Origin of the sequence: Faecalibacterium sp. Marseille-Q4164 (assembly GCF_017377545.1) — a bacterium.
GTDB lineage: Bacteria > Bacillota > Clostridia > Oscillospirales > Ruminococcaceae > Faecalibacterium > Faecalibacterium duncaniae.
In genome coordinates this window covers 1-56,290 of record NZ_JAFREJ010000015.1, presented here as the reverse complement: position 1 = coordinate 56,290, position 56,290 = coordinate 1, and the positions used below count along the sequence as shown (strand labels likewise).

The 56,290-nt window shown below is 59.9% G+C and carries 53 protein-coding genes, 1 tRNA gene, 1 pseudogene and 1 riboswitch; of the genes and pseudogenes, 40 read left to right on the top strand and 15 right to left on the bottom strand.

The features are described 5' to 3' along the window. The 3 genes and pseudogenes from J3352_RS11590 to J3352_RS11585 all read right to left on the bottom strand — a co-directional run. Positions 1–332: hypothetical protein (locus J3352_RS11590; RefSeq protein WP_207700505.1), on the bottom strand; the 332-nt coding region annotated here is incomplete at its 3' end. A gap of 154 nt (positions 333–486) precedes the next feature. Further along, positions 487–708: pseudogene (locus J3352_RS14340) on the bottom strand (TrpB-like pyridoxal-phosphate dependent enzyme); the annotation flags it as partial. Positions 709–782: 74 nt separating this feature from the next. After that, positions 783–953 carry a hypothetical protein gene (locus J3352_RS11585; protein WP_156066801.1) on the bottom strand — a complete coding sequence of 57 codons (171 nt, stop codon included), beginning with the start codon at positions 951–953 and terminating at the stop codon, positions 783–785. Positions 954–1,066: 113 nt separating this feature from the next. Here J3352_RS11585 and J3352_RS11580 point away from each other — a divergent pair, with 113 nt between their 5' ends. From J3352_RS11580 to ilvA, 5 genes are all read left to right on the top strand, one after another. Next, positions 1,067–2,005 carry a ribonuclease Z gene (locus tag J3352_RS11580; RefSeq protein WP_156066799.1) on the top strand — a complete coding sequence of 313 codons (939 nt, stop codon included), beginning with the start codon at positions 1,067–1,069 and terminating at the stop codon, positions 2,003–2,005. Further along, positions 2,002–3,231: a CCA tRNA nucleotidyltransferase gene (locus J3352_RS11575; protein WP_156066797.1), complete on the top strand. Its 1,230-nt coding sequence runs from the start codon at positions 2,002–2,004 to the stop codon at positions 3,229–3,231. Before J3352_RS11580 ends, J3352_RS11575 begins: the two co-directional genes overlap by 4 nt. Before the next feature lie 64 nt (positions 3,232–3,295). Then, the gene (mnmA, locus tag J3352_RS11570; RefSeq protein ID WP_097772781.1) at positions 3,296–4,399 is read left to right on the top strand and encodes a tRNA 2-thiouridine(34) synthase MnmA; all 1,104 of its coding nucleotides are present in this window, start codon (positions 3,296–3,298) and stop codon (positions 4,397–4,399) included. A gap of 102 nt (positions 4,400–4,501) precedes the next feature. Beyond that, positions 4,502–5,272, top strand: a complete 771-nt coding sequence (locus tag J3352_RS11565; RefSeq protein ID WP_097772780.1) for a ThiF family adenylyltransferase — start codon at positions 4,502–4,504, stop codon at positions 5,270–5,272. A gap of 255 nt (positions 5,273–5,527) precedes the next feature. Continuing rightward, positions 5,528–6,733, top strand: coding sequence for a threonine ammonia-lyase (gene ilvA, locus J3352_RS11560; RefSeq protein ID WP_097772779.1), 1,206 nt, complete (start codon positions 5,528–5,530; stop codon positions 6,731–6,733). 122 nt (positions 6,734–6,855) lie between these two features. Here ilvA and J3352_RS11555 read toward each other — a convergent pair whose 3' ends face one another. After that, on the bottom strand, positions 6,856–8,064 hold the full coding sequence (locus J3352_RS11555) for an ATP-binding protein (protein ID WP_005929354.1): 1,209 nt from the start codon (positions 8,062–8,064) through the stop codon (positions 6,856–6,858). 331 nt (positions 8,065–8,395) lie between these two features. On the opposite strand from J3352_RS11555, the gene ilvB reads away from it, so the two are divergent. The 4 genes from ilvB to ilvD all read left to right on the top strand — a co-directional run bounded on the left by ilvB (position 8,396) and on the right by ilvD (position 13,595). Then, positions 8,396–10,060, top strand: coding sequence for a biosynthetic-type acetolactate synthase large subunit (gene ilvB / locus J3352_RS11550; RefSeq protein WP_005929352.1), 1,665 nt, complete (start codon positions 8,396–8,398; stop codon positions 10,058–10,060). 13 nt (positions 10,061–10,073) lie between these two features. Next, on the top strand, positions 10,074–10,637 hold the full coding sequence (gene ilvN / locus J3352_RS11545; protein WP_005929350.1) for an acetolactate synthase small subunit: 564 nt from the start codon (positions 10,074–10,076) through the stop codon (positions 10,635–10,637). A 75-nt stretch (positions 10,638–10,712) separates the two neighbouring features. After that, positions 10,713–11,732 (top strand): ketol-acid reductoisomerase, encoded by a 1,020-nt coding sequence (gene ilvC / locus J3352_RS11540; RefSeq protein WP_156066795.1) that lies wholly within the window; start codon positions 10,713–10,715, stop codon positions 11,730–11,732. A gap of 204 nt (positions 11,733–11,936) precedes the next feature. Then, positions 11,937–13,595: a dihydroxy-acid dehydratase gene (gene ilvD / locus J3352_RS11535; protein WP_005929346.1), complete on the top strand. Its 1,659-nt coding sequence runs from the start codon at positions 11,937–11,939 to the stop codon at positions 13,593–13,595. Positions 13,596–13,731: 136 nt separating this feature from the next. Here ilvD and J3352_RS11530 read toward each other — a convergent pair. The 6 genes from J3352_RS11530 to J3352_RS11505 all read right to left on the bottom strand — a co-directional run bounded on the left by J3352_RS11530 (position 13,732) and on the right by J3352_RS11505 (position 18,156). Continuing rightward, a tRNA-Met gene (locus J3352_RS11530) sits at positions 13,732–13,808 on the bottom strand. A gap of 89 nt (positions 13,809–13,897) precedes the next feature. Beyond that, positions 13,898–15,064 (bottom strand): DUF4349 domain-containing protein, encoded by a 1,167-nt coding sequence (locus tag J3352_RS11525; protein ID WP_005929344.1) that lies wholly within the window; start codon positions 15,062–15,064, stop codon positions 13,898–13,900. Next, positions 15,051–15,542, bottom strand: a complete 492-nt coding sequence (locus J3352_RS11520) for an RNA polymerase sigma factor (protein WP_156066793.1) — start codon at positions 15,540–15,542, stop codon at positions 15,051–15,053. Before J3352_RS11520 ends, J3352_RS11525 begins: the two co-directional genes overlap by 14 nt. 103 nt (positions 15,543–15,645) lie before the next feature. Then, positions 15,646–16,218: a hypothetical protein gene (locus J3352_RS11515; RefSeq protein WP_035393305.1), complete on the bottom strand. Its 573-nt coding sequence runs from the start codon at positions 16,216–16,218 to the stop codon at positions 15,646–15,648. A 220-nt stretch (positions 16,219–16,438) separates the two neighbouring features. After that, positions 16,439–17,437 (bottom strand): ornithine carbamoyltransferase, encoded by a 999-nt coding sequence (argF, locus tag J3352_RS11510; protein WP_156066791.1) that lies wholly within the window; start codon positions 17,435–17,437, stop codon positions 16,439–16,441. Positions 17,438–17,676: 239 nt separating this feature from the next. Further along, positions 17,677–18,156 carry a dCMP deaminase family protein gene (locus J3352_RS11505; RefSeq protein ID WP_035393303.1) on the bottom strand — a complete coding sequence of 160 codons (480 nt, stop codon included), beginning with the start codon at positions 18,154–18,156 and terminating at the stop codon, positions 17,677–17,679. Positions 18,157–18,399: 243 nt separating this feature from the next. On the opposite strand from J3352_RS11505, the gene J3352_RS11500 reads away from it, so the two are divergent. Further along, on the top strand, positions 18,400–20,484 hold the full coding sequence (locus J3352_RS11500) for an elongation factor G (protein WP_156066789.1): 2,085 nt from the start codon (positions 18,400–18,402) through the stop codon (positions 20,482–20,484). A gap of 192 nt (positions 20,485–20,676) precedes the next feature. On the opposite strand, the gene J3352_RS11495 is transcribed toward J3352_RS11500, so the two are convergent. From J3352_RS11495 to J3352_RS11485, 3 genes are read right to left on the bottom strand one after another with little or no spacing between them, the layout of a single operon-like run. Then, a complete protein-coding gene (locus J3352_RS11495; protein WP_097769965.1) occupies positions 20,677–21,261 on the bottom strand; it encodes a flavin reductase family protein in 585 nt (194 codons plus the stop codon). After that, positions 21,258–22,235, bottom strand: a complete 978-nt coding sequence (locus tag J3352_RS11490) for a glycosyltransferase family 2 protein (RefSeq protein WP_156066787.1) — start codon at positions 22,233–22,235, stop codon at positions 21,258–21,260. Before J3352_RS11490 ends, J3352_RS11495 begins: the two co-directional genes overlap by 4 nt. 20 nt (positions 22,236–22,255) lie before the next feature. Beyond that, positions 22,256–22,936 (bottom strand): Crp/Fnr family transcriptional regulator, encoded by a 681-nt coding sequence (locus J3352_RS11485; protein WP_156066785.1) that lies wholly within the window; start codon positions 22,934–22,936, stop codon positions 22,256–22,258. A gap of 178 nt (positions 22,937–23,114) precedes the next feature. Between J3352_RS11485 and J3352_RS11480 the strand changes: the two genes are divergently transcribed. From J3352_RS11480 to J3352_RS11470, 3 genes are all read left to right on the top strand, one after another. After that, entirely contained in the window at positions 23,115–24,137 is a 1,023-nt protein-coding gene (locus tag J3352_RS11480) for an ABC transporter substrate-binding protein (RefSeq protein WP_156066825.1), read from the top strand. Positions 24,138–24,200: 63 nt separating this feature from the next. After that, the gene (locus J3352_RS11475; protein ID WP_156066783.1) at positions 24,201–24,977 is read left to right on the top strand and encodes an ABC transporter permease; all 777 of its coding nucleotides are present in this window, start codon (positions 24,201–24,203) and stop codon (positions 24,975–24,977) included. Further along, positions 24,970–25,548, top strand: a complete 579-nt coding sequence (locus tag J3352_RS11470) for an ATP-binding cassette domain-containing protein (RefSeq protein WP_156066781.1) — start codon at positions 24,970–24,972, stop codon at positions 25,546–25,548. The genes J3352_RS11475 and J3352_RS11470 overlap by 8 nt, the downstream gene beginning before the upstream one ends. A gap of 447 nt (positions 25,549–25,995) precedes the next feature. Here the strand turns inward: J3352_RS11470 and hemW are convergent, their stop codons facing one another. Next, complete coding sequence (gene hemW, locus J3352_RS11465) at positions 25,996–27,078, bottom strand: radical SAM family heme chaperone HemW (protein ID WP_156066779.1); 1,083 nt, start codon at positions 27,076–27,078, stop codon at positions 25,996–25,998. Positions 27,079–27,191: 113 nt separating this feature from the next. On the opposite strand from hemW, the gene J3352_RS11460 reads away from it, so the two are divergent. From J3352_RS11460 to J3352_RS11390, 15 genes are all read left to right on the top strand, one after another. Next, complete coding sequence (locus J3352_RS11460) at positions 27,192–27,893, top strand: Bax inhibitor-1/YccA family protein (protein ID WP_117535667.1); 702 nt, start codon at positions 27,192–27,194, stop codon at positions 27,891–27,893. A gap of 145 nt (positions 27,894–28,038) precedes the next feature. After that, positions 28,039–28,830: a M23 family metallopeptidase gene (locus J3352_RS11455; RefSeq protein ID WP_156066777.1), complete on the top strand. Its 792-nt coding sequence runs from the start codon at positions 28,039–28,041 to the stop codon at positions 28,828–28,830. Positions 28,831–28,965: 135 nt separating this feature from the next. Continuing rightward, complete coding sequence (locus J3352_RS11450; protein WP_005929310.1) at positions 28,966–30,258, top strand: NAD(P)/FAD-dependent oxidoreductase; 1,293 nt, start codon at positions 28,966–28,968, stop codon at positions 30,256–30,258. A 67-nt stretch (positions 30,259–30,325) separates the two neighbouring features. Continuing rightward, positions 30,326–30,991, top strand: coding sequence for a (d)CMP kinase (cmk, locus tag J3352_RS11445; protein WP_005929308.1), 666 nt, complete (start codon positions 30,326–30,328; stop codon positions 30,989–30,991). Beyond that, the gene (locus tag J3352_RS11440) at positions 30,992–31,603 is read left to right on the top strand and encodes a 1-acyl-sn-glycerol-3-phosphate acyltransferase (RefSeq protein WP_005929305.1); all 612 of its coding nucleotides are present in this window, start codon (positions 30,992–30,994) and stop codon (positions 31,601–31,603) included. A gap of 134 nt (positions 31,604–31,737) precedes the next feature. Further along, entirely contained in the window at positions 31,738–33,648 is a 1,911-nt protein-coding gene (locus J3352_RS11435) for a bifunctional 4-hydroxy-3-methylbut-2-enyl diphosphate reductase/30S ribosomal protein S1 (protein ID WP_005929303.1), read from the top strand. A 181-nt stretch (positions 33,649–33,829) separates the two neighbouring features. After that, positions 33,830–34,417: a GtrA family protein gene (locus J3352_RS11430; RefSeq protein WP_156066775.1), complete on the top strand. Its 588-nt coding sequence runs from the start codon at positions 33,830–33,832 to the stop codon at positions 34,415–34,417. Between the two features lie 149 nt (positions 34,418–34,566). Further along, positions 34,567–34,704, top strand: a complete 138-nt coding sequence (locus J3352_RS11425) for a hypothetical protein (protein ID WP_005929299.1) — start codon at positions 34,567–34,569, stop codon at positions 34,702–34,704. A 14-nt stretch (positions 34,705–34,718) separates the two neighbouring features. Further along, complete coding sequence (gene deoC / locus J3352_RS11420; RefSeq protein ID WP_005929296.1) at positions 34,719–35,384, top strand: deoxyribose-phosphate aldolase; 666 nt, start codon at positions 34,719–34,721, stop codon at positions 35,382–35,384. Positions 35,385–35,504: 120 nt separating this feature from the next. Further along, a riboswitch (SAM riboswitch) is annotated at positions 35,505–35,603 on the top strand. Positions 35,604–35,707: 104 nt separating this feature from the next. After that, positions 35,708–36,862 carry a methionine adenosyltransferase gene (gene metK, locus J3352_RS11415; protein ID WP_097769956.1) on the top strand — a complete coding sequence of 385 codons (1,155 nt, stop codon included), beginning with the start codon at positions 35,708–35,710 and terminating at the stop codon, positions 36,860–36,862. Positions 36,863–37,384: 522 nt separating this feature from the next. Then, positions 37,385–38,758 carry an MATE family efflux transporter gene (locus tag J3352_RS11410; protein ID WP_156066773.1) on the top strand — a complete coding sequence of 458 codons (1,374 nt, stop codon included), beginning with the start codon at positions 37,385–37,387 and terminating at the stop codon, positions 38,756–38,758. Positions 38,759–38,772: 14 nt separating this feature from the next. Continuing rightward, positions 38,773–39,525: an exodeoxyribonuclease III gene (locus tag J3352_RS11405; RefSeq protein WP_035393287.1), complete on the top strand. Its 753-nt coding sequence runs from the start codon at positions 38,773–38,775 to the stop codon at positions 39,523–39,525. A gap of 39 nt (positions 39,526–39,564) precedes the next feature. Beyond that, positions 39,565–40,047: a small multi-drug export protein gene (locus tag J3352_RS11400; protein ID WP_156066771.1), complete on the top strand. Its 483-nt coding sequence runs from the start codon at positions 39,565–39,567 to the stop codon at positions 40,045–40,047. A gap of 203 nt (positions 40,048–40,250) precedes the next feature. Continuing rightward, positions 40,251–41,639, top strand: coding sequence for a Sapep family Mn(2+)-dependent dipeptidase (locus J3352_RS11395; protein WP_156061785.1), 1,389 nt, complete (start codon positions 40,251–40,253; stop codon positions 41,637–41,639). Then, on the top strand, positions 41,639–42,058 hold the full coding sequence (locus J3352_RS11390) for a DUF3842 family protein (RefSeq protein ID WP_156066670.1): 420 nt from the start codon (positions 41,639–41,641) through the stop codon (positions 42,056–42,058). Before J3352_RS11395 ends, J3352_RS11390 begins: the two co-directional genes overlap by 1 nt. A 141-nt stretch (positions 42,059–42,199) precedes the next feature. On the opposite strand, the gene epsC is transcribed toward J3352_RS11390, so the two are convergent. After that, positions 42,200–42,871, bottom strand: coding sequence for a serine O-acetyltransferase EpsC (epsC, locus tag J3352_RS11385; RefSeq protein ID WP_156068772.1), 672 nt, complete (start codon positions 42,869–42,871; stop codon positions 42,200–42,202). A gap of 483 nt (positions 42,872–43,354) precedes the next feature. On the opposite strand from epsC, the gene J3352_RS11380 reads away from it, so the two are divergent. The 12 genes from J3352_RS11380 to J3352_RS11325 all read left to right on the top strand — a co-directional run bounded on the left by J3352_RS11380 (position 43,355) and on the right by J3352_RS11325 (position 56,143). After that, positions 43,355–44,545, top strand: coding sequence for a dihydroorotase family protein (locus tag J3352_RS11380; RefSeq protein WP_005929278.1), 1,191 nt, complete (start codon positions 43,355–43,357; stop codon positions 44,543–44,545). Between the two features lie 119 nt (positions 44,546–44,664). Next, on the top strand, positions 44,665–45,531 hold the full coding sequence (gene pyrF, locus J3352_RS11375; protein ID WP_097769949.1) for an orotidine-5'-phosphate decarboxylase: 867 nt from the start codon (positions 44,665–44,667) through the stop codon (positions 45,529–45,531). Further along, positions 45,512–46,285, top strand: coding sequence for a dihydroorotate dehydrogenase electron transfer subunit (locus tag J3352_RS11370; protein WP_005929274.1), 774 nt, complete (start codon positions 45,512–45,514; stop codon positions 46,283–46,285). Before pyrF ends, J3352_RS11370 begins: the two co-directional genes overlap by 20 nt. Then, complete coding sequence (locus tag J3352_RS11365; RefSeq protein WP_156066767.1) at positions 46,285–47,211, top strand: dihydroorotate dehydrogenase; 927 nt, start codon at positions 46,285–46,287, stop codon at positions 47,209–47,211. Before J3352_RS11370 ends, J3352_RS11365 begins: the two co-directional genes overlap by 1 nt. 136 nt (positions 47,212–47,347) lie before the next feature. Continuing rightward, a complete protein-coding gene (gene pyrE / locus J3352_RS11360) occupies positions 47,348–47,941 on the top strand; it encodes an orotate phosphoribosyltransferase (protein ID WP_097772757.1) in 594 nt (197 codons plus the stop codon). A gap of 34 nt (positions 47,942–47,975) precedes the next feature. After that, positions 47,976–49,085 (top strand): carbamoyl phosphate synthase small subunit, encoded by a 1,110-nt coding sequence (locus J3352_RS11355; RefSeq protein WP_005929268.1) that lies wholly within the window; start codon positions 47,976–47,978, stop codon positions 49,083–49,085. A 1-nt stretch (position 49,086) separates the two neighbouring features. Continuing rightward, a complete protein-coding gene (carB, locus tag J3352_RS11350; protein ID WP_156066765.1) occupies positions 49,087–52,338 on the top strand; it encodes a carbamoyl-phosphate synthase large subunit in 3,252 nt (1,083 codons plus the stop codon). Between the two features lie 140 nt (positions 52,339–52,478). Beyond that, positions 52,479–52,790: an HU family DNA-binding protein gene (locus J3352_RS11345; protein WP_005929264.1), complete on the top strand. Its 312-nt coding sequence runs from the start codon at positions 52,479–52,481 to the stop codon at positions 52,788–52,790. 129 nt (positions 52,791–52,919) lie between these two features. Then, the gene (locus tag J3352_RS11340) at positions 52,920–54,107 is read left to right on the top strand and encodes a DEAD/DEAH box helicase (protein WP_156066763.1); all 1,188 of its coding nucleotides are present in this window, start codon (positions 52,920–52,922) and stop codon (positions 54,105–54,107) included. 191 nt (positions 54,108–54,298) lie between these two features. Further along, positions 54,299–54,952, top strand: coding sequence for a MerR family transcriptional regulator (locus tag J3352_RS11335; RefSeq protein WP_156068770.1), 654 nt, complete (start codon positions 54,299–54,301; stop codon positions 54,950–54,952). Beyond that, the gene (locus tag J3352_RS11330) at positions 54,933–55,244 is read left to right on the top strand and encodes a heavy metal-binding domain-containing protein (protein WP_005929259.1); all 312 of its coding nucleotides are present in this window, start codon (positions 54,933–54,935) and stop codon (positions 55,242–55,244) included. Before J3352_RS11335 ends, J3352_RS11330 begins: the two co-directional genes overlap by 20 nt. Then, positions 55,241–56,143, top strand: a complete 903-nt coding sequence (locus tag J3352_RS11325; RefSeq protein ID WP_156066759.1) for a CPBP family intramembrane glutamic endopeptidase — start codon at positions 55,241–55,243, stop codon at positions 56,141–56,143. Before J3352_RS11330 ends, J3352_RS11325 begins: the two co-directional genes overlap by 4 nt. Positions 56,144–56,290: the final 147 nt, after the last annotated feature.

The window sequence follows — 56,290 nt, the reverse complement described above, 5'->3', positions numbered from 1 at the left end:
GCCCATAAAAAGACCGCCAGTGTAGAGATACGCTGGCGGTTTTCTGTTTGCAGAAAGTTTGGGTTTTCATGCGGGTGGATTCGAACAGCTGCGGCCCCGTCGCAGAAGAAGGGGCAAAAACAGCCCGGTGGGCTGTTTTTAGCAGCGCGGCTTGCGTAATCCACCCGCGCCCATAAAAAGACCGCCAGTGTAGAGATACGCTGGCGGTTTTCTGTTTGCAGAAGATTTGAGTTTTCATGCGGGTGGATTCGAACAGCTGCGGCCCCGTCGCAGAAGAAGTGGCAAAAACAGCCCAGTGGGCTGTTTTTAGCAGCGCGGCTTGCGTAATCCACCCGCACCCATAAAAAGACCGTCAGCGTAGAGATACGCTGGCGGTTTTCTGTTTGCAGAAGATGGTGCGCAGAAAAGGAGAAGCGTGTTCCCGGGATCGGGAGCGCGCTTCTCCTTTATTATATAGTAATTATAGTATCGGCTCAGAGCTCGTTGCCGGGGAATGCCGTCAAAGCCCTTTTGCAGGTCGGCATCGGTGGGGATGTAGTCGCTCATCTGGCCATCGTGGAACTTCTCGTAGGCAACCATGTCAAAGTAGCCGGTGCCGGTCAGGCCAAAGACGATGGTCTTTTCCTCGCCGGTCTCCTTGCACTTGAGGGCCTCGTCGATGGCGGCGCGGATGGCGCGGCTGCTCTCGGGGGCGGGCAGGATGCCCTCTCACTGGTTTGGCTGGATTTTATCACGTCATTGTCCTGAAGTCAAGAGGGGAATTTCGATTTTCATAAAATAATTTACGCCCCCGGCAGAAACAGCAGCGTGCCCCGGGCGGTCAGTACAGGCTGGAACAGGCAGCCCGCCAGCCCGGCGGTGAGCGCCACGACGAGAAACAGCAGTGCCAGAACCAGAACAAGCCGGGCCAGCCCGAAGCGGTGGTGCCCGGCGGGGACTTTTTTGCGCTGCATGGTCAAACCTCCCTTTGTATCAGAGCTCTGCGCCATCCTATGCCGGGCTGTGCCGATTGTGTGCGGGCGCAAAATGTGGTACACTGTTACCGACAAATCACGGAGGAACTGTTATGCTGACCATTACACTGCTGGGCACGGCGGCCACCATGCCCCTGCCGGACCGTGCCCTGACCGCCGCGCTGGCCGAATGCGGGGGCCATGCCCTGCTGTTTGACTGCGGCGAGGGTACGCAGGCGGCGGCCCGCCGCGCCGGGGTCAACCTGATGAAGCTGGACGCCATCTGCCTGACCCACTATCACGGCGACCATATCTTCGGCCTGCCGGGCCTGCTGCAGACGCTGGGCTGTCAGGGCCGGGAGCGCCCGCTGACCCTTTACGGCCCGGAGGGGCTGGGGGAAATCTGGCCCGCCCTGCGCACCCTGGCCGGGCCGCTGCCGTATCCGGTCAGGGCTGTGCAGCTGGACACAGATCCCATCGACCTGACCACCCTTTCCTCCGGCTGGCCTGCGGGGGCGCAGCTTACGCCTTTCCGCACCCGGCACCGGGTGCCCAGCCGGGGCTACCGGCTCGACCTGCCCCGGGCAGGCCGCTTTGACCCTGCAAAGGCCCGGGCACTGAACGTTCCGGTGCCTGCATGGAAACTGCTCCAGCGGGGCCAGAGCATCCCGCTGGAAAGCGGGGCGGTGGTCGCTCCCGCGGATGTGCTGGGCCCGGCACGCCGGGGTCTGCGGTTCGTGTTCTCGGGTGATACCGCTCCCTGCCCGGCGCTGGAACGGGCCGCGCAGAACGCCGACCTTTTCCTCTGCGATGCCACCTACCCTGACAATGAGCAGGAGGCGCAGGCAAAGCAGTGGGGGCACAGCACTTTTGCGCAGGGTGCGGCCATTGCAAAAAAGGCTGACGTGCGCCGGTTCTGGCTGATGCATTATTCGCCCATGATCCTTGAACCGGAAGCCGCCCTGCCCAATGCGCAGGCGGTATTCCCGGCGGCGGAGTGCGGCTTTGACGGCAAACAGATCATCCTGCAATATGACGAGGAAGCAACATGACAACGATCAAACTTGACCCTGGTGCAGCCCTGCTGCTGGATGCGCTCCATGGGGCGGGCCATGCGGCCTACGCTGTGGGCGGCTGTGTCCGGGACAGCCTGCTGGGGCTGGACCCCCACGATTGGGACCTCTGCACCAGCGCCCGCCCGGAGCAGGTGATGGCGCTGTTCGGGGAGGAAAAGTGCATCCCCACCGGCCTGCAGCACGGCACCGTGACGGTGAAGCAGGGCGGCAGGCTCTATGAGACAACGACATTCCGCACCGAGGGGGCCTACTCCGATGGCCGCCACCCGGATGCCGTCTGCTTTGTGCCGGATGTGCGGGAGGATCTTGCCCGGCGGGATTTCACCATCAACGCCATGGCATACAGCGCCGAGGAAGGGCTCATCGACCCCTTTGGCGGGCGGGACGACCTTGCCGCTCATCTCGTGCGGGCGGTGGGGGAACCGGAACGCCGCTTTGAGGAGGACGCGCTGCGCATCCTGCGGCTCTACCGGTTCGCGGCCCGGTTCGGCTTTGCCATCGACCCAGCCACCGGTGCTGCTGCCCGGGCACTGGGGCCGCATCTGGACTGCGTTTCGGCGGAGCGCATCCAGGAAGAACTGCTCAAGCTGCTGGCGGCACCCCGGCCCGGAAGCTATCTGGAACCCGCCGTTCTGGCCGTTGTCCTGCCGGAGCTGGAACCGGAAAAACAGCCGGAACGGTTTGCGGAACTCTGCCGTACCATCGACCGGATCGAACCAACAGTGGAGAACGTGCCCGCCCGGCTGGCGGCTCTTCTCTGTCCGCTGGGTGAAGCTGGTGCCCGCAAAGCTCTGCGCAAACTGAAATGCTCCAACGCGCTCACAGATGAGGTGACAGCGTTGGAAAGGGAAGCTCCCGGTACGCCCGGCTCCGACCAGACACTTATGGCCAAACGCCTTTTGGGCCGCTATGAATTGCCGACGATCCAGCGCCTGACCGCCCTTTGCAGTGCCCGGCATCCGGAACAGACCGGGGCCTTTGCTGCCCTGCGGGCCGAAGCAGAGCGGCTGACAGCAGAAAATGCCTGCTGCCGGGTGAGTCAGCTGGCCGTGAATGGCCGTGACCTGATGGCGGCGGGGGTCAGACCCGGCCCGGGTCTGCGGCAGGTGCTGAACGCCCTGCTGGAGGCTGTCATCACCGGGCAGACACCCAACGAAAAAGACGCGCTGCTGGCTGCGGCGGCCCAATTTTCTGCGTCTTGACAAGAGAAAGAAGCTGCGGTAGTATTATGCTACTGTTTTAGTGTGTTATTGAATGAGGGACGATATGACAGAAGCACAGAACACGAAGCGCCCCGGGGCACTCATCGCCATGAGCGGCGGTGTGGACAGCTCGGTGGCAGCATGGCTGATGCAGCAGGCAGGATACGACTGCACCGGCATCACCATGCGGCTCACCCGCAACGAGACGCTGGGGCAGTCTGGTTTCCACACCTGCTGCTCCGAAAAGGATATCGAGGATGCCGCCGAGGTGGCCTTTGCGATGGATATCCCCTATGAGGTGCTGGATTTCACCGCCGACTTCCGGGAGAAGATCATCGAAAAATTCATCCGGGTATACGAGATGGGCGGCACGCCCAACCCCTGCATCGACTGCAACCGGTATATGAAGTTCGACCACCTGCTCCGCTGGGCTGAGAGCCATGGCATGGAGTATGTGGTCACGGGCCATTACGCCCGGGTGGAGCAGGACGAGGCCACCGGCCGCTGGCTGCTGAAAAAGGGGCTGGACGAGGGCAAGGATCAGAGCTATGTGCTCTATAACCTGACCCAGGAGCAGCTGGCCCATGTGCGCCTGCCGCTGGGGGGGCTGCACAAGGCCGAAGTGCGTGAAATCGCGGAAAAGCAGCATTTCATCAATGCCCGCAAGCACGACAGCCAGGATATCTGCTTTGTGCCGGACGGCGATTACGCCCGCTTCATGGAGGACTTCACCGGCAAGCATTACCCGGCAGGTGATTTTCTGGACGAGAATGGCAAAAAGGTGGGCACTCACAATGGCGCGGTGCGGTATACCATCGGCCAGCGCAAGGGCCTGGGCCTTGCCATGGGTGCGCCGGTGTATGTCTGCGCCAAGGATATGCAGGCCAACACCGTTACGGTGGGCCCGGAGGAGAACCTGTTTGACCGCATCGTCTATGCCGACGAGGTGAACTGGATCGCCATCCCGGAGCTGACCGCGCCCTTGCGGGTCACGGCCCGCACCCGCTACCACCAGACCGAGCAGGCGGCCACCGTCTACCCGGCAGGAGAGGGGAAGTTCCGGCTGGAATTTGACCAGCCCCAGCGTGCCCCTACGCCCGGTCAGGCCGTGGTGCTGTATCAGGGGGATGTTGTGCTGGGGGGCGGCACGATTGTGGCGGTCGAATAAACCGCTCAGGCGCTTTGCAGGAAAGTGATAAAGTAAAACAGAAGCAGCTGTGCCGAACCGGTAAAATGAACGGCACAGTGTAAAATGGAGGAGCAAGTATCTATGCAGGAACAATATTCCCGCACCCAGCTGCTGCTGGGCAAGGAAGCAATGGAAAAGCTGCACAATTCCCGTGTGGCGGTGTTTGGCATTGGCGGCGTGGGCGGCTACACGGTGGAAGCGCTGGCACGCAGCGGTGTGGGCGCGCTGGACCTCATTGATGATGACAAGGTCTGCCTGACCAACCTGAACCGCCAGATCGTGGCCACCCGCAAGACCGTGGGCCAGTACAAGGTGGATGTGGCCGAACAGCGTATCCACGAGATCGACCCCAACATCAAGGTCACCACCTACAAGATCTTCTTCACCCCGGAAACGCAGGATCAGTTCGACTTTACCCAGTACGACTATGTGGTGGATGCCATCGACACCGTCACCGGCAAGATCGCGCTGGTGGTCAAGGCCAAGGAGGCCGGTACCCCCATCATCTGCGCCATGGGTGCAGGCAACAAGATGGACCCCACCCGCTTTGAGGTGACGGATATCTACAAGACCTCCGTCTGCCCGCTGGCCAAGGTGATGCGCACCGAGTGCCGCAAGCGGCGGATCAAGCACCTGAAGGTCGTCTACTCCAAGGAGCCTGCCATGACCCCCATCGAGGATGATTCTATCAGCTGCAAGAACCACTGCATCTGCCCCCCGGGCACCCAGCGCAAGTGCACCGTCCGGCGCTCGGTCCCCGGCTCCAACGCCTTTGTGCCCTCGGTGGCCGGGCTCATCATCGGCGGCGAGGTCGTGAAGGATCTGGTCGGATTTGTGCCGATGAAAGGTTAAAAACGAGAACGCCCCTCTCCGGTCTCACGGATGCCGGAGAGGGGCGTTTTGGGTCATGGGAAACCGCTCCCACGGCATGGGCACAGGTGGAGCGTGCATCAGGCTGCAGGGCCGCCTGCCCGGGCGTAACCATTGGCGGTCACCCCAGCAAACGCAATGTTGAAATACGTTCATTTGACAAAATACTTTTGCTAATTTATACTGGGATGCATATTCACATGCAAAAATCAAGGATAGAAGATAGGAAGTATCGTCATGCTGACTCTGGATAAGATCTACCACGCCGCCTTTGTGCTCAAGGACGTTGCCCGCAAGACCGACCTGATTGAAGCGCCCAAGCTCTCCAAGGACTGCCGCCTCTACCTCAAGACCGAGAACCTGCAGGTGACCGGCAGCTTCAAGGTGCGGGGAGCCTATTATAAGATCAGCCAGCTCTCCAGGGAGGAGAGCGAAAAGGGCGTGATCGCCTGTTCGGCTGGCAACCACGCACAGGGCGTGGCTCTGGCCGCCACCCGCCGGGGCATCAAGAGCATCGTCTGTATGCCGGACGGTGCCCCCATTATGAAGGTGGAAAACACCAAGAGCCTGGGCGCGGAGGTCTGTCTGGTGCCCGGCACCTATGATGATGCCCACGACAAGGCCGTGGAGCTGCAGGCCGAGACCGGCATGACCTTCATCCACCCCTACGATGACGAACAGGTCATCGCAGGTCAGGGCACCATTGGTCTGGAGATCCTTGACCAGCTGCCCGATCTGGATGCCGTCATCGTGCCCGTGGGCGGCGGCGGCCTGATCTCCGGCGTGGCCTTTGCCATCAAGAGCCTGCGCCCCGAGGTCAAGGTCTATGGTGTGCAGGCCGAGGGTGCCCCCAGCATGTACCGCAGCCTGCATGAGCACAAGTATCAGACCCTGAAAAATGTGGCCACCTTTGCGGACGGCATTCAGGTCAAGACCCCCGGCGAGCTGACCTATCAGCTCTGCGAGGAATATGTGGACGACATCGTGACCGTCAGCGAGGACGAGACCGCCGCCGCCATCCTCTCCCTGATGGAGAACCAGAAGCTGGTGGCCGAGGGGGCCGGTGCGGTGCCTGTGGCAGCGGCGCTGTTCCACAAGCTGCCCATCGAAGGCAAAAAGGTGGTCTGCCTGATCTCCGGCGGCAACATCGATGTGAACATCCTCAACCGCGTCATCACCCGTGGTCTGGTGATGAGCGGCCGCAAGGCCAACCTGACCATCGCGCTGGAGGATAAGCCCGGTCAGCTGGAGCGGGTGGCCGCCATCGTTTCCCGCTGCGGCAGCAATGTGGTCTCCGTCCTGCACGATGGCTCTGACCCCAACATGCCCATCTCCAGCTGCTTCCTCAAGCTGGCACTGGAGACCCGCGACCATGCCCAGATCGAGCAGATCCGGCAGGAGCTCACCAAAGAGGGCTTCCAGCTGGTGGCCGAGCGCGTTTGATTTTCTGATTGCCTTATCCGCCGCCTGCGGCGGCAGTTTTCTTTCAAAACAGCAAAAAGCGCCGTGCAGTCATTTCACTGCACAGCGCTTTTTTCTTATCCATAAAAACGAAAAAGCAAACATTATTTCTGCACGCCGCTCTCGCACTGTTCGATGAACTGTTTGGCCACGCGGGGGCTGCGGCCGCCGGCGCGGATGGCGAAGGCTTCGGCCTTGACCAGCAGCTCTTCCATGGGCATCTGGATGTGGTGTTGTTTTGCCAGCTCTTCCAGAATGGCGGCAAAGCGGGCTTTCTCGGGCCGCTGGAAGGTGACAGTCAGGCCGAACCGGGCGGAAAGGCTCATCAGCTCCTGCCGGGTGTCGGCTTCATGGATATCGTCGCCGGTGCGGTCGGTCAGGGTCTCCTTGATGAGGTGGCGGCGGTTGGAGGTGGCGTACACCGCAATGTTCCGGGCCCGGCCGCCCACGCTGCCCTCAAGGATGGCTTTCAGGGCGGCAAAGTTATCGTCGTTGGAGGAGAAGCTCAGGTCATCGATGAAGAGGATGAATTTGAGGGGGTTGGCTGCCAGCTGATCCATCAGGTCGGGGATCTGGTAGAGCTGGTTCTTCTTGACCTCCACCAGCCGCAGGCCGTCGGCGGCATACTCGTTGGCAATGGCCTTGACCGTGCTGGATTTGCCGGTGCCGGCATCGCCGTAGAGCAGGACATTGTTGGCGGGGGAACCGGCCAGCAGGGCGCGGGTGTTGGCAATGACCTTTTCCCGCTCCTTCTCGTAGCCCGGCAGCTCGCTGAGCTTCTGGGGGTCGGGGTACTTCACGGGCACCAGCTGGCCGTTCTCCACTGTGAACACATGGTGCTTGGCAAACATGCCGTAGCCCTTCTTCCCGGCTTCCCGCATCCGCTGGTTATAGGCGGCGGTCAGGTCGAGCTGCCTTGCCTCCCAACGGGGCAGGAACGCCAGCTCCCGGTTCTGCCGGTCGGCGGCTTCCAGCAGCGCGTCCAGCGTCAGGCCGCAGAGCTTCTGCAAAAAGTTCAGCTCACTGTTCAGGGCGGCCTCCATCACAGGGGAGAGCTGGCCTGCAGCAGCCTGCCGCACACAGAAGGTCTCTGTCTCCAGCACGGCGTTGGAAAGATAATCGCCCAGATTGGTGGTGTGGGCGAACAGGGCGGCTTCAAAGGCGGCCACAGCATCGCACAGGGGGGCGATGGTATCGTCAGCCGCTTCCAGCCGGTCGGTCAGCGCCGCCAGCTTTGCCACAACGGGGTCGCCCAGCAGGGCACGGAAGACAACAAGCCCGTGGAGCCGGGCATTCCATTCACGAAGTTGCATAGGAAAATCCTCTCTTTTTAACGGCCTTGCCCTCTCAGGCGCGCCGCGCCAGCTCCCCCAAAGGGGGAGCCATTGGCAGGCCGGTCAGAAGGCTGTTTATTTTTATAACAGTGTAGAATTGATTATACTCTTGGAAAAGGCGCTTAGCAAGGGTGTGTTCAATTATCTTCATCTTTCGGCTGATTCACTTTACAAATCGTCGATTGACAAAGGCCCGATTTATAGTATAATTGACCCAACGTTCAAATCGGAATGCAAGATGCGAAAAGTAACGTGTCTGAGGGAAATTTTGTTGAGAGTGTAAGAGGAAAAGGAACAGGAGCAACTTACCATGCAGTTAAATGGTTCGCAAATTTTTGTTGAAGTTCTCTGCGAACAGGGCGTGGACACCATCTTCGGCTACCCCGGAGGTGCTGTGCTGAACCTGTACGACGAGCTGTATAAGAATTCTGACCGCATCCACCATGTGCTGACCGCCCACGAGCAGGGCGCTTCTCATGCGGCCGATGGCTATGCCCGCGCAACGGGCCGCACCGGCGTGGTGCTGGCCACCAGCGGCCCGGGTGCCACCAACCTGGTCACCGGCATTGCCACTGCCTACATGGACTCCGTGCCCATGGTCGCCTTTACCGGCAATGTGCCGACCCCCGGTCTGGGCAAGGACAGCTTTCAGGAGGCCTACATCGAGGGCATCACGATGCCCATCACCAAGCACAACTTCACGGTGCGCAAGGTAGAAGAGCTGGCCGACACCATGCGTGCGGCGTTCCGCATTGCGCAGAGCGGCCGCAAGGGCCCGGTGCTGGTGGATATCCCCAAGGATGTCACCGCTGCTGTCTGTGAGTTCACTCCCAAGCAGCCGGAGCAGATCCGCACCGTGACCACCTACGACGAACAGCAGGTCAAGTGGGCCGCCGATATCATCAACGCGGCCCAGCGCCCGCTGGTCTATTTTGGCGGCGGCGTGCGGAGCGCGGCTTCCTGCCAGCCCCTGCGTGACCTGATCCACAAGGCGGAGATCCCCGCCACCTATACCCTGATGGCCGCAGGCGTTGTGCCCTACGGTGACCCGATGAACATCGGCATGGTCGGAATGCACGGCTGCTACACCTCCAACCGGGCGGTTGCGGATTGCGACGTGCTGATCGCACTGGGCACCCGCTTTTCTGACCGCGTGGCCCTGAACCCCAAGACCTTTGCCAGGAATGCCACCATCATCCAGATCGATATCGACCCCAGTGAGCTGGGCAAGAATGTGGATGTGGATCTTGCCATTGCCGGTGATGTCTGCTATGTCCTGAGCGGGATGCTCCCCCTCATTGAGGAGAAGAAGCACCCCGACTGGATGAAGATGATCCACGAGTGGCAGGCGCAGGATTACCACCCTGTGTCCGACCCCACCCGCCTGATGCCCCATCAGGTCATCGGCGAGGTGTGCAGCCAGTGCGGCCCCGAGGCCGTGTATGTCACCGACGTGGGCCAGCACCAGATGTGGGCGGCCCAGTACATCCGCCACACCAAGAGCCGCGGCTTTATCACCAGCGGCGGCCTGGGCACCATGGGCTTTGGCTATGGCGCGGCCATCGGCGCGCAGATGGCGCTGGGCCGGGAGCAGCGGGTGGTCATGTTCACGGGCGACGGTTCCTTCCACATGAACCTCAACGAGGCCTGCACCGCTGTCAGCTATGAGCTGCCCATCATCACGGTCATCTTCAACAACTCTGTGCTGGGCATGGTGCGCCAGTGGCAGACCACTTTCTACGAAAAGCGCTACTCCCAGACCGACCCTCACCGCCGCACCGACTTTGTCAAGCTGGCGGACGGCTTTGGCCTGAAGGGCTACCGCTGCACCAACCTCCCCGAGTTCCAGGCCGCATTTGCCGATGCCCTCAAGCAGAAGGGCCCCACCTGGATCGAGTGCATCATCGACAAGGACGAAAAGGTCCTGCCCATGATCCCCGGCGGCGGCGACATCAATGATATCATCATGGAATAAGGAGGACTGACCCATGGAATCCAAACGCAGAGTCATCAGTCTGCTGGTGGACAACCAGAGCGGTGTTCTGGCCCGGGTGTCCAACCTGTTCTGCCGCCGCGGCTTCAACATCGACAGCCTGACGGTGTCCGCCACCAACGACCCGGCGGTCAGCCGCATCACCGTGACCATCACCAGCGATGAAAAGGCGCTGAGCCAGCTCATCCTCCAGACCGAGCGGCTGGAAGTGACCCGGCAGGTGTTCGTTCTGGATCACGAGAATTCGCTGGAGCGGGAGCTGCTGCTGCTCAAGGTGGCTGCCGATGTCCACAACCGCAGTGAGCTGCGGGAGATCGCCAGCATCTACAAGGCAAAGATCATTGATTTTTCGCCCGACAGCATGGTGCTGGAGCTGACCGGCCGCCCCGAAAAGGTGGACGCGTTCCTCAAGATCCTGGCAGATTACAAGATCCTTGAGCAGTGCCGCACCGGCGTGACCGCCCTGGAGCGCGGCGGGATGCACCAGCACATGCAGAAGCCCCCGCAGGAGGTGCGGGCAGCCCAGCTGCCCCTGCCCGGGACCCATTGCCCGCAGTAAGGCATAATCTCTCAGTTTTCCATAAAAATCAAAATATAAAAATAAAACAGGAAAGAGTAAAAGGAGACTACTACCATGGCGATCAAGAAATACTACGATTCCGACTGCAACCTCGGCGTGCTGGACGGCAAGACCGTTGCTGTCATCGGCTTCGGCAGCCAGGGCCACGCCCATTCCGAGAACCTGGCCGAGAGCGGCGTGAATGTTGTTGTCGGTCTGCGCAAGGGCTCTGCCCACTGGGCAAAGGCCTCCGAGTTCGCCGCCACCCACGACAACTTCAAGGTCATGGAAGTCGAAGAGGCTGCCAAGGCTGGCGATGTTGTGATGATGCTGGTGCCCGATGAGCTGTGCGCCGACATCTACAACACGCAGGTCGCACCTTACATGACCGAGGGCAAGGCTCTGGCCTTTGCACACGGCTTCAACATCCACTTCAAGACCATCACCGCTCCCAAGAACGTTGACGTGATCATGATCGCTCCCAAGGGCCCCGGCCACATCGTCCGCCGCCTGTACACCGAGGGCGAGGGCTGCCCCTCTCTGATCTGCGTGGAGCAGGATTACACCGGCAAGGCAAAGGACATCGCTCTGGCTTACGCTTCCGGCATCGGCGCTGGCCGTGCAGGCATCCTGCAGACCACCTTCAAGGAGGAGACCGAGACCGACCTGTTCGGCGAGCAGGCAGTTCTGTGCGGCGGTGTCTGCGAGCTGATCCACGCAGGCTTCGATACGCTGGTTGAGGCTGGCTACGAGCCCGAGATGGCATACTTTGAGACCTGCCACGAGATGAAGCTGATTGTTGACCTGATCAACGAGGGCGGCTTCTCCAAGATGCGCTACTCCATCTCCAACACCGCTGAGTACGGCGATTACCGTACCGGCAAGCGCCTGATCACCGAGGAGACCCGCAAGGAGATGAAGAAGGTTCTGACCGAGATCCAGGATGGCACCTTTGCTTCCGAGTTCCTGACCGAGATGAGCCCCAACGGCGGCCGCAAGGTCCACTTCCTGGCTGAGCGCCGGATGCAGGCCGAACACCCCATCGAGAAGGTGGGCGCAGAGCTGCGCAGCATGATGAGCTGGCTGAAGAAGTAATTAACTCCCCCAGTCGCCTGCGGCGACAGCCCCCTCAAAGAGGGAGCCTTTTGTCTGACCGCAGCGTGAAGCCTCCCTCCGTGAGGGAGGTGGCATCGCGCAAGCGATGACGGAAGGAGTTCAGCCCAAAGCTGCTTTTAAAACTAAGAAAGGCTCCCTCCTTTGGGAGGGGGTCTTTTGTTATAAGGAAAAGAGGAACAAACCATGAGAAGTGACAACGTGACCAAGGGTTCGGAGCGGGCCCCCAACCGAAGCTTATTCTACGCACTGGGTTACACCCCCGAGGAGCTGGAGCGCCCGCTGATCGGCGTGGTCAGCGCTTACAGCGAGATCGTGCCCGGCCACATGAATCTGGATAAGATCGCCGATGCCGTCAAGGCCGGTGTGGAGATGGCGGGCGGCACCCCCATCCTGATCCCCGCCATCGGTGTCTGCGATGGCATCGCCATGGGCCATGTGGGCATGAAATACTCCCTGGCCTCCCGCGAGCTGATCTGCGACAGCGTGGAGACCATGCTGATGGCCCATCAGCTGGACGGCCTGGTGCTGGTGCCCAACTGCGATAAGATCGTGCCCGGCATGGTCATGGCCGCGGTCCGCATGGATGTGCCCGCGGTGGTCTGCTCCGGCGGCCCCATGCTGGCCGGCAGCTACGGCGGCGAGGAAGTCAGCCTTTCCAAGATGTTCGAGGCTGTGGGCGCTTACAAGGCCGGTATGATCACCGACGAGCAGCTGGAGGACTGCACCTGCAACTGCTGCCCCAGCTGCGGCAGCTGCTCCGGCATGTACACCGCCAACAGCATGAACTGCCTGTGCGAGGCCATCGGCATTGCCCTGCCCGGCAACGGCACCATTCCGGCGGTCTACTCTAAGCGTCTGCAGCTGGCAAAGCACGCCGGTATGGCCATCATGGACATGGTCAACAAGGGCATCACCGCCCGCCAGATCATCAACGAGCGCTCTATCCGCAACGCACTGACCTGCGATATGGCGCTGGGCTGCTCCACCAATACCGTCCTGCATCTGCTGGCCATTGCCTACGAGGCCGGTGTGCCCATCGACCTGAAGCTCTTCAACGAGATCAGCGCCAGGACCCCCAACCTCTGCCATCTGGCCCCCGCAGGCCCCACCCACATGCCCGACCTCTATGCCGCAGGCGGCATCCCCGCCGTGCAGGCAGAGCTGGCCAAGAAGGGCCTGCTGGATCTGGATGTGCCCACCGTCACCGGCAAGACCCTGGGCGAGAACATCAAGGGTGCCCACATCCTGAACGAAAAGGCCATCCGCCCCATCGAGAACCCCTACTCCCAGACCGGCGGCCTGCAGATCCTGTGGGGCAACATTGCTCCGGACGGCTGCGTGGTCAAGCGCAGCGCTGTGGCACCCGAGATGCAGCAGCACTCCGGCCCGGCCCGCGTGTTCAACAGCGAGGAAACCGCCATTGCAGCCATCTACGCAGGCCAGATCGTTCCGGGCGATGTAGTGGTCATCCGCTACGAGGGTCCCAAGGGCGGCCCCGGTATGCGCGAGATGCTCAACCCCACCTCCGCTCTGGCCGGTATGAAGCTGGATAAAACCGTGGCCCTCATCACCGACGGCCGCTTCTCCGGCGCATCCCGCGGCGCGGCCATCGGCCACGTCAGCCCCGAGGCTGCTTCCGGCGGCCCCATCGGCCTGATCGAGGAGGGCGATACCATCAGTATTGATATCCCCAACGCAAAGATCACGCTGGAGGTCAGCGACGAGGTGCTGGCCGAGCGCAAGGCAAAGTACGTTGCGCCCGAACCCAACATCAAGACCGGCTGGCTCAGCCGCTATGCCCGCATGGTCACCAGTGCAAACCTGGGTGCGGTGCTGAAGTGACCCGGAAGACCGCATAACAGCAAAAGCTCCCGACGCGCAGAACGTCGGGAGCTTTTTTTGTGTCCGGGTACAGCGGGATGCAGGGAAGGGAAATGGGACAAAAGAAAAGCATCCTGAATCACTTCAAGATGCTTGGTGGTTGCGGGGGCCGGATTTGAACCAACGACCTTCGGGTTATGAGCCCGACGAGCTACCAGACTGCTCCACCCCGCGATATTTACTTGTCTGCATCAGCTGTTCGCTGACTGCTCAAGTATAATACCACAGAGGCGGGTGGATGTCAAGGGTTTTGGAAAAGTTTTTTACTTTTTCTTTCTGGGGTGGCGGACACGGTAGTAGATCACGCCGCAGACCGCGCCGATGAGGATGGCGGGCCATGCGCCCACAAGGAACACCGCCACGGCCTGTGCGCCGGACACGAAGCCGGTCCAGCCATTGCGCAGGGCGGCCAGCAGCTTTGCGCCGAAGCTGGTGCTGGTGGGGGTCAGGGTCTCCACCTCGTTCAGGGTGATATAGACGGTGCAGCAGGAGACCTGATTGCTGTACCAGTCCAGCTGGCTCTGCCAGCTCTCGATCTGGTACTGCACATCGCTCAGGCTGGACTCGATCTCCAGCAGGTCGGCCAGGGTGTCGGCCTGGGCCTGCAGCTCCTGCAGGCGGGTGCGCTGGGCGGTCAGGCTGGCCAGCCGGGCCTCGGTGTCCATATACCGGGTGGTGATATCCTCCGCCTGCTGGTTCTGGTAGGTCACGCTGCCGGACTGGGCAGCGGCGGCCAGAAAGCTCTTGTAGCTGTCCTGGGGCACCCGCAAAGTCAGGCTGACGCTTCGGGTGCTGTCGGTGTTGGTGTACTCGCTGCTGGATTCCATATAGCCGTCTGCGTCAGAAAGGGCCGCATCCAGTGCCGCACGGGCGGTATCGTAATCCCGGGTCTCCAGCGTGAGGTTGGCAGTATAGATGATCTTGGCGCTGTCGGCGGTGCGGGTGGAAGCATCGCTCTCCGCTTCGCCGGAGGTCAGCAGGGAACCGCCGGTGGCAGTGTCTGCTGACCGGTAGCCGTCCTCTGCGCTGAAGGAGGAGATACCGTTGTCCGCAGAACCGTAGGTGGCGTTTTCGGTGTCCTCCATGGAGTAAACAGCGGCCTGCGGGGCGGCTGCCTTGGTGGCGGCGGCAGAGTAGTTGGAGGAAGAGCCGCCGCCCAGCAGGGTGACCCCCTCCCATTCGTAGGCATGCACGGCACCGTACAGGCAGACCCCGCAGACTGCCGCGCAGGCGGCCAACTGGGCCCAGCGCCGGGCGGGGAAGCGGAGGGGCTTCTTCTGTTTTTTGGGGGTTGGGGAAGGCGCGGGTATGGCGATGCTCTTGGCACCGGGTGTCTCGGCGGCATTGGCCTGCAGGGCAAGCAGCTTTGCCTTCAGGTCATCGGAAGCGTGCAGATCGTCCACTTCCATCTTGTATTCATACCACCTCATCTTCGATCTCCTCCTTCAGCAGCGTATGTAACTGGGCGCGTGCCCGCCGCAGCCAGCTGAGCACCGTGTTGGTGGGTGCACCCAGCATCCGGCCTACCTCGGCGGCGGTGTAGCCCTCGTAATAATGGAGGTACACGGCGTTGCGGTAGTTTTCCGGCAGAGTGCGCACCGCATCGAGCACACTGCTGTCATTTCCGGATTCCGGGGCAGGAATGTTTTCGTCCAGTTCGGTGTCCTTCTGGCGCGCGGCCCGGGTGATATCCCGGCAGCGATTGATGGCGACCCGCAGCAGCCAGGCTTTGAGGTGCTCCTCACTCTCAAAGCGGCCTTCGTAGCGCAGGAGCTTTTCAAACACATCCTGCACCACGTCCTCCGCATCGGCGGCGCAGCTGCAATTGTGCATCGCGGCGCGGAACACGGTGTCGCTGTATCGCTGTACAGCCAGCGCAAAAACTTCGTCTTTGGTCAACTGTCCCATAAGTCTCTTTCTCTCCTTTGCGGCCCCGGGCGGGGCTGGTGGAAACAACTGTTTCAAAGGGACGTTTCACCCCATATACGGGTGAAGCGCACGGATTATTGCATTAACGATATAGCCTTTGGAAAAGGGCAATTTTCTCCGCAAGATACAGATCTGCTTTGGGGTGGGCCAGCCAGTGCTTCTGCCGGGTGGTCTGGCATAGGCGGCGGGCAAGGGCGGCAGGGTCGGTGTCGATGGCCTCCACATCCTGCAGGGTCAATTGCAGGGTCAGAGCGGCCGGGACATCCGGCAGGGGCGGCAGCGGGTCCTCCCAGACAAAGGGAGGCAGCAGCTGCACCGCGCAGACAGCGCGGGAACACTCCTCGGTGAGCAGCAGGGCGGCGGGGGAGCCATCTGGCTCTACATGCAGGCTGCTGTAAAGCAGCTGGAGGTTCCGGGGAGCAGAGAGCAGAACAGCACCCTCGTCCGCCGTTTCGCTGAGGGTGAGGCACCCGGCGGCCTCGTCGGCATAGATGCGCCGGGCCGGTGCCCGGAAGCTGGCATAGAGCGCAGGCAGGTGGAAAACACCCGCCTTGTCCAGCCCGTGCTGCAGCAGCAGATAGAATTCGGTCAGCGGGTGGTCCGGGTCCGGCTGCGGCATCCCGAAGTCCGGCCGGGAAAGATGTCCTCCGCCCATAGTCTCCCTCCTTTTCCAGTGCATTACCCTTTTAGTATATGGGTTTTGCAACGGATTTTCAACTGTAATTGCAACGCTTTCGGAGAATGGAAAATTTTCCCGCGCGGCCAGGACCCTTTACAGGGGAGCCTCCGGCAGACCGAGAAAGGGAGACAGAAACAAAAAGCCCGATCGTTCGGGAACGACCGGGCCTGTGCATATTGTGCTGAGAGAGACGCAGTTACTTCTGATAGCCCAGCGTAGCCGCCATCACGGCTTTGATGGTGTGCATCCGGTTTTCGGCCTCGTCAAAGACGATGCTCTGGGGGCCCTCGAACACCTCATCGGTCACCTCCATGGCATCGCGGCCAAAGCGCTCGCCCATCTCCTTGCCCACAGCGGTCTTGTGGTCGTGGTAGGCGGGTAGGCAGTGCATAAACACGGCCTTGGGGCCTGCAATATTCATCAACTCCTGATTGATCTGATAGGGGGCCAGGTCGTGGATGCGCTCGGCCCAGACCTCGATGGGCTCACCCATGGAGACCCACACATCGGTGTAAAGGACATCGGCACCCTGAGCGGCCTTGGCGGGATCCTCCTCAAAGGTCAGGGTGGCACCGGTCTCGGCGGCAATGGCCTGGCACTGTGCGATCAGGGCGGCATCCGGCTGATACTTTTTGGGGGCGCAGGCGGTGAAGTGCAGGCCCATCTTGGCACAGCCCACCATCAGGCTGTTGCCCATGTTGTAGCGGGCATCGCCGAAGTAGACGAAATGGATGCCCTTCAGGCTGCCGAAGTGCTCCCGGATGGTCAGGAAGTCGGCAAGGATCTGGGTGGGATGGAACTCGTTGGTCAGGCCGTTCCAGACCGGAACACCGGCGTAATGGGCCAGATCTTCCACGATCTCCTGCCCATAGCCGCGGTACTCGATGCCGTCAAACATCCGGCCCAGCACCCGGGCGGTGTCGGCAATGGATTCCTTTTTGCCGATCTGGCTGCCCGACGGGTCAAGGTAGGTGACCTCCATGCCCAGATCGTGAGCGGCGACCTCAAAGCTGCAGCGGGTGCGGGTGGAGGTCTTTTCAAAGATCAGGGCGATGTTCTTGCCTGCCAGCTGCTCATTGTGGCGGATGCCGGCCTTTTTCTTGGCCTTCAGGTCAGCGGCCAGATCGAGCAGCTCCTCGATCTCGGCAGGGGTGTAGTCCAGAAGCTTCAGAAAACTGCGATTTTTCAGACTCATTGTATACTTTCCTCTCTATGCAATTCAAAATGTATATTTATTCGATAAGATGGTTCTATTATATACCGAATAAACTGTATTTTCAAGGGAAAGTTTTGGGAGAAACCTCTCCGTCATTGCTGCGCAATGCCACCTCTCCTAGTAGGAGAGGCCTTGGCAAAACCGGGAACTTAGTTGGTACTGCCAAAGGCTCCCCTACTAGGGGAGCTGTCGAGCGGATGCGAGACTGAGAGGTTTGATCACAGCTCCAGCAGTTCCTTCCGCCCGCTGGGGGTGTAGGCGGTCAGGCGCACGCCTGCCTTTTTGAACATGAACCGCGCCGCCACGCTGGAATCGGAATCGTGGTACTTGTCGCCGTAGTACACCACCTCGGAGATGCCGGACTGGATGATGGCCTTGGCGCACTCGTTGCAGGGGAAGAGGGTCACGTAGACCCGGGCACCCTTCAGGTTGTTGTGGGCGCTGTTCAGGATGGCGTTGAGCTCCGCATGGCAGACGTACATATACTTCGTGTCCAGCGGGTCGCCCTCGCGCTCCCACGGCATGGCATCGTCATCGCATCCAATGGGCATTCCGTTGTAGCCCAGGGAGAGGATCTTGTTCTCCGGGCTGACGATGCAGGCTCCCACCTGGCTGCTGGGGTCCTTGGAGCGCATGGCGGTGAGCAGGGCGATGCCCATAAAGTATTCATCCCAGTTGATGTAATCGGTGCGTTTCATGGCAAAGTGCCTCCCTCTATCTTTCATTGGGTCTATTGTACCATGCCAACCCACGTCCTGCAATCGATTTTGCGCGCATCCGGTCAAAATGCACAAAAGAATCCCGGGAAGTTTGGCGGGCAGATGAAAGAAAATTTCGGACAATCTATTTGAAAATCATTTTGAGTGTGGTATTATCTTTGTAAAATATGCCACAAAAACGGAGAGACTGCTCCGTGCGGCGGAAATGAGGGAAAAACCGATATGAAATACGCAAGCAACAACATCCGTAATATCTTGATTGCAGGCCATGCCGGCAGCGGCAAAACGACGCTGACTGAGGCACTGGTCTATTTTTCGGGCGCAGCAGAGCGTATGGGCCGTGTTGAGGACGGCACCACGATTTCGGACTTTGACCCTGAGGAAGCAAAGCGGAAGGCAAGTCTGTCGGCATCCGTGGTGCCGGTGGAGTACGAAGGCATCAAGTACAACCTGATCGATGCGCCGGGCCTGTTCGACTTTGAGGCAGGTGAGTATGAGGGTATCCGCGCTGCCGAGAGCGTGCTGGTGTGTGTTTCCGGCCGCAGCGGCGTGACCGTGGGCGCGGAGAAAGCCTTCCAGCTGGCCCGCAAGAACGGCAAGGCCACCATGGTGTTCATCTCCAAGTGCGACCTGGAAAATGCCAACTACTTCAAGATCCTGGAGGAGATGAAGATCAAGTTCGGCTCCACCGTCTGCCCCTGTGTTGTGCCCGCCAAGCTGGACGACGGCACCCCTGTCTACATCAACCTGTTCAGCCAGAAAGCCTTCAAGTATGAGAGCGGCAAGCAGATCCAGGTGGAGCTGCCCGATATCGGCCACCGCTTCCAGGGCCTGATCGAGGCTATGAGCGAGGCCATTGCCGAGACCGACGATGAGCTGATGGAAAAGTTCTTCGGCGGTGAACCCTTTACGACCGAGGAGATCGTTGAGGGAATGCGCAAGGGCGTTAAGGACGGCCTGATCACCCCCGTGTTCTGCGGCAGCGCCGTCAACCAGCAGGCATTGGATATGCTGCTGTTCAATATGCACAAGCTCCTGCCCAGCCCGCAGCACGATGCCGCCATCCTGGCCGAGAATGCCAGCGGCGAGCCTGTGGAGCTGCATTGTGATGAGACCGAGCCCACCGCAGCCTATGTCTTTAAGACTGTGGCTGACCCGTTCGTGGGCAAGCTGAGCTACCTGCGCGTGATCAGCGGCAAGGTGACCGGCGGCGCTGCTCTGGTCAACGCCCGCACCGGCGAGACTGAGAAGATCAGCAAGCCCCTGACCGTCATCGGCAAGAAGCAGGTCGAGACCGACGGCATCGGTGCCGGTGATATCGGCGCTGTGGCAAAGCTGGTCAGCGCAAAGACCGGCGATACCCTGTGCGATGCTTCTCGCGTGGTCAAGCTGCCTGCCGCTACCTTCCCGCTGCCCAGCCTGTTCATGGCAGTCACCGTGGCCAAAAAGGGCGACGAGGGCAAGATCTCCAGCGCGCTGGCCCGTCTGATGGAAGAAGATCCGACCCTGAGCTACATCAATAACGCCGAGACCCACCAGCAGATCATTGGTGGCCTGGGTGAGCAGCATCTGGATGTGGTCAAGGCCAAGCTGAAGAATAAGTTCGGCGTGGAGATCGGTCTGGAAACTCCCCGCATTGCCTACCGTGAGTCCATCCGCAAGGCCTGCCAGAAGCAGGGCCGCCATAAGAAGCAGACCGGCGGCCACGGCCAGTTCGGCGATGTCGTCATCAACTTCGAGCCCTGTGACAGCGAGCAGGTCGTGTTTGAGGAAAAGGTGTTCGGTGGCAGCGTGCCCAAGAACTTCTTCCCGGCTGTGGAAAAGGGTGTCCGCCTTGCCGCCGAAAAGGGCGTGCTGGCCGGTTATCCTGTGGTCGGCCTGAAGGCTACCCTGCTGGATGGCAGCTACCACCCCGTGGACAGCTCCGAGATGGCCTTTATCATGGCTGCAAAGCTGGCCTATAAGGCTGCAATGCCCGAGGCAGGCCCCGTCATTCTGGAGCCCATCCATACCCTGAAGGCCCATGTCCCCAACGACAACACCGGCGATATCATGGGCGATGTGACCAAGCGCCGCGGCCGCGTGCTGGGCATGGAACCCGATGAGGATGGCATGCAGACCGTCATTGCCGAGGTCCCGCTGGCTGAGCTGAGCAACTTCACCACCTTTATCCGGCAGATCACCCAGGGCCGCGGCTGGTTCACCACCGAGTTTGCCCGCTACGAGATCCTGCCCGAGATGCTGGTGCCCGCTGTGGTGGAGCAGGCCAAGAAGCTGGGCAACCTGGATGAGGGTGCGGAGGATTAAACCACTCCGTCTCGTATCCGCTCGACAGCTCTCCTGATCGGAGAACCAAGTTGAGTTCCTATTGACATTACCGGAGCCCTGCTGGCAATTCCCTCTGCCGGCGGGGCTTTTTGTTGTTGGGGGAAAGGAACAAAACAGAAAAAGGCGGGGCATCAGATTACTGCACTGATGCCCCGCCTTTTGCAGGTCAGATCATTTTTTCCGTTTTCCGGGTCTCTTTTTCCGCACGCTGTACCCGAAGGTGCCCAGCTTTTTGCCCAGGCTCAGGTACTCGCCGTGGCTGTACACGATCAGCTTTGCCTTGTCCAGGCAGAGCTTGCCGTTTTCGTCCAGCAGGCTCTCATCCACATCGCAGGCCACAACTTCGGCCAGGAACAGGTCATGGCTGCCCAGCGGGATGACCTGCGTGACCCTGCATTCCAGATTGACCGGGCTCTCCTCCAGGATGGGGCAGTCGGTCAGAACGCTGCCCGGTGCGGCATGGAGCTTGCAGGCGGCAAACTTGTCGTTGTCGCGGCCGCTCTTCACGCCGCACCAGTCCACCGCACGCACCAGCTGTTCAGTGGGCAGGTTGATAGCAAATTGTCCGCTCTCCTTGATGAGGTGGTGGCTGTACCGTTCGGGGCGGACGCTGATGGATACCATGCTGGGCTGGGTGCAGATGGTGCCTGTCCAGCCGATGGTGATGAGGTTGGGCTGCTCCAGCCCACCGCAGGAGACCAGCACCGGCGGTTCCGGGTTCAGCAGGGTGCTGCCCCGCCAGCTCTGTTTGCTCATCCGTGATACTTCCTTTCATAGGGGGCCCAGGTGCGCTCCGAGATGATGTAGCGCGGGCGGGCCTTTGTTTCCATATAGATCTTGCCGATGTATTCGCCGATGACACCCAGGCAGACCAGCTGAACGCCGCCCACAAAGCAGACGATGCAGATGGTGGAGGCCCAGCCGGCCACCACGCTGCCCATGGCCGCCTGCACGATGGCCCAGATCACGCCGATGAAGCTGATGAGGCTGACCACGATGCCTGCCCCGGTGATGAGCCGGATGGGCTTGTTGGAAAGGCTGGTGATGCCATCAAAGGCCAGCGCCAGCATTTTGCGCAGGGGATAGTGGCTCTCACCGGCCAGCCGCTCGTGCCGCTCGTAGAACACCTGCTCGCTCTTAAAGCCCACCAGCGGTACCATGCCGCGCAGGAAGATGTTGACCTCCTTGTAGTCGGCAAAGCTGTCCAGCACCCGGCCGCTGATGAGCCGGTAGTCGGCGTGGTTGAACACGATATCCGCACCAAGGGCATTCATCAGGTGGTAGAAGCCCTCGGCAGTGAACCGCTTGAAGAAGGTGTCGGTGTCCCGGCGGCTGCGCACGCCGTAGACCACCTCGGCACCGTCCAGATATTTCTGCACCATCTCGTCCATGGCGTTGATGTCATCCTGACCATCGCAGTCAATGGAGATGGTGATGTCGCAGTTGTTGGCGCGGGCCTCCATCAGGCCCGCCAGCACGGCGTTCTGATGGCCCCGGTTCCGGCTCTGGGAAATGCCGATGAAATGCGCATCCTGCTTTGCAAAGCTGCAGATGAGCTCCCAGGTCTTATCGCGGGAACCATCGTTGACGAACAGCACCCGGCTCTTGTCGCTGATCATGCCTTTTTCGGTGAGGCTGGTGATCTTTTGCAGGAACATTGGCGCTGTAATGGGCAGCACCTGCTCCTCGTTGTAGCAGGGGATCACGATCCAGAGAATTGGTTTAGACATAGTTATAAATCACTTTCCTTTTATAGAATCATCTGCCGCAGAGCTTCCGGCTCCAGCAGCTTGAAGCTGGAACGGTAGGTGTCCAGCAGGCCGTCCCGCTGCATCAGGCTCAGCTCCCGGGAAAGGGCGCTGCGGTCGCAGTTGAGGTAATCGGCCAGCTGGATGCGGGAGAAGGGGATGGTAAAGGTCATGCTGCCCTGCTGCTCGGCCTCGCTGAGCAGGTAGGCGCAGACCTTGGCCCGCAGGGTCTTCATCACCAGCAGGTCCACCCGGCGGGAGAGCAGGAAATATTTATCGCTGATGGTCCGCACCAGATTCTGCAGCAGGCGCTGGCGGGCAGCGGAGCCGTCCGGCTGGAGCAGCTTCTCGTAGGGGAAGAGCAGGACCTCGCAGGGGGCGGATGCCACCACCGTGACCGGGCTGTCCAGGCTGGAACCGCCCAGCACGTCACCAAACACGCCCCCCGGCCCCATGTGGGTGATGGGGATCCGTGCCCCGCCCGGTGCCGGGCGGTAGGCCTCGATGCTTCCGGTCAGCACAACGCCGCCCCGGCGGCTGGGGGCCCCGGCCTGCACCAGCGCCTCGCCCCGGCCATAACTGCGGATGCAGGCCCCCAGCTCACTGAGCAGGGGGCGCAGTTCCCCGGCAGAGATCCCGGCAAAAAGAGAGGTGGATTGTAACAGCGGCAGATAGTTTTCCATGTCAGTTCCGTGAGGTTTTCCCCGGGCCCTCACCGCCCTTCTGCAATTCCGTTGCATGGGCAACGGTATTTTTAGCTCCATTATAGTAAACTTGAGCGCGTAAAGCAAATGATTTTGCAAAATTTGCAAATTTTGTTTCTGGTTGGAACAACAAAGAGAGGAAGGAATCTGAACCATGATGAAAAAACTGACCTCCCTGCTGCTGTCGGCTGCGCTGATGATCAGCCTGCTGGCCTGCGGGGCTTTTGCCGCCAAAACAAAAAGCGGCGTGCGCATTGCGGGCCTGAAGGGCCCCACCACCATGGGCCTGGTCAATCTGCTGGATATGGAGCGCAGCGGCAAGGCCAGCCAGCACTACGACCTGCAGCTCTACGGTGCAGCGGACGAGATCGTGCCCAAGCTCATCAAGGGTGAACTGGATATGGCCGCCATCCCTGCCAATCTGGCCGCGACCCTCTACCAGAAGACCAATGGCGGCATCCAGGTGATGGCCGTGAACACGCTGGGCGTGCTGTATGTGGTGGAAAAGGGCGACAGCGTCCACAGCTTTGCCGACCTGAAGGGCCGCACCATCCTGTCCACCGGCAAGGGCACCACGCCGGAGTATGTTCTGCGCTACCTGCTCACCAAGAATGGACTGGATCCCGACAAGGATGTGAAGATCGAGTATTACAGCGAGGCATCCGAGGTGACTGCCCAGATGGCCGCCTCCAAAAAGGATGCCATTGCCGTTCTGCCCCAGCCCTATGTGACCGCCGCTCAGCTGAAGGACAGCAGCCTGCGGGTGGTACTGGATCTGACCAAGGAGTGGAACAAGGTCTGTGACACCCAGCTCATCACGGGTGTCACCGTTGTCCGCACCGAGTACGCCAAAGAGAACCCGGACATCGTGGCAAATTTCCTGCGGGATTACGAGAAGAGCATCAAGGCCGCCCAGACAGATATTGCCGGCACGGCGGCTCTCTGCGAGGAGACCGGCGTGGTGGCCAAAAAGGCCATTGCCCAGAAGGCGCTGCCCCAGTGCAACATCGTTTACCGTGTGGGGGACGAGATGAAGGCCGATGTCAATGCCTACCTCAAGGTGCTGTATGATGCTTCCCCCGCTGCAGTGGGCGGCAAGCTGCCGGATGCAAACTTCTACTACACCAAGGCCACGCCCGGCCAGGTGTTCTGGAAAAGCGTCCAGCGCAGCTTTCAGTAAACCGATAAAAAGGAGAGCCGTGCAGCTGCACGGCTCTTTTTGAGTGAGAACGGAGCAGGTAAAATGAAACAGACAAAAAAACGCCGCACAGGGCTGCTGGCAGCGGCGGTGTTCTGGCTGGCCGTCTGGCAGGCGGCGGCTATGGCCATCGGGCAGGAGGTCTTTCTGGTGTCGCCCATTCAGGCGGCGGGCACCCTGATGGAGCTGCTGCCGCAGGCCGATTTCTGGCAGCGGGTGGGGTTCAGCGCCGGGCATATCCTGCTGGGTTTTGCGCTGGGCGTGGTGGTCAGCGTTCTGCTGGCGGCTGCCGCCGAGCGTTGGACCTGGGTGGACACGCTGCTGGCCCCGGTCATCCAGCTGGTTAAGGCCACGCCGGTGGCTAGCTTCATCATTCTGGCGCTGGTGTGGGTCAGCGGGCGGTCGCTCTCCATCCTCATCAGCTTTCTGATGGTCCTGCCCGTGCTGTACAGTGCCGTGCGCACCGGCATCGAGAGCGCGGACGTGCAGCTGCTGGAAATGGCACAGGTGTTCCACCTGCCGCTGGCCCGGCGGGTCAAAGCCATCTGGCTGCCCGCTATTCTGCCGGCCTTCCGGCAGGGGTGCAGCGTGGCGCTGGGCATCTGCTGGAAGAGTGGTGTGGCCGCCGAGGTCATCGGCCTGCCCGATGGCAGCATCGGAGATGCCCTCTACCGGGCAAAGATCACACTCTCTACCGGGGAGCTGTTCGCCTGGACGTTTGTCATCATCCTGCTGAGCGCAGGCTTTGAAAAGCTGTTTCTGGCCCTGCTGGACAAGGCGGTGGCCCGCGTGTTGGGAGAGGATATGACGAAAAATGATTAACAAACTGGAAATTTGCGGATTAACAAAACGTTTTGGAGAAAAAACGCTCTTTGAGGATCTGGATCTGACCCTTGCGGAGCCTGCCGTTCTCTGGGCACCCAGCGGCTGGGGCAAGACCACCCTGCTCCGCATCCTGATGGGGCTGGAAGTGCCGGATTCGGGCACGGTGCAGGGCGTGGGACGGGTCGGCGCTGTCTTTCAGGAGGATCGGCTCTGCCCGCAGTTGACCGCCGTGCAGAACGTGGAACTGGTGCTTCCGGAGGGAAAAACACAATACAAAACGCAAATCGTGTCTGATTTTCAACGATTTGGATATGATAAGCAGGCGCTTGCCCTGCCTGCCCGGAAGCTTTCCGGCGGGCAGAAGCGCCGTGCGGCCCTGCTCCGCGCTCTCTGGGCCGGGTGCGACACCCTGCTGCTGGACGAACCCTTCACCGGCATGGACCCGGAGGCCATGAAAAAAGCCGCAGCGCTCCTGAAAGAGCGCCGCGGCGAACGGGCTGTTTTGTTGGCTACCCATGACCGGGAAGCCATCCGGGAGCTGGGGTGGAGGATCATTGACCTGACGTAAGTGATTGTATTTTGTCAGAAAATATGATATCCTGAAAATACAGCTTTTAAGCTGTCATCAGGTGTTGCCTTAAACGTAGGCGGCTGAACGCTCCTTACCGAACCGCAAAGGTTTTACTTACTGGTAAACAGGCATCGGGAGGGCGGCTTTTTTGGGCGCACAATCCCGACGCTTCGGCGAAAGGAGGAATGCGCATGACTTTGTCAGAAGTGCTGCTGCTGTTGACATTTGTTTCCAGCGTAGCATATGGTGTTTTTGACATCACATGGAAAATCAGCCATGACGACAAAAGATATAAAAACAAAAAAGACTGACCGCCATCTATGCTTCCCCAAGCAAATCGGTCAATCTTTTTTGATACGAGTAACGTAAGGAGCTAGCCGTTTGGAGGGCAGCACCTTTTGTAATTCCAGTATATACGTTTCAACGTAAATTGTCAAGCAAAAGTCACAGCAGCTCCGCCAGAATGCTGTTCTGCACAATGAGACCGGCGGGGGTGAGGGCAAGGGTGCTGCCATCGAAGGTGGCATAGCCGGACTTTACACAGTTTTTCACAAAGGCGAGCTGGGCGGTGGAAAACTCCTTCCCGTAGCGGGCCTTATAGGCGGAAAGATCCAGCCCCTTGCGCAGCCGCAGCTGTAAAATGAGATAGTCCTCTGCGCCGCAGCCTCCGTCCATGACGGGGGCCGCTTTGTCGTTCAGGAAGGCCTCGGTGTCGGCGGGGTAATAGAATCGTCTGCCGCCCATGCAGGAGTGCGCCGCCGGGCCAAGGCCGAGGTAATCCCCACAGTCCCAGTAGATGAGGTTGTGCCTGCCCTCATAGCCGGGCTTTGCAAAGTTCGAAATCTCATACTGCCGGTATCCATGGTGCTCCAGGTGCTCCACGGCGTAGAGGTAAAAGTCTGCTGCTTCGTCGGGGGAGGGCAGACCCTCGGGCGGGTGCCTGCCAAAGGCGGAATCCGGTTCGATCTTTAAGAGGTAAGCGGAGATGTGCGTTGCCCCGCCCTCCGCAATGAGCTCCAGTGTCTCGTCAAACTCGGCCTGCGTATAATGGGGCAGGGCCAGCATAATGTCGCCGCTGATGTTGGTAAAGCCCGCCCGCCGTGCCGCCGCAAAGGCAGCCCGGGCCTGCCGGGCGGTGTGGGGGCGGCCCAGCGTTTTCAGCTGGCTGTCCCGGGCCGACTGTACCCCGAAAGAGATGCGGTTCACCCCAGCTTCCCGGAAACCGCACAGGGTCTGCTCGGTCACGGTCTCAGGGTTGGCCTCCAGCGTGATCTCCGCCCCGGGTGCCGGAGCTGCCGCCGCAATGAGCCGGGCGGCATCAGCAGGGGAGAGCAGGCTGGGGGTGCCGCCGCCAAAATAGATCGTGTCCGGGTGAAGAGGCGCTTCCGGCGCAAAGCGGGCAAGCTCCCGCAGAAGGGCATCCACATACTGGGTGGGCACGCCGCGCTGGCCGGGGGCAGAATAGAAATCACAGTACCGGCATTTGGAAAAGCAGTAGGGAATATGCAGATAAAGTCCAAGAGACATACAATATCACAGCCTTTTTCACGAAACGTTCATTTCTATGCAGTATACTATAAAACGTAGACCGGAGCAAGGCGGAATGCCCGCCCCGGCAAAAAGACTGGAGGAGTTCCACAATGGATTACAGAAATTATGACCGCGGCTATGCGGAGCCCACGATGAGCGCATCGGACTATATGACCCGCACCTACCGCTGGATGGCCTGCGGCCTGCTCATCACCTTCGCCATGGCCTATCTCACTGCGACGACCTCGCTTATCTATCTGGTCGATTCGCTCTATCTTGTGCTGACCATTGCGGAGCTGGCGCTGGTAATCGTGCTGAGCTCCCGGGTGCAGACCATGTCGGTGGGAGCTGCCCGCGCGGCCTTTTTCGGTTATGCACTGCTCAACGGCATGGTGCTGAGCTACTATTTCCTTGTTTTCTCGGCAAGCACCCTGATCATGGCGCTGCTGGCAACGTCCCTCTACTTCGGGCTGATGGCTGTTTACGGCACCACCACCCATAAGGACCTGACCGGCTGGGGCCCCCGCCTGATGATGGCTCTGGTTGCCATGATCATCACCGGCTTTGTGGGGATGCTGTTCGGCTTTGGCTTTGGCGGCTCGGTGCTCTACTGCGGCATCGGTCTGGTGGTGTTCATGCTGCTGACCGCTTACGATACCCAGAAGCTGCAGCAGATGTACAGCTACTACTCCGCTGATGCTGAGATGGCCGAAAAGGCTTCCATCTATGGCGCGCTGACCCTGTATCTGGACTTCATCAACATCTTCCTGTATGTTGTCCGCCTGATGGGCAACAACCGCCGCCGCAGCTGATCTGTGTATTTCAGCCCTCTCCGTCAAGGCCTCAGGCTTTGACGGAGAGGGTTTTCTTTTTATAAAATGTGTATAAACCCGGTTCCGGAATCGCATACTGCAATCAGAAAATCAAGCGAAACCATGACGGATTGGAGTAACGAACATGGAACAGATCAGGAAATTTCTGCGGGACAAAGGGTTTGCGCTGGCACTGCTGGCCTGTCTGGTGGCGGCAGCGGCGGCGGGGGTCTGGGCGGTGCGCACCGTGCGCGACGAGCTGGACAAGAACCTTTCTGGCCTGAAGACACCGGACAGCACATCCACGGCCCCCGGCATCGATGAGGGGCTTTCCACCACCACGCCACAGGAGGACGAAACAACATGGGAATGGCCGACCGAACCCGCCGCAAACAGTGTAAGCAATGTGCCCAAGGCGGCCTCCTCGGCATCGCGGAGTGCATCTTCGGCCTCCTCTGCGCCGCAGGCTGGCTCTGGCTCGGTGCGCGAACCATCCGCGCTGCAAGGTGCATCCTCGCCTGCCAGCAGTTCGGCAGCGCCTGCTTCCACGCAGCCGGTCTCTGGCAGGGTGCTCAATGGATACAGCGGCGATGAGCTGGTCTACAACAAGACCCTGGGCGACTGGCGCACCCACAACGGCATCGACTATGCCTGCGCAAAGGATGCTGCCGTCCAAAGCCCCACGGCGGGCACGGTGGTGCTGGCCGGTTCCGATGGCAGCTGGGGCCCCACTGTGGCGATCAAGGACAGTGCGGGCCGTGTCTGGCGGCTCTGCGGCGTGGCCAACCCGGCGGTGAAAGAGGGCGAGACGGTCAGTGCCGGGCAGACATTGGGCAAAGTGGGCAGCGTCAGCTGTGAATGCGCCGAGGAAAGCCATATCCATCTGGAAGTGAAGCAGGACGACAGTTATCTTGACCCTGCAAAACTGATGCAGTGACCCCAAGCGGCAGACACGACCGTCTGCCGCTTTTCTGTGCTTTTCCAAAGGAATGCAGATTGCAATTGCGGGCCGATTCTGGTATGATAAACTAGAACAAATTTCGACAGGCAGTGAATTGCGGGAGGAACCAGAATGGCAAAGGTGTTGATCGTGGGGGCCGGTGCGGCCGGGCTGATGGCGGCGGGGGCCGCTGTGCGGCAGGGGCATCAGGTAACGGTGCTGGAGCATACCGACAAGCCCGGTCAGAAGATCCTGGTCACGGGCAAGGGGCGCTGCAATGTGACCAACGACTGCACCGCAGAGGAATTTCTGCACCATGTCCGCACCAATCCGCGCTTTCTGTTCTCCTCGCTGGGGGCGTTCCCGCCCGCCAGGACCATGGAGCTGTTCGAGAGCCTGGGCGTGGAGCTGAAGGTGGAGCGCGGCCGCCGGGTGTTCCCGGTGTCCGACAAAGCCGAAGAGATCCGGCAGGCACTGCTCCGCTACGCACAGGACGCGGAGATCGTCTATGACGGGGCAAAAAAGCTGCTTCTGGAAGAGCTGCCTCCGGAGCCGGAAGCCGCCCCTGCCGTGCCGGAAAATCCGCGCCATCCCAAAAAGAAAAAAGCCGGGCCTGCCCTGCGCTGTGTCGGTGTGCGGGGGACTTCCGGGAAAGAATACCGGGCCGATGCCGTGCTGGTGGCCACCGGCGGTGTGAGCTACCCCACCACCGGCTCCACCGGTGACGGCTACCGGCTGGCCCGGCAGGCCGGGCACACCCTTGTGGAGCCGGTGCCCAGTCTGGTCAGTCTGGTCAGCCATGACCCGGACTGCAAAAAGATGATGGGTCTTGCTCTGAAAAATGTGACCCTGACCCTTTTTGAGGATGGCAAGGATATCTTTGAGGAGCAGGGCGAGATGCTGTTCACCCACTTTGGCATCAGCGGCCCGCTGACCCTGAGCGCGTCCAGCCATCTGGGCGATATGAAAAAGCACAAGTACCACGCCGAGATCGACCTGAAGCCCGCCCTGAGCGAGGAGCAGCTCTATGACCGCATCACCCGGGATTTTGCCCTGCTGGCCAACCATGCCGCCCAGGGGGCGCTGGTCAAGCTGCTGCCTGCCAGTATGCAGCCGGTCATGGTGGCACGCTGGGGCATTGACCCTGCCACAAAGGCCAACCAGATCACCCGGGAGCAGAAGCGGGAGCTGGTGCGCCTGATGAAGCACTGGAACGTGCCCATCGATGCCCGGGGCGACCTGGCCCATGCGGTCATCACTTCCGGCGGCGTGTCCGTGCGGGAGGTGGACCCCAGGACCATGCAGAGCAAGAAGGCGCTGGGCCTTTACTTTGCAGGTGAGGTGCTGGATGTGGATGCCTATACCGGCGGCTACAACCTGCAGATCGCTTTCTGTACGGCGCAGAGCTTTGCAAATCACCTCTGAGAGGTTGGACAGAGCAGAGCTTGACCGATGATAAAATACTTATTATATAAATAAAGGAGAATCCCAAATGGTTTCAGTTGCAATCGACGGCCCTGCGGGGGCAGGCAAATCCACCCTGGCGCGGCGGCTGGCCGCAGAGATGGGCTACATCTATGTGGATACCGGTGCCATGTTCCGCACCATCGGCCTGTATGCCCTGCGCAAGGGCGTGGACCCGAAGGACAATGCGGCGGTCAACACCCTGCTGCCGGAGATCGGCCTGCGGGTGGACTGCATTGACGGGGAGCAGCATATCTATCTGAACGGTGAGGACGTGAGCACCGCCATCCGCACAGAGGAGGCCGGCATGGCCGCCTCTGCCGTGGGTGCCAACCCGGAAGTCCGCGCCTTCCTGCTGGAGCTGCAGCGCGGCATGACCAAGACCCAGAACGTCCTGATGGATGGCCGGGATATCGGCACTGTGGTGCTGCCGGATGCCACTGTCAAGATCTTTCTGACCGCCGCCCCCGAAGCCCGGGCCAGACGGCGCTGGCTGGAATACCAGCAGAAGGGCATGGAGGTCGCCTTTGAGGATGTGCTGGCTGATGTGAAGCAGCGGGACTATCAGGACACCCACCGTGCCGCCGCCCCCCTGAAGCAGGCCGAGGATGCAGTGCTGCTGGATACCTCTGACCTCAACTTTGAGCAGAGCCTTGCGGCGATGAAAAAGATTATTGCAGAAAAGGTTAATTAAATGGTACTATATTACATACTGCTGCCGCTGGCCTGGCTGGTGTTCCACATCGGCTTCCGGGTCCATACCGTTGGCCGCGAGAACCTGCGCAAGGTGCAGACCAAAGGCTGCATCATTGCCCCCAACCACGTTTCAGCCATTGACCCGGTGTTCATCGTCATCAGCCGATTCTGGGGCAGGCGGATGCTCGTTTTTGCCAAAAAGGAGCTGTTTGAGATCAACGCCCTGCTCACCTGGTTCTTCCGCTGCTGCGGCGCGCTCTGCGTGCGCGGCACCAAGGAGGAGCTGGAGATCATTGACCGGACCGTGGAGGCCTGCCGGGCGGGGGAGACTTTGCTCATCTTCCCGGAGGGTACCCGCGAAAAAGAGGGCAGGCTCCTGCCGCCCAAGAGCGGCCTGTTTGTCATTGCGGCGCAGGCTGGGGTGGATGTGGTGCCGGTGCGCATCCGCTACGATACGCCGGACGGGAAGATGCGGCTGTTCTGCCGGGTGAACGTCATCTACGGCGAGCCGATGCCCGCCGCCCAGTTCGCCATGGAGAGCCGCCGGGATATGAAGGTGCTCCGGGCCAATAAGCAGGCACTGCTGGATGCCTGGGAACAGCTGAAGTGAGAACCTCTCCGTCACCTTCGGTGACACCTCCCCTGGTAGGGGAGGCAAGAAAACAACAGCGTAAACTTGGCTCCCCTATTGGGGGAGCTGCCGAGCGAATGCGAGGCTGAGAGGTTTAGAGAAGGAGAAACGCTATGGAAATTCGTCTTGCCAAAACCGCTGGCTTCTGCTTTGGCGTGAACCGCGCGGTGGAGCTGACCTACAATCTGCTGAACGAGGGCCATAAGGTGGCAACGCTGGGCCCGCTGATCCATAACCCGCAGGCAGTGGCCGATATGGAAAGGCGCGGTGCGCTGGTGGCCGATACCGTGGACGATATCCCCACCGGGTACGAGGTCATCATCCGCAGCCACGGCGTGCCCCGCACCATCTATGATACTTTGGAGCAGCGCGGCCTTGTTTACCACGATGCCACCTGCCCCTTTGTGAAGAAGATCCAGAGCATTGCCGCCCGGGCCGAGGCCGAGGGCGCGGTGCTTCTGGTGGCCGGTGATGCTGCCCACCCCGAGGTGCAGGGCATCGTGGGCCATACCCGGGGAGAGGTATTTGTGTTCAGCGATCTGGACGAGCTGAAGGCCTGGAAAGGCCCTTCTGACCCCCAAAAGCCCATTTTTGCGGTTGCACAGACCACATTTCAGGTAACAAAATGGCAAGAAAGTTCGGAGTTTCTCAAAAAAGCCTATACAAACGCCCGAATTTTTGATACAATATGTAATGCGACGTGGGCGAGGCAACAGGAAGCGGAAGACCTCAGCCAACAATGCGACATCATTGTTGTCATTGGCGGTCATCATTCTTCCAATACCCAAAAGCTGGTACAGGTCGCCGCAAAGCATACGAAAGCCGTGACGGTCGAGACAGCGAGCGAACTTCGGCCGGAATGGTTTGCAGATGTAAAAACGGCGGGCGTAACAGCAGGGGCTTCAACGCCATCGTCTATTATTGAGGAGGTACTTAACAGTATGAGCGCAGAAATCAATGACAGCATGAGCTTCGAGGAGATGCTGAACGCATCCGAGGAGAAGCGTGTTCATGCAGGCAGTATTGTGAAAGGAATCGTGACCAGCATCTCTGCCAACGAGATCCAGGTGGATATCGGAGCCAAGCAGACCGGCTTTGTCAAGCTGAGCGAGCTGACCGATGATTCCTCCGCCAAGGTCGAAGACCTGGTGAAGGTTGGCGATGAGCTGGACCTCATCGTCGAGAAGGTTATGGACCAGGACGGCGTTATCCAGCTCTCCCGCAAGAAGCTCGCATCTCGCAAGGGCATGGAAGAGATCGCCAAGGCTGCTGAATCCGGCGAGGTCGTCGAGGGCGATGTCACCGAGTTCAACAAGGGCGGCGTTGTCGTCAACGTCAAGGGTGTTAAGGTGTTCGTTCCCCGTTCTCAGGCCACGATGCGCCGTGACGAGGACTACACTGCTCTGGTTGGCCAGCATGTCCAGCTGGTCGTTACCGAGTGCTCCGGCCGCAAGATCGTCGGCAGCATCAACAAGGTCACCGCTGAGCAGAACAAGGCAAAGCGTGAGGAGTTCTGGGCAAATGTTGAGGTGGGCAAGACCTACACCGGCGTTGTCAAGAGCCTGACCTCTTACGGTGCATTCGTCGATATCGGCGGTGTGGACGGCCTGTGCCACATCAGCGAGCTGAGCTGGAACCGCATCAAGCATCCCTCCGAGGTTGTCTCCGTTGGTGACACCATCGAAGTGTATGTGAAGGACATCGACACCGAGAACCACAAGGTCTCTCTGGGCTACAAGAAGGCTGAGGACAACCCCTGGGAGCAGCTGAAGAACAACTACCCCATCGGCAGCACCTTCCATGCTCCGGTCGTGTCCCTGACCAAGTTCGGTGCATTTGTCCGCATCCTGCCGGGTGTTGACGGTCTGGTCCACATCAGCGAGATCAGCAATGATCGCGTTGAGAAGGTCTCCGACGCACTGAAGGTCGGCGATATGGTCGATGTGAAGCTGCTGGATGTTGACTTCGACAAGAAGCGCATCAGCCTGTCCATGAAGGCTCTGCTGAACGACGACGCTGAGTAATCAGTCCGTGGTTCGCTGAGTTTCAGACACAATGCGACTACAGCCCCGTTGCCGGGTAACGGCGGCGGGGCTGTTTTTGTTAAATCTCTCAGTCAAAGCCTTGCGGCTTTGCCAGCTCCCCTAATAGGGGAGCCCTTGGCAAAACCGGGAACTTTGGACTGAATGAGGAAGGTTTGACGGTATGATTAACTGGTTAAAGAAGCACTGGGAGGTTATCTCCTATCTGATCTTCGGCGTGCTGACCACCCTGCTGAATATTGTGCTGTACGCCCTGTTCAACAGGCTGTTCGGCTACACCGCCGCCAACAGCTGGGGCAATGTGCTGGACAACATCCTCTGCATCCTGTTTGCCTACGCCACCAACCGGGCCTTTGTGTTCAACAGCAAGACCAGAGGCAGAGCGATGGCAAAGGAGTTTGGTGCATTTGTCACCTGCCGTCTGGGTACCATGGTACTGGATGCCGCCATTATGATGATCGGCGGCAACCTGATGGCCGCGCAGGGTGCTGCGTGGATGGAAGGACTGCTGACGGGCGTGTTCACCCACCTGAACCCCGAAACGCTGATGGGCATCACATCCACAATGGTCCACACAACGGATTCCAGCGCAGCCATTGCCGTCATCGGCGGTGCCGATGGCCCCACGGCAATTTTTGTCACCGGAGACCTCCAGTCACTGTGGGGCATGGTGGTGAAAGTGTTTTCCAATGTACTGGTGATTGTGCTGAACTATGTGTTCAGCAAGCTGATCATCTTTAAGAAGAAATAACTCCCTCTGTCTGCACCTACGGTGCAGCCACCTCCCTCTGGGAGGGAGGCATTGCCTTGCATTTGCCGACAAGGCTCCCTCTCAGAGGGAGCTGTCACCGAAGGTGACTGAGGGAGTTTTAAGTAACAAAACAATGGAGGTACGGTATTATGAAACGTGGTCTGAAAGGTTTTGCATTCCTGGTTTCCGGTCTTGTTCTGGGCATCATTGGTGCCACCGCATCCGTAACGGCAATTGCCTTGAGCGCTGTGGGCATGGCAAAGGTCCGCCGTGCCAGCAAGAATTGATGGAGGAAAATAATATGACCCGTGAAGAAATCCTCTCCCATGTCGATCATACCCTGCTGAAGCCTGAGGCCACCTGGCCCCAGATCCAGACCATCTGTGATGAGGCCATTGCCAACCACACCGCATCCGTCTGCATCAACACCTGCTATGTAAAGCAGGCGGTTGAGTATATGGCGGGCCGCATCCCGGTGTGCTGCGTGGTGGGCTTCCCTCTGGGTGCCATGGATACCGCCAGCAAGGCCTTTGAGGCAAAGACTGCCATTGAGAACGGCGCTGCCGAGGTGGACATGGTCATCAACATCGGCCGCCTGAAGAACAAGGAATACGATGCAGTCCGTGAGGACATCCGTGCTGTGAAGCAGGCCGTGGGCGACAAGGTGCTCAAGGTCATCATTGAGACCTGCCTGCTGACCGACGAGGAAAAGGAAAAGATGTGCGACATCGTCTGCGAGGCAGGCGCTGACTACATCAAGACCAGCACCGGCTTCTCCACCGCAGGCGCTACCTTCCACGATGTGGAGCTGATGGTCAAGGGTGTGCATGGCCGCTGCAAGGTCAAGGCTGCCGGCGGCATCTCCACCGTGGAGGATATGGAAAAGTTCCTCGCTCTGGGCGCAGACCGTCTGGGCACCTCCCGCGCGGTCAAGCTGTTGAACGGCGAACAGGCAAAGGGGTATTAAGAGCGTACTCCTGGGGGAGAATCCTAATCAATTTCGTTGAGATGTCTAAAAAGAGTGATACTCTTCTTGACAATCTGACGAAGAGATGATAAGATATCTTTCAGAAAACAACTGAATACCGACTTATCAAGAGCGGCTGAGGGGACAGGCCCTGTGAAGCCCGACAACCTGTGCGAAAGCATAAGGTGCCAAATCCTGCGGGAAACCGAAAGATAAGAGTGCAAACGCTCAGAGCTTCGGTTCTGAGCGTTTTTGTTTGCGCAAACTTGATGGACGTGTATGAAGCTGTGCAAGATTCACCACACACATGGAGGACAAAATTTATGGCAAGACACCTGTTTACTTCTGAGTCCGTCACCGAGGGACATCCTGACAAGATCTGCGACCAGATCTCCGATGCTATCCTGGACGAGATCCTGACCCACGATCCCGATGCCCGCGTGGCTTGCGAGACCTGCGCTTCCACCGGTCTGGTCCACATTATGGGCGAGATCACCACCAACTGCTATGTCGATTTCCAGAAGATCGTCCGCGAGGTCATCTCTGATATCGGTTACACCCGCGCAAAGTACGGCTTTGACGCTGACACCTGCGCTGTTATCTCCAACATCGACGGCCAGAGCCCCGATATCGCACTGGGCACCAACGACCAGGTCGGCGGTGCCGGTGACCAGGGCATGATGTTCGGCTATGCCTGCGATGAGACCCCTGAGCTGATGCCCATGCCCATCAGCCTGGCCCACAAGCTGGCCAAGAAGCTGACCGAGGTGCGCAAGAGCGGCGAGCTGGATTACCTGCGCCCGGACGGCAAGAGCCAGGTGACCGTGGAGTACGACGAGAACAACAAGCCCATCCGCGTGGATGCAGTCGTCATCTCCAGCCAGCACAGTGAGAACGTGACCATGGAGCAGCTCCGGGCCGATATCATGGAGAAGGTCATCAAGGCCACCATCCCTGCCGAGCTGCTGGATGAGAACACCAAGTACTACATCAACCCCACCGGCCGCTTTGTTGTGGGCGGCCCGCAGGGTGACAGCGGCCTGACCGGCCGCAAGATCATCGTTGACACCTACGGCGGCTACGCCCGCCACGGCGGCGGCGCATTCTCCGGCAAGGACCCCAGCAAGGTGGACCGCAGTGCCGCTTACGCGACCCGCTGGGTGGCCAAGAACATCGTGGCTGCCGGTCTGGCCAAGCAGTGTGAGGTGCAGGTGGCCTACGCCATCGGCGTGGCAAAGCCTGTGTCCATCATGGTGGATACCTTTGGCACCGGCACCGTGGCCGATGAGAAGATCGAGCAGGCAGTGGAGAAGGTCTTTGACCTGACCCCCGCCGCCATCATCCGTGACCTCGGCCTGCGGAAGCCCATCTACCGCAAGCTGGCCGCCTACGGCCACATGGGCCGCGAGGATCTGGGCGTGAAGTGGGAGAACACCGACCGCGTGGATGAGCTCAAGGCCGCTGTTGCAGCGCTGTAAAACTGAAACGCAAAGCGCCCTGTACCGTGAAAGGTGCAGGGCGCTTTTCTATGGTGGGCGGCAGACAAACAAAAAACGCTCCCCCGTGCAGGTGGGGAAGCGTTTTTTGTTTGTCCTTTTCAGGACAGGGTAAATGATAAGAAGGTAAATGAAGAAAATAGCATAATAATAGAAGGATGAACAACAGGAGTATCGGAGAGGAAAGCGCGTCGTTTCGCTTTGTATCCAACTGGCGCTCCTGTTGGATACAAGATAACACTTTTCACAGAAAAATACAAGAGCTTTTTTGAAAAAAGTTCTCTTGTTCGAGCAAAAAATGTAATTTTGTCACAACGCACAAAAACGGGGGAGATGTGTTTGGCAAAGTGATGAAACAAGCACGGGCCGGGGCAGAGGTTCGGAATTGCAGAAGCTGATTCTTTACAACAGGATGCGGCTGTGTTATGATGGATACATCTATGAGAAAAGGACGCTCTGTGGCCCGGAAGGGCAGAAAAGGTGCGGGAAGAAGCGAGGAAGAGAATGGAACATACGATTGCACAAAACAAGGCTCCGTGCTTTGGCGGGCGGGCCCCGCTGTTCAGCCAGCGTGACCTGTTCAGGCTGGTGGGGCCGCTGCTGGTGGAGCAGCTGCTGGCCGTGACGGTGGGCATGGCCGATACCATGATGGTCTCCCGCTGCGGCGAAGCCGCCATCTCGGGTGTCAGCCTGGTGGATATGATCAACAACCTCATCATCGTGCTGTTTGCGGCGCTGGCCACCGGCGGCGCGGTGGTGGTCAGCCAGTATCTGGGTGCAAAGGAGCAGAAGCACGCCAACGCAAGCTCGGGTCAGCTGATCCTGCTCAGCGCTCTGCTGGGCGTGGGTGTGGGGGTGTTCTGCTTTGTGCTGGCCCGTCCCATGATCCGGCTGTGCTATGGCAGCATCGATGCCGACGTACTGGAGGCCGGTGTGCTCTACCTGCGCATCACGGCGGTCAGCTACCCGTTCCTGGCCATGTACAATGCCGGTGCGGCACTCTTCCGCAGCATGGGCAACTCCAAAATCTCCATGCAGATCAGCATCCTGATGAACATCATCAACATCGTGGGCAATGCGGTCTGCATCTTTGTGCTGGGTATGGGCGTGGACGGTGTTGCCTGGCCCAGCGTCCTCTCCCGTGCCGTGGCAGCGGTGCTCATCCTGAACCGCTGCTACCAGAAGGGCCACATGCTCACCGTGCCCAAAACGGTCCGGCTGGATGGCCGGATGGCAAAGCGCATCCTGGGCATCGGCATCCCGTCCGCCTTTGAGAACAGCCTGTTCCAGGCGGGCCGCATTCTGGTGGTGAGCATGATCTCCACCTTCGGCACCGTGCAGATCGCTGCCAACGCCGTGGCAAACAATCTGGACGGCATGGGCTGCATCCCGGGGCAGGCCATTGGTCTGGCTATGATCACGGTGGTGGGCCGCTGCGTTGGCGCAGGGGACAATGAACAGACCGTTTTCTACACCCGCAAGCTGCTGCTCTGGGCCTACATCTCTATGGGGATCTTCAACGGCGGCATCCTGCTCTTCCTCAAGCCGCTGGTGGGCATCTACGCCCTCTCCGGCGAGACCATGGCGCTGGCCATCCTGCTGGTGCAGATCCACGCAGGCAGCGGCCTGTTCCTGTGGCCGGCCTCCTTTGTTCTGCCCAACGCTCTGCGCGCGGCCAACGATGTGAAATTTACCATGGTGGTCTCTGTGCTCAGCATGGCCATCTGGCGGCTGGGATTCAGCTACCTGCTCTGTGTCAGGATGGGCTGGGGCGCTGTGGGTGTCTGGATCGCCATGGTCATTGACTGGGTCTGCCGTGTCATCTGCTTTGTGGCGCGCATGAAGAGCGGCGCATGGAAAACAAAATATCAGGCATAAGAAAGGAACAGGATATGAAACTGATCAGCTGGAACGTCAACGGCCTGCGGGCCTGCCTGACCCACGATTTTGCCGCAAGTTTTGCGGCGCTGGATGCCGACATCTTCTCGGTGCAGGAGACCAAGATGCAGCCGGGGCAGGCTGATTTTGCCCCCGAGGGCTACACCGAGTACACCTACTCTGCCGAGAAAAAGGGCTACTCCGGCACGGCCTGCTGGTGCAAGACGGCCCCGCTGGCCGTGACCACCGGCATCGGCAGGGAGGAGCACGACCACGAGGGCCGGGTGCTGACGCTGGAATATCCCGGCTTCTATCTGGTCAACTGCTACACGCCCAACAGCCAGGACGGCCTGAAGCGGCTGGATTACCGCATGACCTGGGAGGATGCGTTCCGGGCCTACCTGCTGGAGCTGGACGCGAAAAAGCCGGTCATCCTCTGCGGTGACCTGAACGTGGCCCACACCGAGATCGACATCAAGAATGCGAAGACCAACCGGATGAGCGCGGGCTTCACTGACCAGGAGCGGGCCAAGATGACCGAGCTGCTGGCGGCGGGCTTTACCGACACCTTCCGCGCTGTCCACCCGGACGAGGTGAAGTACAGCTGGTGGAGCTACCGCTTCCACGCCCGGGAAAAGAACGCGGGCTGGCGCATTGATTATTTCATCGTTTCAAACCGCATCGCCGACAAGGTGACCGCCGCCGAGATCCACAACGAGGTGTTCGGTTCCGACCACTGCCCGGTGGAGCTGGTCATCGACCTGTAAGCCGTTGCGATCATGGTCTTATGATAAGGAGAAAACTGGATGCTCAAGAATTATCTGATGGTGTTTTTTGTCTCGATGGTGCCGGTCATTGAACTGCGCGGTGCCATTCCGATCGGGCTGGGCATGGGCCTGCCCGCCCTGCCCACCTATCTGGTCTGCGTGTTCGGCAATATGCTGCCGGTGCCCTTCATCTACCTGTTTGCCCGCAAGTTCCTCATCTGGGGCTACCACAAGCCGGTCATCGGGCCGGTGTGCAAGTTCTTCATCACCAAGGGGGAAATGGGCGGCCGCAAACTGGAGGAAAAGGCCGGCAAGGGCCTGACCGTTGCCCTGCTGCTCTTTGTGGGAATCCCGCTGCCCGGCACTGGTGCCTGGACCGGCACGCTGGCAGCCTCCATTCTGGACATGAAGTTCAAGGATGTTCTCATTGCCTGCATGGGCGGTGTGCTGCTGGCGGGCATCATCATGGGCCTGGCCAGCGCCGGTGTGCTGGGCGCGGCCAGCAGCCTGTTTGCAGTGTGACAGATTCGGGCTTCGCCGCGACAGCTCCCCTGGCAGGGGAGCCAAGTCCTGCCTCTCCTATTAAGAGAGGTGGCATCGAGCGATCGCGATGATGACGGAGAGGTTTCGTACAGAAGCAGGCTGCCGAAGGCTGGCAAAAGCGCTTTAAGTGTGTTACAATAAACAGTAACGTGTCGTTACGACAAAGAAAGGACGAAGCAATCATGGATCAGGCATTGAATCAGAAGATCGACGCCTTTATTGCGGCGAACAAGGAGCAGATTCTGGAGGACATCGCGGCGCTGGTGGCCATCAACAGTGTGGAGGGCACCCCGACCGAGGAAGCTCCCTTTGGTGAGGGCCCCCGCGCGGCGCTGGACAAGACGCTGGAGCTGGCTGCAGGCATGGGTCTGGCGACCCGCAACTGCGAGAACTACATCGGCTATGCCGAGCTGGCCGGTGCAGACCCCGAGAAGTATCTGGCAACCATCTGCCATGTGGATGTGGTGCCCGTGGGCAACGGCTGGAGCCAGGACCCCTTCAAGATGCAGATCCGGGACGGCTGGATGATCGGCCGTGGTGTAGCCGATGACAAGGGCCCCATGGTGGCTACCCTGTACGCCCTGAAGTTCCTCAAGGAGGAGGGCGTTTCCCTGCGGTATCCCATCCGCGCAATGGTTGGCGACAACGAAGAGACCCACATGAACGATGTGGAATACTACCTCAAGAACTACCCGGCCCCGGTGTTCTGCTTCACCCCGGATGCAGAGTTCCCGGTGTGCAACGGCGAGAAGGGCCATTTCGGTGCGGAGCTGGTCAGCCCGGTCTGCAACGGTGAGATCAAGGAGTTCGAGGGCGGCGTTGCCAACAATGCAGTCCCCGACCGCGCCAGCGCACTGGTGGAGACTGACATCACCAAGCTGAAAAATGCCCCCAACATTACGCTGGAGCCGGAAGGCAATGGGGTGCGTATCCGGGGCTGGGGCAAGAGCGGCCATGCCGCCATGCCCGAGGGCACGGTCAACGCCATCGGTCTGGTGGTGAACTACCTGCTGGACAACGGTCTGTGCAACGATGCAGAGCGCGCCTATCTGGAAGCCTTGAAAAAGCTGCACGCTTCCACCGCAGGCACCGGCCTGGGCATCGACTGCGCCGACGGCCCCTTCGGCCCCCTGACCATCATCGGCGGCCGCATCTTCATGCGGGAGGGCCGGATCGTCCAGACCATGGACAGCCGTTACCCCACCTGCACCAACGCCGAGAAGATGAAGGAGCAGATCAAAGCTGCCATTGGCACGGGTGCTTCTCTGGAGAAGGCCGAGGGTGCCGAGCCCTTCTATATCGCAGCCGATACCCCCGCCATCAAGGCCTGCATCGAGACCTACAACGAGGTCACCGGCGAGAATGCCACGCCCTTTACCATGGGCGGCGGCACCTATGCCCGCCACTTCCCCTATGCGGTGAGCTTTGGCCCCGAGCACGAGGACATGGTGCTGCCTGAGTTCGGCGGCCCGATGCACGGTGCCAACGAGGCAGCTCCCATCGATAAGCTGCTGGAGGCCCTGAAGATCTACATCATCGCCCTGCTGCGGCTGGAGGAGATCGACTTCTGATGAACGTTCTGGTCATTGACGGCCAGGGCGGCGGTCTGGGCCGCCAGCTGGTGGCGGCCATCTCTGCCGCCTGCCCGGAAGCCCGGCTGACCGCCGTGGGCACCAACAGCCTTGCGACTTCGGCCATGCTCAAGGCGGGGACGGTCCGCGCCGCCACCGGCGAGAACGCCGTGGTCGTGAACTGCCGCACCGCGGATATCATCGTGGGGCCCATCGGCATTGTGATCGCTGACGCGCTGCTGGGCGAGATCACCCCCGCCATGGCAGCGGCAGTCTGCCAGAGCCCTGCCCGGCGGGTGCTGGTGCCCATCAACCACTGTGAGAACATCGTGGTGGGCGTGCCCGACCAGCCCATCGGCCAGCTGGTGGCGGCAGCGGCACAAAAGGTCAAAGAACTGGTGGCAACTCCTTGTAAATAACAGAAAAGCAGCTGCGTTCCGTGTGTGCGGAGCGCAGCTGCTTTCGTTTTGCAGAAGCTTTGTGCAGTTTTTGCGGATAGTACCGCCATGCCAGCGGCTCCCCTATGAGGAAAGCTGGCACGCAAAGTGGGACCGAGAGGTTCAGTGCTGCTGTTTCTGGATGACCTCGTGGATGCTGGGGGGAACATCCCCCTGTGCGTCCTTTTCCAGCCTGCTGATGCGGCGGTCCAGCTCGGTGAGGCGCTGGGCCATGACATCCGGCAGATCCTGCTGGTCCAGGTCATCGGCGGGGTTGACGGCCTTGTTGTTGATGCGCACCACCTCGGCGGGCACGCCCACGGCGGTGCAGTTGGCGGGCAGGTTGCGCAGCACAACGCTGCCTGCGCCGATGCGGGCGTTATCGCCGATATACACCGGGCCCAACACCTTGGTGCCCGCGCCAATCAGCACATTGTTCCCCAGGGTAGGGTGGCGCTTGCCGGTGTCCTTGCCGGTGCCGCCCAGCGTCACGCCGTGGTAGATGGTGCAGTTATCGCCGATCACGGTGGTCTCACCGAACACGATGCCCATGCCGTGGTCGATGAACAGGCACTTGCCGATCCGGGCACCGGGGTGGATCTCGATGCCGGTCTTGTGGCGGCCGTGCTGGCTGACCCAGCGGGCAAGGAAAAAGTGCCCGTGCTCATACAGCCAGTGGGCAATGCGGTGGTAGACCAGGATATGGAAGCCGGGGTACAGCAGGATGACCTCCAGCACACTGCGTGCGGCGGGGTCTTTGCGCTGGATGTTCCGTGCGTCCTCCAATAAGCTCATGTGGGGAACCCTCCCTTTTTGTTCAGCCGCCTCGGTGCGGCTCTCTCTTTTTGACAGATACTATAATAACACATGCAAACTTCAATGTACAGTACTTTGGTAGGAATTAACGGAGAAAAATCCCCCTCTGCGCAGGGGTTATGGGGCGGGAAACGGGTTTTCGGTAGAGTAGCCAAAATTCCGGGAGATACAGCCAAAACCTTTTCACACAGGAATCTTACAGAAAGCATTGACACATTTTGCGTTTCTATGATAAAATATAACGAAAACAAATGCGAAGGAAAAGGAGAAGCGGACGAATGCTGTCAAAAATGAACGCTGAACTGAAAAAGCAGTTTGCAGCCGTTTTTGCGGTGGGTTCCGTGTTTCCTTTTTTCGCTTTTTGAACTTTTCCGTTTGTGGAAAAGTTCTTTTTTTTGCCTGTCCGCGGGCTGCAACGCCCGCATCCGCCCATCCGAAATACGAACAGGGAGGTAAAAGAATATGCTGCTCATCAACGCTGTAAACGCTGCGGGCCGCCCGGTGGAGCTTTTCGTGAAAGACGGAAAGATCGCCGCCGTGGGTCAGGATCTTTCCGCACTGGCCGGGGAGGGGGAGACTGTCCTCGATGCAGGCGGTCTGACCGTGCTGCCTGCCTTTGTGGACCTGCACTGCCACTGGCGCACCCCGGGTTTTGAATATAAGGAGGACATTGCTACCGGAAGCATGGCTGCGGCCGCAGGCGGCTACACCTTTGTCAACCTGATGCCCAACACAAAGCCTGTCTGCTCCTCTGCCGCACAGGCAGCCATGGTGGAGCAGAAGGCCGCCGAGGTGGGCCTGTGCGATGTAAACCAGACTGTTTCCATCACCGAGAACTTTGACGGCAAGACCATCGACCACCTCAAGACCCTGCCCGCCAGCGTGAAGTTCATCACCGAGGATGGCCACGGTGTGCAGGACAACGCCACCATGGCCCGGGCCTTTGCCATCTGCACCCAGCGGGATATCACCGTGATGAGCCACGCCGAGGATATGGAGATCAGCCCCTGGGATTACCGGCTGGCTGAAGACCTGGAGACCGTGCGCAACTGCTGGCTGAGCGAGTACTACCAGACCAGGCTGCACATGTGCCACGTTTCCACCCGTGGCGCGCTGGAGGCCATCCAGATGGCCAAGCTGCGCGGCGCACCCGTGACCTGCGAGGTGACCCCGCATCACCTGTGGTTCAACAATGAGACCTGCGATTACCGGGTCAACCCGCCCATCCGCACTGCGGATGATGTGCAGGCGCTCATCGATGGCATTCGTTCCGGTGTGGTGGATGCCATTGCCACCGACCACGCTCCCCACTCCGAGGAGGACAAGCTGAAGGGTATGGCCGGTATGGTGGGCAGCGAGACCGCCTTTGGGGTCTGCTACACCAAGCTCTGCAGGGAAGAGGGCCTGCCGCTGGAACTGCTGGTGCACCTGATGAGCACCCGCCCGGCAGAGATCCTGGGCCTTGCCAAGGGCCAGCTGGAGCCCGGCTACGATGCAGACTTCGTGCTGGTGGATCTCGACACCCCCTACACTGTGGACAAGGAAAAGCTGCACTCCAAGAGCCATAACTGCCCCTTTGATGGTGCACAGCTCTACGGCAGGGTTTATGCCACCATCAAGGGCGGCAAGCTGACCTATCAGGCTGAGGAGTAAAAGTCAGAACGTATCACTTCACCTCTTTGCCAAGGGCTCCCCTACTAGGGGAGCTGGCAGCGCGTCAGCGCTGACTGAGAGGTTTAATTCGTAATAAGAGAGTATGGAGGAACCCGACAATGACAAACATGGACAAGCTTTACGAAGCAGTTGCAGCCCGCGGCCCGGTGTGTGTGGGTCTGGACACTGATTTCAGCTACCTGCCCGCTGACTTTGTGGACACCGCCCTGACCAAGGGGGAGAACATCGTCCGCTTCAACAAGAAGCTCATCGATGCCACCAAGGCTGTGGCTGGCTGCTACAAGGTGCAGATCGCATACTACGAGTCCCTGGGTCTGGAGGGCATGAAGGCCTACGCCGAGACCCTGGCCGCTGTCCGCGAGGCCGGTATCCCTGTCATCGCCGATATCAAGCGCGGCGATATCGCCAAGACCGCCGAGATGTACGCCATGGGCCACTTCACCGGCGACTTCGAGTCTGATTTCGTCACCCTGGCCCCCTACATGGGTCTGGATTCCATCAGCCCCTACCTGCCCTATGCCGAAAAGCAGGGCAAGGGCATGTTCGTCCTCTGCCGCACCTCCAACGGCGGTGCCAAGGACTTTGAGTATGAGAAGCTGGCAGACGGCCGCCACGTCTACGATCTGGTGGGCGACAAGCTGAACGCTCTGGGCAAGGACTACATGGGCGAGCACGGTTACTCCTCCATCGGTCTGGTCATCGGCGGCACCCACATCGAGGAGGCCACCGAGATCCGCGCCAAGTATCAGGACAGCTTCTTCCTCATCCCGGGCTACGGCGCACAGGGCGGCAAGGCGGAGGATATTGCCCAGTACCTGACCAAGGGCAACGGCGGCGTGGTCAACTCCAGCCGCGGCATCCTGCTGGCCTACAAGAAGCAGCCCGGCGTGGCCTTTGATGAGGCCGCTTACAACGAGTGTGTGAACATGAAGGAGGCCATTGCTCATGCGTGCAGCCTGCTGTGAAGCCACCGTTCTGAGCCATGAGAGCATCCTGCCGGACATCCGGCTCCTGCGTGCCCTCTGGCCTGACCGGGAGCATGCCCCCCACGCCGGGCAGTTCTTTACCCTGCGTGCCTGGGGTGCCGATGAGGCCCCCTTCCTGTCCCGCCCCATCAGCGTGCACAAGTGGGAGCCGGAGACCCAGACCATTGAGTTCCTGTATCAGGTCATCGGCGAGGGCACTCACAAAATTGCCCAGCTGAAGACCGGTGATACCTTCCAGCTGACCGGCCCCATGGGCAACGGCTTTGATATCCCGGCCCTGGCCGAACAATACCATAAGATCGCTGTGGTGGGCGGCGGCATTGGCACCGCCCCCATGTATCAGGTCACCCGGGAACTGGCAGCTGCCGGTGTTAAGCCGGACGTGTTCTTCGGCTTCCGGGATACCCCTTACTGCATGGAGGAGTACCGCTCCATCGCAAATGTGGTAAAGGTCTCCACCGATACCGGCGCGGTGGGTTTCCACGGCTTTGTGACCCAGCTGTATGACCCGGCAGATTACGATGCCGTGCTGATCTGCGGCCCCACCGTGATGATGAAAAACGCTGCCCGGATCTGTGCCGAAAAGGGCACCCCCTGCTTCGTGAGCCTGGAAAAGAAGATGGCCTGCGGCATTGGTGCCTGCCTTGGCTGCACCTGCGAGACCAAGGGCGGCGAGGGCAAGAGCGTGTGCAAGAATGGCCCGGTCTTTGATGCAACGGAGGTGTTCTTCTGATGGCTGACCTGAAAACAAACCTGCTGGGCTTTGTGATGAACAGCCCGGTCATCGGTGCTTCCGGCACGGTGGGCTACGGTGTGGAGTACGAGGAACTGGCCGATTTTTCCAAGATCGGCGGCATCTCCGGCAAGGGCCTGACCCTGCACGGCCAGTACGGCAACAAGGGTGAGCGCCTGTGGGAGACCCCCTCCGGTCTCATCAACAGCATCGGCCTGCAGAACCCCGGCGTTCAGCACTTCATTGATGTGGAGCTGAATGAGATGCTGGAGCTCAAGCAGAAATACGGCACAGTGGCCATTGCCAATCTGGGTGGACACAGTGAGGAAGAGTATGTTGAGGGTGCGGCTCTGCTGAGCGAGAGCGCAGTGGACATCGTGGAGCTGAACATCTCCTGCCCCAACGTCAAGGTGGGCGGCATGGCCTACGGTGTGAAGGCCGAGGCTGCCGGTGAGGTGGTGCGGATGGTCCGCGCGGCCTGCAAAAAGCCCCTGATGGTCAAGCTGAGCCCCCAGGCAGAGAACATCCCCGAGATGTGCAAGGCTGTGGAGGCCGCCGGTGCGGATGCCATCAGCCTGACCAACACCTTCCAGGCCTGCGCCATCGATCTGGAAAAGCGCAAGCCGGTGTTCAACAACATCTTTGCCGGTCTGTCCGGCCCGGCGGTGCGGCCCATTGCCCTGCGCATGGTCTGGCAGGCAGTGGGTGCCGTGAACATCCCGGTGGTGGGTCTGGGCGGCATTGCCACCGGCCGTGACGCACTGGAATTCATCATGGCAGGTGTCACGGCGGTACAGGTGGGCGCGGCAAACTTTGCCAACCCCCGCGCCATGGAGACCATTGCCGACGAGATGGCACAGTGGATGGATGCCCACGGCGTGAAAACGCTGGAGGAGATCCGCGGCTGCGCCCGAAATGCTGAATAATTGAGCTGATATACCAGAATAACCACGGATTATGCGTATAAAGTGAAAACTTGTGCATAAATTTGCAATTGCTGCAAAAGCGTGGTACAATACCGTTCAAAAGATATTTTTCATAAAAAAGAGAGGGAGAACTACAATGAGTGAAGCACTTGAAATTCTGAAGAGCTGTGACGCATTCCTGGAGGGCCATTTCCTGCTCTCCTCCGGCCGCCATTCCAGCGCATACTGCCAGATGGCCTACCTGCAGCAGTACCCTGACCGCTGCGCCGAGGTAATGAAGGCTGTGGCCGATCAGATCAAGAAGCTGGATGTGGATGTCATCGTGGGACCTGCCATGGGCGGCATCGTCTATGCTTACGAGCTGGCCCGCCAGACCGGCAAGCGCGCCATCTTCACCGAGCGCGTGGACAATGTGATGACCCTGAAGCGCTTTGCCATCCAGCCGGGTGAGAAGTGCATCATTGCTGAGGACGTTGTCACCACCGGCATCTCCTCCCTGGAGACCAAGCGCGTGATCGAAGAGGCCGGCGGCATTTGCCTGGGCATCACCTGCGTGGTGGACCGCACCAAGCCTGAGGCTCCGTCTCCCATTCCCATCCTGGCCAGCGCCCTGAAGCTGGACCTGCCCAACTACGCACCCGAGGAGTGCCCCATCTGCAAGGAGGGCAAGCTGCCTCTGGTGCACCTGGGCAGCCGCAAGATGAAGCAGGAAGCCAAGCAGACCCTGTAACTTGACAACAACCGTGTTGAAACAAGGAGTACCTATGAACGCTTATCTTCTTTTGGCAAACGGCATGGTCTTTGCAGGCCAGTCAGTGGGTGCTGAGGGCGTTACCGTGGGCGAAGTTGTCTTTGCCACCGGTATGGTGGGCTTTGAAGAGACCCTGACCGACCCCAGCTACTACGGCCAGATCATCACCCAGACCTATCCCCTCATCGGCAACTACGGCATGAACAAGGACGATATGGAGTCGGACCGCATCTGGGCCAAGGGCTACATTGTGCGCGAGGCCTGCACCACCCCCTCCAACTGGCGCTGTGAGGAGACGCTGGACAGCTTTTTGAAGAAAAACAATACCATCGGCATCGAGGGCATCGACACCCGCCACCTGACCCGCATCATCCGGGAGAGCGGCGTGATGAACGGTGCCATCCTGACCACCTTTGACCCCGCTGACCCTGCCAACAAGGCCGAGACGGAGAAGCTGCTGGAGACCATCCGCGCCTATGCCGTGACGGATGCCGTCAAGAGCGTGACCTGCGAGAAGCCCGAGGTCTTTCACGAGAAGGGCGAGACCCACATCGTGCTGATGCACTACGGCTGCAAGCGCAATATCGTGCGCTGCCTGGTCAAGCGCGGCTGCAAGGTAACGGTGATGCCCGCCTTTGCCACTGCTGAGGAAGTGGCTGCCCTGAACCCGGACGGCATCATGCTGTCCAACGGCCCCGGCGACCCCGCCGAGCCGGTGGAGGTCATTGAGAACCTGAAGCAGATCTTTGCGCTGGGCATCCCCACCTTCGGCATCTGCCTGGGCCACCAGCTCAGCGCTCTGGCCGCCGGTGCCAAGACCATGAAGCTGAAGTATGGCCACCGCGGTGCCAACCAGCCTGTCACTGATTTTGAGTCCGGCCGCACCTTCATCACCAGCCAGAACCACGGCTATGCGGTCGTGGGCGAGGAGCTGCCCGCCGAGATGGGCGAGGTGGCACAGGTGAACGCCAACGACGGCACCTGCGAGGGCATCAAGTACAAGAAGTGGAACTGCTTCACGGTCCAGTTCCACCCGGAAGCCAACGGCGGCCCCAAGGATACGGAGTTCCTGTTCGACCGCTTCCTGAACAACGTCAAAGCAGCAAAAAAGGAGGTGCGCTGAAATGCCCAAGGACCCCAGAATCAAAAAGGTGCTGGTCATCGGCTCCGGCCCCATCATCATCGGCCAGGCCGCTGAGTTCGACTACTCCGGCACCCAGGCGTGCCGCGCCCTGAAAGCAGAGGGCATTGAGACCGTTCTGCTCAACTCCAACCCCGCTACCATTATGACCGACCCCGATGTGGCCGATCATGTCTATATCGAGCCCATGACCCTTGAGGTGGTGGAGCGCATCCTGGAGATCGAGAAGCCCGACTCCGTTCTGCCCAACCTGGGCGGCCAGATGGGCCTGAACCTCTCCATGGAGCTGGCCCGTTCCGGCTATCTGGACCGCACCGGCATCCGCCTGCTGGCCTGCAAGCCTGAGACCATCGACCGCGCCGAGGATCGCGAGCTGTTCAAGGAGACGATGGAAAAGCTGCATCAGCCCATCATCCCCTCTGAGGTCGTGGAGACCCTGCAGGATGCGCTGGCCTGTGCGGACCGCATCGGCTACCCCGTCATCGTCCGCCCTGCCTTTACCATGGGCGGCACCGGCGGCGGCATCTGCGAAAACAAGGAAAAGCTCATCGAGATCGGCACCAACGGCCTGCGTCTTTCCCCCATCCATCAGATCCTGGTGGAAAAGTGCATCGCCGGTTGGAAAGAGATCGAGTACGAGGTCATGCGCGACCACAAGGGCAACGTGATCACCGTCTGCAACATGGAGAATCTGGACCCCGTCGGTATCCACACCGGCGATTCCGTGGTCGTGGCTCCCTCCCAGACCCTGACCGATCACGAGTACCAGATGCTGCGCACCGCCGCACTGGATATCATCACCGAGCTGGGCATTGAGGGTGGCTGCAACTGCCAGTTTGCCCTGAAGCCCGACAGCTACGATTACGCGGTCATCGAGGTCAACCCCCGTGTGTCCCGTTCCTCCGCTCTGGCCTCCAAGGCCACCGGTTACCCCATTGCCAAGGTGGCCACCAAGATTGCCATCGGCTATACGCTGGACGAGATCACCAATGATGTCACCGGCAAGACCTGCGCCTGCTTTGAGCCTGCGCTGGACTACATCGTGGTCAAGTATCCGAAGTGGCCCTTTGATAAGTTCGTCTACGCCGACAAGTCTCTGGGCACCCAGATGATGGCCACCGGCGAGGTGATGAGCATTGGCAACAGCTTTGAGGCTGCCATGATGAAGGCGGTCTCCTCCATCGAGCTGGGTATGGACACCCTGACCCACAAGCCCTTTGAAGAGCTGACCGATGACGAGATCGTGGCTCACCTGCATGTGCAGGATGCGGAGCGCGTGTTCTGTGTCTACGAGGCCCTCAAACGCGGCATCGACCACGAGACCATCTGGAAGATCACTAAGATCGACTGGTGGTTCCTGGATAAGATGCAGCACCTGGCTGACCTGGAAAAGGGTCTGGCAAAGTGCAACGGTGTTCTGAGCCTGGAGCAGTATCAGACCGCCAAGAAGTATGGCTTCCAGGATAAGACCATCAAGCGCCTGGCACAGGTGGATGTTCTGCCTGTGGAGAACTACCGCGCCGGTTTCAAGATGGTCGATACCTGTGCTGCTGAGTTCTCGGCCAACACTCCGTACTTCTACTCCACCTACGACGGCGACAACGAGGCCGCCGAGTTCATTGCTGCCAGAGAGGCTGAGGCTGCCGCAAACGGCCAGCCCAAGAAGAAAAAGGTGCTGGTCTTTGGCTCCGGCCCCATCCGCATCGGTCAGGGCATCGAGTTCGACTACTGCTCTGTCCACTGTGTCTGGACCCTGAAGAACCACGGCTGCGAGGCTATCCTCGTCAACAACAACCCCGAGACCGTATCCACCGACTTTGACACCGGCGACCGTCTGTACTTCGACCCCCTGAACCCGGAAAGTGTGGACAACATCATCGCCACCGAAAAGCCCGATGCCTGCGTGGTCCAGTTCGGCGGCCAGACCGCCATCAAGCTGGCAAAGCACATGGATGAGATCGGCCTGCCCATCCTGGGCACCCCGGCGGATGCCATTGACGAAGCAGAGGACCGTGAGCGCTTTGACGAGCTGCTGGAGCGCTGCAAGATCCCCCGTGCGCCCGGCCGCACCGTGTTCAATCTGGAGGAGGCTCTGGCTGCCGCTGATGAGATCGGCCTGCCTGTCCTGATGCGTCCCTCCTACGTTCTGGGCGGTCAGAATATGATCGTGGCCTACACCAAGGCCGATGTCATCGAGTACATGGGCGTTATCACCGAGCATGTGGACATGGATCATCCTGTCCTGCTGGATAAGTATATCATGGGTACCGAGTGTGAGGTCGATGCCATCTGCGATGGCGAGAACTTCCTCATCCCCGGCATCATGGAGCAGGTGGAGCGTACCGGTGTCCACTCCGGCGACTCGATCTGTGTCTACCCGGCACAGCATCTGACCCAGGCCGAGATCGACACCATAGTGGATTACACCGGCCGCTTTGCCCGCGAGCTCCACGTCACCGGTCTGGTCAATGTCCAGTACGCGGTCTCCAACGGCAAGGTCTATGTCATCGAGGTCAACCCCCGTTCCTCCCGTACCGTGCCTTACATCTCCAAGGTCACCGGCGTGCCCATGGTGGATCTGGCTGTGCGCTGCTGCCTGGGCGAGAAGCTGGCAGATATGGGCTACGGCACCGGCCTGCACCCCAACGCCCCCTATGTGGCCGTTAAGGTGCCTGTGTTCAGCTTTGAGAAGCTGCACGGCGTGGATACTCAGTTTGGCCCTGAGATGAAGTCTACCGGCGAGGTGCTGGGCATTGCCCCCAACTATCACGATGCCCTGCTCAAGGGCCTGATCGGTGCGGGCTATACCTTTAAGACCCCCGGCCCCGCTTCCTGCTGCATCTTCACCGTGAAGGACAGCGACAAGCCCGAGTTCGTGGATATCGCCTGGAAGCTCAAGAGCATGGGCTACAAGCTGTACGGCACCTCCGGCACCTGTGCATGGCTCAACAAGCACATGGTCCCCTGCAACGAGGTGCGCAACATGTCCGGCGAGGCCCCCAACATCGTGGACCTGCTCCAGAGCGGTCTGGTGGACTATGTGTTCTCCACCAGTGCCAAGGGCCGTGACCCCAAGCGCGATTCTGTCCGCCTGCGCCGCAAGGCTGTGGAGCTGAGCATCCCCTGCATCACTGCTGTGGATACCGCCAACGCACTGGTCGATTGCCTGCGCAGCGACCATGACCTGAAGAATATCCCGCTGGTGGATATTGCAACGCTGTATCATAAAAAATAACGCACAAAATGTAACTCGTGCGCAATATTATGCGTTTCGTGCGCAATCTCTCGTAATGAGGGGCTGCATTTGTTATACTCAACAACGCAAAATTTGCCAAAAGACGTTACTTTTGGACGTTCCAGGAGGATATCGATACAATGACTCGTTCCCAGATGATCGAAACCGTGGCACGCAAGACCGGCTTTACCGAAGCACAGGTCGAGACCACGATGGACGCTTTGTTTGACCAGATCGCTGACTGCCTGCGTGCAGACGAGAAGGTGACCATTGCCGGCTTTGGCCGTTTTGAGATGCGTCCCCGCAAGCCCAAGGCTTACACCAACCCCAAGACCAAGGTCTCCAGCCGTCTGGAGTCCACCTCCATCCCCGGCTTCAAGGCCAGCGGCCGTTTCAAGCAGAAGCTGGAAGCAGGCCGTGCCGCTGCTCAGAGCGTGGAAGAGACTGCCTGAGCGCGTACATCCCAGATCCAACCGCAGAGCCGTGCCCCGAAAGGGCGCGGCTCTTTTTGCGTGCTGACAAGCGCCGCGTTTCATGGTATACTGAACAAAACAAGGGTAGAAGGATAAGGAGTATCAAACATGCTTTACAGTGAGTTGCAGTGCAGTGAAGCCATCCACAAGGCCGTGGAGCGGATGGGTTTTGCAGAGATGACGGAAATTCAGGAAAAGACCATCCCTGTGATGCTGGCAGGCCGGGATGTGATCGCCAAGGCCCCCACGGGCACCGGCAAGACCTGTGCCTTCGGCATCCCGGTGGCGGAACATATCGACCCGGAAAAAAAGTACCCGCAGGCTGTGATCATGGCCCCCACCCGGGAGCTTGCCCAGCAGATCGCCGAGGAGCTGACCGAGCTGACCTACTTTATGCCTGAGGTGCAGGTGGCCTGCGTGTACGGCGGTGCCAACATGGAAACGCAGGCCAGGCGTTTGGCAGAGGGCTGCCAGATCGTGGTGGCCACCCCGGGCCGCCTGATGGACCACTATAAGCACCACAGCATCGATCTGGCCCATGTGACCCAGGTGGTGCTGGACGAGGCCGATGAGATGCTGAACATGGGCTTTTATAAGGATGTGCGGCATATCATTGAGCTGATGAAGGCCCGCAAAAGCCTGTCCATGTTCTCCGCCACCATCAGCCGCGAGGTCATGGACATCGGCTGGCTGTATCAGAACAACGCTGAGGAGATCACCGTTCAGCCCAGGGAGGAGAGCCAGCCCAAGATCACCCAGTACATGCTGGAGACCTCCGGCCGCAACAAGCTGTCCGACCTGGCCCAGATCATCATTGGCGAGGGCTACAAGCGGGTCATGGTGTTCTGCGATACCAAGTTCAATACCGCCACCCTGGCCAACCAGCTGGCCCGTCTGGGCTTCTCTGTGGACTGCCTCCACGGCGACCTCTCCCAGAAGGAACGCAACCAGATCATGCAGAACTTCCGGGACGGCAGGCTGGCCATCCTTGTGGCCACCGATGTGGCTGCCCGCGGCATCGATGTCTCGGATGTGGATGCGGTCATCAACTACGATGTCCCCGGCGACAACGAACATTACACCCACCGGATCGGCCGTACCGGCCGCGCCAAAAAGGAGGGCGTGAGCTATCTGTTCTATGTGCCCGAGGAGAAAAAGCGGGTGCAGGAGCTTCTCCGCCTGACCCGCAACACCGACCTGTGCACCCCGGTCCACTTTGATTTCAACCATGAGCGCATCGTGGTGGAGAAAAAGCAGGATAATGCCGATCGGTTCCAGATCAAGTGCTATTTCTAAAGGAAGAAACTCCCCCAGTCTGCTCCGCAGACAGCCCCCTCAAGGAGGGAGCCTGCCCGTACGGTAAGCCTCCCTCTCTGAGGGAGGTGTCGAGCGAATGCGAGACGAAGGGAGTTCTTTTTTCAAAAAACCATTGACCTTCCCCTTTCTGGAAGGTGTAAGATGGTGCCTGTAAGGAGGCTGCGAAGCCAATGAAGATCAACGAGGTGGAAGCCGCCGTGGGCGTGACCAAAAAGAATATCCGCTTTTATGAGGAGGAGGGGCTCATCAGCCCCCGGCGGGAGCCCGGCAACGGCTACCGCAGTTACTCGGAGGCGGATGTCGAGCGTCTGCGGCGCATCAAACTGCTGCGCAAACTGGATGTGCCGCTGGCCGAGATCCGGCAGATGCTGGAGGGAGAGTGCACGCTGGCTGAGGGAATGACCCGGCAGCTGGAGCGCCTGTATACCCGCCGCACCGATCTGGACGAGGCAGTGAACTTCTGCACTCTGCTTCAAAAGGAACCTGTCAGCCTCAATGAACTGGATGTGGAGCAGACGCTGGCGCGCCTGACCGCAAAGGAAGAACAGGGAGTGAGTTTTGTGAACATTGAGCAGACAGACCGGAAAGCGGAGCGTGTCCGGGGTGCGCTGGTGGGAGCCGGATTGTTTACTGCGATCATGCTGCTGTCCATCGGCATCATGGCGTGGGCGTTCTGCGTCGATCCGCAGGATGTGCCGCCGCTGCCGCTGCTGGTGGTGCTGTTCGGCATCCCGGCGGGCTGCATTATCGGCACGCTGAAGGTGCTGGTGGATCGTCTCAAAGAGATTGGAAAGGGAGAAGAAGATGCTTATCGTAACTATTAACGAAGTCCCCGGTAAAAAGATCGAGGCTCTGGGGGTGGTGCGGGGCAGCACCGTGCAGAGCCGCAACCTGGGCCACGACATCATGGCCGGGTTCCGCACCCTTGTGGGCGGCGAAGTCACCGACTACGCTGAGATGCTCACCGAGGCCCGGCAGATCGCCACAGGCCGCATGGCAAAGAATGCGGAGGAACTGGGAGCCGATGCTGTGGTTGGGATGCGCTACGCCTCCGCCAGCGTCATGCAGGGTGCGGCAGAGGTCATTGCCTACGGAACGGCGGTGAAATTTGTATGAGTGCAAAAGAAAAACAGGGCTTTTCCCTTTATTTCCTGATTGCCTTTGGTCTGGCGTGGCTGTGCCAGGTGGGCGGCTGTATGGCCCTGCTCCAGCAGAAGAATGCCGTGTTGTATCAGCTGGCACTGATCGCCACTATGTTTTGCCCGCTGCTGGCTGTGCTGCTGGTGCAAAAAGTATTTCTGCGCCAGCCTGTCGGTATCGGCTGGAAGGTGCAGGGCAAACGGCGGTTCTGGCTGGCCGCGTGGTTCGGCCCGGCAGTGTTCACCCTGCTGGGCGCAGTGCTGTATTTTGCCGTGTTCCCCTCCCGGCTGGATTTTTCCTGCAGCTGGCTGGTGGCCGCCTACGGCGGTGAGATGGATGCCCAGACCCTGCGCAACGAGCTGGGGGTCTCTACCCTCAGCTATCTGCTGCAAAACGGGCTGTTTGCGGTGATCCTTGCCCCCGCCATCAACATGTTTCCTGCACTGGGCGAGGAAGTCGGCTGGCGCGGCTACATGATGCCCCGCCTGAAGGAGCGGTTCGGCCTGCTGAATGGCCGCCTGCTGGGCGGCGTTGTGTGGGGTGTCTGGCATTGGCCCCTGATGCTGCTGGTGGGTTACGAGTACGGCACCAACTATCTGGGCGCACCGGTGCTGGGGCTTGTAGTGTGGTGTGTGGTCTGCTTTGCCCTGAACACCCTGCTGGATCTCCTCTACGAGAAAACAGGCTGTATCTGGGTGCCTGCCATTGCGCATGGTGCTTTCAATGCCATAGCGGCGCTGCCGCAGGTACTGATCACCCCGGCAGATGCATATTATAATGTGCTTGGTCCCATGCCCATCGGTTTGATCTCTGTGCTGCCCATGCTTGCTGTGGCAGTAGGATTGACCCTGCATCAGATGAAACAGGAACAGTAAGAAGAAAACGCAATCCCCGGCGGTCAGATCGACTGCCGGGGATTTTCTGCGCTTATAATATAAATAAGGAAAGCAGGCAGAAAAATGTCGCAAAAACCTGCCCGGAAGCACTCCTTTTGCGAAATATAGAAAAAACTCAAAAAAGAT

Coding starts and splice junctions, on each gene's coding strand:
- J3352_RS11585 (WP_156066801.1), bottom strand. CDS start 953: ATGCAGCGCAAAAAAGTCCCCGCCGGGCACCACCGCTTCGGGCTGGCC.
- J3352_RS11580 (WP_156066799.1), top strand. CDS start 1,067: ATGCTGACCATTACACTGCTGGGCACGGCGGCCACCATGCCCCTGCCG.
- J3352_RS11575 (WP_156066797.1), top strand. CDS start 2,002: ATGACAACGATCAAACTTGACCCTGGTGCAGCCCTGCTGCTGGATGCG.
- mnmA (WP_097772781.1), top strand. CDS start 3,296: ATGACAGAAGCACAGAACACGAAGCGCCCCGGGGCACTCATCGCCATG.
- J3352_RS11565 (WP_097772780.1), top strand. CDS start 4,502: ATGCAGGAACAATATTCCCGCACCCAGCTGCTGCTGGGCAAGGAAGCA.
- ilvA (WP_097772779.1), top strand. CDS start 5,528: ATGCTGACTCTGGATAAGATCTACCACGCCGCCTTTGTGCTCAAGGAC.
- J3352_RS11555 (WP_005929354.1), bottom strand. CDS start 8,064: ATGCAACTTCGTGAATGGAATGCCCGGCTCCACGGGCTTGTTGTCTTC.
- ilvB (WP_005929352.1), top strand. CDS start 8,396: ATGCAGTTAAATGGTTCGCAAATTTTTGTTGAAGTTCTCTGCGAACAG.
- ilvN (WP_005929350.1), top strand. CDS start 10,074: ATGGAATCCAAACGCAGAGTCATCAGTCTGCTGGTGGACAACCAGAGC.
- ilvC (WP_156066795.1), top strand. CDS start 10,713: ATGGCGATCAAGAAATACTACGATTCCGACTGCAACCTCGGCGTGCTG.
- ilvD (WP_005929346.1), top strand. CDS start 11,937: ATGAGAAGTGACAACGTGACCAAGGGTTCGGAGCGGGCCCCCAACCGA.
- J3352_RS11525 (WP_005929344.1), bottom strand. CDS start 15,064: ATGAGGTGGTATGAATACAAGATGGAAGTGGACGATCTGCACGCTTCC.
- J3352_RS11520 (WP_156066793.1), bottom strand. CDS start 15,542: ATGGGACAGTTGACCAAAGACGAAGTTTTTGCGCTGGCTGTACAGCGA.
- J3352_RS11515 (WP_035393305.1), bottom strand. CDS start 16,218: ATGGGCGGAGGACATCTTTCCCGGCCGGACTTCGGGATGCCGCAGCCG.
- argF (WP_156066791.1), bottom strand. CDS start 17,437: ATGAGTCTGAAAAATCGCAGTTTTCTGAAGCTTCTGGACTACACCCCT.
- J3352_RS11505 (WP_035393303.1), bottom strand. CDS start 18,156: ATGAAACGCACCGATTACATCAACTGGGATGAATACTTTATGGGCATC.
- J3352_RS11500 (WP_156066789.1), top strand. CDS start 18,400: ATGAAATACGCAAGCAACAACATCCGTAATATCTTGATTGCAGGCCAT.
- J3352_RS11495 (WP_097769965.1), bottom strand. CDS start 21,261: ATGAGCAAACAGAGCTGGCGGGGCAGCACCCTGCTGAACCCGGAACCG.
- J3352_RS11490 (WP_156066787.1), bottom strand. CDS start 22,235: ATGTCTAAACCAATTCTCTGGATCGTGATCCCCTGCTACAACGAGGAG.
- J3352_RS11485 (WP_156066785.1), bottom strand. CDS start 22,936: ATGGAAAACTATCTGCCGCTGTTACAATCCACCTCTCTTTTTGCCGGG.
- J3352_RS11480 (WP_156066825.1), top strand. CDS start 23,115: ATGAAAAAACTGACCTCCCTGCTGCTGTCGGCTGCGCTGATGATCAGC.
- J3352_RS11475 (WP_156066783.1), top strand. CDS start 24,201: ATGAAACAGACAAAAAAACGCCGCACAGGGCTGCTGGCAGCGGCGGTG.
- J3352_RS11470 (WP_156066781.1), top strand. CDS start 24,970: ATGATTAACAAACTGGAAATTTGCGGATTAACAAAACGTTTTGGAGAA.
- hemW (WP_156066779.1), bottom strand. CDS start 27,078: ATGTCTCTTGGACTTTATCTGCATATTCCCTACTGCTTTTCCAAATGC.
- J3352_RS11460 (WP_117535667.1), top strand. CDS start 27,192: ATGGATTACAGAAATTATGACCGCGGCTATGCGGAGCCCACGATGAGC.
- J3352_RS11455 (WP_156066777.1), top strand. CDS start 28,039: ATGGAACAGATCAGGAAATTTCTGCGGGACAAAGGGTTTGCGCTGGCA.
- J3352_RS11450 (WP_005929310.1), top strand. CDS start 28,966: ATGGCAAAGGTGTTGATCGTGGGGGCCGGTGCGGCCGGGCTGATGGCG.
- cmk (WP_005929308.1), top strand. CDS start 30,326: ATGGTTTCAGTTGCAATCGACGGCCCTGCGGGGGCAGGCAAATCCACC.
- J3352_RS11440 (WP_005929305.1), top strand. CDS start 30,992: ATGGTACTATATTACATACTGCTGCCGCTGGCCTGGCTGGTGTTCCAC.
- J3352_RS11435 (WP_005929303.1), top strand. CDS start 31,738: ATGGAAATTCGTCTTGCCAAAACCGCTGGCTTCTGCTTTGGCGTGAAC.
- J3352_RS11430 (WP_156066775.1), top strand. CDS start 33,830: ATGATTAACTGGTTAAAGAAGCACTGGGAGGTTATCTCCTATCTGATC.
- J3352_RS11425 (WP_005929299.1), top strand. CDS start 34,567: ATGAAACGTGGTCTGAAAGGTTTTGCATTCCTGGTTTCCGGTCTTGTT.
- deoC (WP_005929296.1), top strand. CDS start 34,719: ATGACCCGTGAAGAAATCCTCTCCCATGTCGATCATACCCTGCTGAAG.
- metK (WP_097769956.1), top strand. CDS start 35,708: ATGGCAAGACACCTGTTTACTTCTGAGTCCGTCACCGAGGGACATCCT.
- J3352_RS11410 (WP_156066773.1), top strand. CDS start 37,385: ATGGAACATACGATTGCACAAAACAAGGCTCCGTGCTTTGGCGGGCGG.
- J3352_RS11405 (WP_035393287.1), top strand. CDS start 38,773: ATGAAACTGATCAGCTGGAACGTCAACGGCCTGCGGGCCTGCCTGACC.
- J3352_RS11400 (WP_156066771.1), top strand. CDS start 39,565: ATGCTCAAGAATTATCTGATGGTGTTTTTTGTCTCGATGGTGCCGGTC.
- J3352_RS11395 (WP_156061785.1), top strand. CDS start 40,251: ATGGATCAGGCATTGAATCAGAAGATCGACGCCTTTATTGCGGCGAAC.
- J3352_RS11390 (WP_156066670.1), top strand. CDS start 41,639: ATGAACGTTCTGGTCATTGACGGCCAGGGCGGCGGTCTGGGCCGCCAG.
- epsC (WP_156068772.1), bottom strand. CDS start 42,871: ATGAGCTTATTGGAGGACGCACGGAACATCCAGCGCAAAGACCCCGCC.
- J3352_RS11380 (WP_005929278.1), top strand. CDS start 43,355: ATGCTGCTCATCAACGCTGTAAACGCTGCGGGCCGCCCGGTGGAGCTT.
- pyrF (WP_097769949.1), top strand. CDS start 44,665: ATGACAAACATGGACAAGCTTTACGAAGCAGTTGCAGCCCGCGGCCCG.
- J3352_RS11370 (WP_005929274.1), top strand. CDS start 45,512: ATGCGTGCAGCCTGCTGTGAAGCCACCGTTCTGAGCCATGAGAGCATC.
- J3352_RS11365 (WP_156066767.1), top strand. CDS start 46,285: ATGGCTGACCTGAAAACAAACCTGCTGGGCTTTGTGATGAACAGCCCG.
- pyrE (WP_097772757.1), top strand. CDS start 47,348: ATGAGTGAAGCACTTGAAATTCTGAAGAGCTGTGACGCATTCCTGGAG.
- J3352_RS11355 (WP_005929268.1), top strand. CDS start 47,976: ATGAACGCTTATCTTCTTTTGGCAAACGGCATGGTCTTTGCAGGCCAG.
- carB (WP_156066765.1), top strand. CDS start 49,087: ATGCCCAAGGACCCCAGAATCAAAAAGGTGCTGGTCATCGGCTCCGGC.
- J3352_RS11345 (WP_005929264.1), top strand. CDS start 52,479: ATGACTCGTTCCCAGATGATCGAAACCGTGGCACGCAAGACCGGCTTT.
- J3352_RS11340 (WP_156066763.1), top strand. CDS start 52,920: ATGCTTTACAGTGAGTTGCAGTGCAGTGAAGCCATCCACAAGGCCGTG.
- J3352_RS11335 (WP_156068770.1), top strand. CDS start 54,299: ATGAAGATCAACGAGGTGGAAGCCGCCGTGGGCGTGACCAAAAAGAAT.
- J3352_RS11330 (WP_005929259.1), top strand. CDS start 54,933: ATGCTTATCGTAACTATTAACGAAGTCCCCGGTAAAAAGATCGAGGCT.
- J3352_RS11325 (WP_156066759.1), top strand. CDS start 55,241: ATGAGTGCAAAAGAAAAACAGGGCTTTTCCCTTTATTTCCTGATTGCC.